This is a genomic window from Sphingomonas lenta, assembly GCF_002288825.1.
Lineage (GTDB): Bacteria > Pseudomonadota > Alphaproteobacteria > Sphingomonadales > Sphingomonadaceae > Sphingomonas > Sphingomonas lenta.
The window spans coordinates 615,997-660,791 of sequence record NZ_NSLI01000001.1 but is presented as its reverse complement, the minus strand read 5'-3'; the positions used below and the strand labels follow the sequence as shown (position 1 = coordinate 660,791).

The 44,795-nt window shown below is 70.5% G+C and carries 40 protein-coding genes (1 of these 40 running past the window's edge); 21 read left to right on the top strand and 19 right to left on the bottom strand.

Annotated elements, in window-relative coordinates:
- The first annotated feature begins 207 nt into the window (after nt 1-207).
- Nucleotides 208-630, top strand: a complete 423-nt coding sequence (ndk, locus tag CKY28_RS03170; protein WP_095996919.1) for a nucleoside-diphosphate kinase — start codon at nt 208-210, stop codon at nt 628-630.
- Nucleotides 630-1,148: a GNAT family N-acetyltransferase gene (locus tag CKY28_RS03165; RefSeq protein WP_176472930.1), complete on the top strand. Its 519-nt coding sequence runs from the start codon at nt 630-632 to the stop codon at nt 1,146-1,148. Before ndk ends, CKY28_RS03165 begins: the two co-directional genes overlap by 1 nt.
- On the opposite strand, the gene CKY28_RS03160 is transcribed toward CKY28_RS03165, so the two are convergent.
- The 3 genes from CKY28_RS03160 to purM are packed head-to-tail and all read right to left on the bottom strand — an operon-like array spanning nt 1,145 to nt 3,367.
- The gene (locus CKY28_RS03160) at nt 1,145-1,732 is read right to left on the bottom strand and encodes a hypothetical protein (RefSeq protein WP_095996850.1); all 588 of its coding nucleotides are present in this window, start codon (nt 1,730-1,732) and stop codon (nt 1,145-1,147) included. The two genes, CKY28_RS03165 and CKY28_RS03160, sit on opposite strands and share 4 nt — an antisense overlap.
- A complete protein-coding gene (gene purN / locus CKY28_RS03155; RefSeq protein WP_095996849.1) occupies nt 1,729-2,289 on the bottom strand; it encodes a phosphoribosylglycinamide formyltransferase in 561 nt (186 codons plus the stop codon). Before purN ends, CKY28_RS03160 begins: the two co-directional genes overlap by 4 nt.
- Nucleotides 2,282-3,367, bottom strand: coding sequence for a phosphoribosylformylglycinamidine cyclo-ligase (gene purM / locus CKY28_RS03150; protein WP_095996848.1), 1,086 nt, complete (start codon nt 3,365-3,367; stop codon nt 2,282-2,284). The genes purN and purM overlap by 8 nt, the downstream gene beginning before the upstream one ends.
- A gap of 65 nt (nt 3,368-3,432) precedes the next feature.
- On the opposite strand from purM, the gene CKY28_RS03145 reads away from it, so the two are divergent.
- Genes CKY28_RS03145 through CKY28_RS03130 form a run of 4 tightly spaced genes read left to right on the top strand, consistent with a single transcriptional unit; the run spans nt 3,433 to nt 8,985 of the window.
- A complete protein-coding gene (locus tag CKY28_RS03145; RefSeq protein WP_095996847.1) occupies nt 3,433-4,713 on the top strand; it encodes a hypothetical protein in 1,281 nt (426 codons plus the stop codon).
- Nucleotides 4,710-5,333, top strand: a complete 624-nt coding sequence (locus tag CKY28_RS03140; RefSeq protein ID WP_095996846.1) for an HdaA/DnaA family protein — start codon at nt 4,710-4,712, stop codon at nt 5,331-5,333. The genes CKY28_RS03145 and CKY28_RS03140 overlap by 4 nt, the downstream gene beginning before the upstream one ends.
- Nucleotides 5,330-7,492 carry an RNA degradosome polyphosphate kinase gene (locus CKY28_RS03135; RefSeq protein ID WP_095996845.1) on the top strand — a complete coding sequence of 721 codons (2,163 nt, stop codon included), beginning with the start codon at nt 5,330-5,332 and terminating at the stop codon, nt 7,490-7,492. Before CKY28_RS03140 ends, CKY28_RS03135 begins: the two co-directional genes overlap by 4 nt.
- A gap of 5 nt (nt 7,493-7,497) precedes the next feature.
- Nucleotides 7,498-8,985, top strand: coding sequence for a Ppx/GppA family phosphatase (locus CKY28_RS03130; RefSeq protein WP_095996844.1), 1,488 nt, complete (start codon nt 7,498-7,500; stop codon nt 8,983-8,985).
- Nucleotides 8,986-9,121: 136 nt separating this feature from the next.
- On the opposite strand, the gene rnd is transcribed toward CKY28_RS03130, so the two are convergent.
- Entirely contained in the window at nt 9,122-10,303 is a 1,182-nt protein-coding gene (rnd, locus tag CKY28_RS03125; RefSeq protein WP_095996843.1) for a ribonuclease D, read from the bottom strand.
- Between the two features lie 67 nt (nt 10,304-10,370).
- On the opposite strand from rnd, the gene aspS reads away from it, so the two are divergent.
- Nucleotides 10,371-12,200 (top strand): aspartate--tRNA ligase, encoded by a 1,830-nt coding sequence (aspS, locus tag CKY28_RS03120; protein ID WP_095996842.1) that lies wholly within the window; start codon nt 10,371-10,373, stop codon nt 12,198-12,200.
- Between the two features lie 7 nt (nt 12,201-12,207).
- Here aspS and CKY28_RS03115 read toward each other — a convergent pair whose 3' ends face one another.
- Entirely contained in the window at nt 12,208-12,681 is a 474-nt protein-coding gene (locus CKY28_RS03115) for a hypothetical protein (protein ID WP_176472929.1), read from the bottom strand.
- A gap of 179 nt (nt 12,682-12,860) precedes the next feature.
- Complete coding sequence (gene glpD, locus CKY28_RS03110; RefSeq protein ID WP_095996840.1) at nt 12,861-14,318, bottom strand: glycerol-3-phosphate dehydrogenase; 1,458 nt, start codon at nt 14,316-14,318, stop codon at nt 12,861-12,863.
- A gap of 76 nt (nt 14,319-14,394) precedes the next feature.
- Here glpD and CKY28_RS19235 point away from each other — a divergent pair, with 76 nt between their 5' ends.
- The 3 genes from CKY28_RS19235 to CKY28_RS03100 are packed head-to-tail and all read left to right on the top strand — an operon-like array spanning nt 14,395 to nt 17,074.
- Nucleotides 14,395-14,517, top strand: coding sequence for a hypothetical protein (locus CKY28_RS19235; RefSeq protein WP_281253193.1), 123 nt, complete (start codon nt 14,395-14,397; stop codon nt 14,515-14,517).
- The gene (locus CKY28_RS03105) at nt 14,517-16,745 is read left to right on the top strand and encodes a ribonuclease R family protein (RefSeq protein WP_095996839.1); all 2,229 of its coding nucleotides are present in this window, start codon (nt 14,517-14,519) and stop codon (nt 16,743-16,745) included. The genes CKY28_RS19235 and CKY28_RS03105 overlap by 1 nt, the downstream gene beginning before the upstream one ends.
- Entirely contained in the window at nt 16,742-17,074 is a 333-nt protein-coding gene (locus tag CKY28_RS03100; RefSeq protein WP_095996838.1) for a hypothetical protein, read from the top strand. The genes CKY28_RS03105 and CKY28_RS03100 overlap by 4 nt, the downstream gene beginning before the upstream one ends.
- Nucleotides 17,075-17,242: 168 nt before the next feature.
- On the opposite strand, the gene CKY28_RS03095 is transcribed toward CKY28_RS03100, so the two are convergent.
- Together CKY28_RS03095 and CKY28_RS03090 are read right to left on the bottom strand one after the other, a co-directional pair.
- Nucleotides 17,243-18,409, bottom strand: a complete 1,167-nt coding sequence (locus tag CKY28_RS03095; protein ID WP_095996837.1) for a saccharopine dehydrogenase family protein — start codon at nt 18,407-18,409, stop codon at nt 17,243-17,245.
- 17 nt (nt 18,410-18,426) lie between these two features.
- The gene (locus CKY28_RS03090) at nt 18,427-20,205 is read right to left on the bottom strand and encodes an ABC transporter transmembrane domain-containing protein (protein ID WP_095996836.1); all 1,779 of its coding nucleotides are present in this window, start codon (nt 20,203-20,205) and stop codon (nt 18,427-18,429) included.
- A gap of 169 nt (nt 20,206-20,374) precedes the next feature.
- On the opposite strand from CKY28_RS03090, the gene CKY28_RS03085 reads away from it, so the two are divergent.
- Complete coding sequence (locus tag CKY28_RS03085; protein ID WP_095996835.1) at nt 20,375-21,592, top strand: polyhydroxyalkanoate depolymerase; 1,218 nt, start codon at nt 20,375-20,377, stop codon at nt 21,590-21,592.
- A 36-nt stretch (nt 21,593-21,628) separates the two neighbouring features.
- Here CKY28_RS03085 and CKY28_RS03080 read toward each other — a convergent pair whose 3' ends face one another.
- The 3 genes from CKY28_RS03080 to CKY28_RS03070 all read right to left on the bottom strand — a co-directional run bounded on the left by CKY28_RS03080 (nt 21,629) and on the right by CKY28_RS03070 (nt 24,101).
- The gene (locus CKY28_RS03080; protein WP_095996834.1) at nt 21,629-22,114 is read right to left on the bottom strand and encodes a pyridoxamine 5'-phosphate oxidase family protein; all 486 of its coding nucleotides are present in this window, start codon (nt 22,112-22,114) and stop codon (nt 21,629-21,631) included.
- 358 nt (nt 22,115-22,472) lie between these two features.
- On the bottom strand, nt 22,473-23,651 hold the full coding sequence (locus CKY28_RS03075; RefSeq protein ID WP_095996833.1) for an acetyl-CoA C-acyltransferase: 1,179 nt from the start codon (nt 23,649-23,651) through the stop codon (nt 22,473-22,475).
- 15 nt (nt 23,652-23,666) lie between these two features.
- Nucleotides 23,667-24,101 carry a MaoC family dehydratase gene (locus tag CKY28_RS03070; protein ID WP_176472939.1) on the bottom strand — a complete coding sequence of 145 codons (435 nt, stop codon included), beginning with the start codon at nt 24,099-24,101 and terminating at the stop codon, nt 23,667-23,669.
- A gap of 118 nt (nt 24,102-24,219) precedes the next feature.
- Between CKY28_RS03070 and putA the strand changes: the two genes are divergently transcribed.
- The gene (gene putA / locus CKY28_RS03065; protein WP_095996831.1) at nt 24,220-27,255 is read left to right on the top strand and encodes a bifunctional proline dehydrogenase/L-glutamate gamma-semialdehyde dehydrogenase PutA; all 3,036 of its coding nucleotides are present in this window, start codon (nt 24,220-24,222) and stop codon (nt 27,253-27,255) included.
- A 228-nt stretch (nt 27,256-27,483) separates the two neighbouring features.
- On the top strand, nt 27,484-27,963 hold the full coding sequence (locus CKY28_RS03060) for a hypothetical protein (RefSeq protein ID WP_095996830.1): 480 nt from the start codon (nt 27,484-27,486) through the stop codon (nt 27,961-27,963).
- A gap of 104 nt (nt 27,964-28,067) precedes the next feature.
- On the opposite strand, the gene CKY28_RS03055 is transcribed toward CKY28_RS03060, so the two are convergent.
- Nucleotides 28,068-29,210, bottom strand: a complete 1,143-nt coding sequence (locus CKY28_RS03055; RefSeq protein WP_245841532.1) for a mechanosensitive ion channel family protein — start codon at nt 29,208-29,210, stop codon at nt 28,068-28,070.
- Nucleotides 29,211-29,231: 21 nt separating this feature from the next.
- On the bottom strand, nt 29,232-30,266 hold the full coding sequence (locus CKY28_RS03050; protein WP_095996829.1) for a DNA topoisomerase IB: 1,035 nt from the start codon (nt 30,264-30,266) through the stop codon (nt 29,232-29,234).
- Between the two features lie 94 nt (nt 30,267-30,360).
- Between CKY28_RS03050 and CKY28_RS03045 the strand changes: the two genes are divergently transcribed.
- Nucleotides 30,361-30,918, top strand: coding sequence for a type 1 glutamine amidotransferase domain-containing protein (locus CKY28_RS03045; protein ID WP_095996828.1), 558 nt, complete (start codon nt 30,361-30,363; stop codon nt 30,916-30,918).
- Nucleotides 30,919-30,995: 77 nt separating this feature from the next.
- Nucleotides 30,996-31,925, top strand: coding sequence for a right-handed parallel beta-helix repeat-containing protein (locus tag CKY28_RS03040; RefSeq protein ID WP_141243832.1), 930 nt, complete (start codon nt 30,996-30,998; stop codon nt 31,923-31,925).
- A 135-nt stretch (nt 31,926-32,060) separates the two neighbouring features.
- Here the strand turns inward: CKY28_RS03040 and CKY28_RS03035 are convergent, their stop codons facing one another.
- From CKY28_RS03035 to CKY28_RS19230, 3 genes are read right to left on the bottom strand one after another with little or no spacing between them, the layout of a single operon-like run.
- A complete protein-coding gene (locus CKY28_RS03035; RefSeq protein WP_095996827.1) occupies nt 32,061-33,788 on the bottom strand; it encodes an asparagine synthase-related protein in 1,728 nt (575 codons plus the stop codon).
- A 2-nt stretch (nt 33,789-33,790) separates the two neighbouring features.
- Nucleotides 33,791-35,125 carry a DUF5935 domain-containing protein gene (locus CKY28_RS03030; protein ID WP_095996826.1) on the bottom strand — a complete coding sequence of 445 codons (1,335 nt, stop codon included), beginning with the start codon at nt 35,123-35,125 and terminating at the stop codon, nt 33,791-33,793.
- Nucleotides 35,118-35,252, bottom strand: a complete 135-nt coding sequence (locus CKY28_RS19230) for a hypothetical protein (protein ID WP_281253192.1) — start codon at nt 35,250-35,252, stop codon at nt 35,118-35,120. The genes CKY28_RS03030 and CKY28_RS19230 overlap by 8 nt, the downstream gene beginning before the upstream one ends.
- A gap of 90 nt (nt 35,253-35,342) precedes the next feature.
- Between CKY28_RS19230 and CKY28_RS03025 the strand changes: the two genes are divergently transcribed.
- Nucleotides 35,343-36,572 (top strand): TIGR04063 family PEP-CTERM/XrtA system glycosyltransferase, encoded by a 1,230-nt coding sequence (locus CKY28_RS03025; protein ID WP_095996825.1) that lies wholly within the window; start codon nt 35,343-35,345, stop codon nt 36,570-36,572.
- Complete coding sequence (locus CKY28_RS03020; protein ID WP_095996824.1) at nt 36,548-37,210, top strand: hypothetical protein; 663 nt, start codon at nt 36,548-36,550, stop codon at nt 37,208-37,210. The genes CKY28_RS03025 and CKY28_RS03020 overlap by 25 nt, the downstream gene beginning before the upstream one ends.
- On the opposite strand, the gene CKY28_RS03015 is transcribed toward CKY28_RS03020, so the two are convergent.
- Nucleotides 37,207-37,488, bottom strand: coding sequence for a hypothetical protein (locus CKY28_RS03015; RefSeq protein WP_095996823.1), 282 nt, complete (start codon nt 37,486-37,488; stop codon nt 37,207-37,209). The genes CKY28_RS03020 and CKY28_RS03015 overlap by 4 nt on opposite strands.
- Nucleotides 37,485-37,661 (bottom strand): hypothetical protein, encoded by a 177-nt coding sequence (locus tag CKY28_RS18510; RefSeq protein WP_176472928.1) that lies wholly within the window; start codon nt 37,659-37,661, stop codon nt 37,485-37,487. Before CKY28_RS18510 ends, CKY28_RS03015 begins: the two co-directional genes overlap by 4 nt.
- 120 nt (nt 37,662-37,781) lie before the next feature.
- Between CKY28_RS18510 and CKY28_RS03010 the strand changes: the two genes are divergently transcribed.
- On the top strand, nt 37,782-38,372 hold the full coding sequence (locus tag CKY28_RS03010) for a S24 family peptidase (RefSeq protein WP_245841529.1): 591 nt from the start codon (nt 37,782-37,784) through the stop codon (nt 38,370-38,372).
- Here CKY28_RS03010 and CKY28_RS18505 read toward each other — a convergent pair.
- Complete coding sequence (locus tag CKY28_RS18505; RefSeq protein WP_176472927.1) at nt 38,369-38,536, bottom strand: hypothetical protein; 168 nt, start codon at nt 38,534-38,536, stop codon at nt 38,369-38,371. The genes CKY28_RS03010 and CKY28_RS18505 overlap by 4 nt on opposite strands.
- A 169-nt stretch (nt 38,537-38,705) precedes the next feature.
- Between CKY28_RS18505 and CKY28_RS03005 the strand changes: the two genes are divergently transcribed.
- The 3 genes from CKY28_RS03005 to CKY28_RS02995 form a co-directional block, all read left to right on the top strand.
- Nucleotides 38,706-38,915 (top strand): hypothetical protein, encoded by a 210-nt coding sequence (locus tag CKY28_RS03005; protein WP_095996821.1) that lies wholly within the window; start codon nt 38,706-38,708, stop codon nt 38,913-38,915.
- An 81-nt stretch (nt 38,916-38,996) separates the two neighbouring features.
- Entirely contained in the window at nt 38,997-40,937 is a 1,941-nt protein-coding gene (locus CKY28_RS03000) for an autotransporter assembly complex protein TamA (RefSeq protein ID WP_095996820.1), read from the top strand.
- Nucleotides 40,937-44,795, top strand: partial view of a translocation/assembly module TamB domain-containing protein gene (locus CKY28_RS02995; RefSeq protein WP_095996819.1) — the 5' portion only. It continues 260 nt past the right edge of the window; 3,859 of the gene's 4,119 nt are visible here — the first part of the coding sequence; it begins with the start codon at nt 40,937-40,939; the stop codon falls past the right edge of the window. Before CKY28_RS03000 ends, CKY28_RS02995 begins: the two co-directional genes overlap by 1 nt.

The window sequence follows — 44,795 nt, the reverse complement described above, 5'->3', positions numbered from 1 at the left end:
TGGCGGGCGGGGCGGGGGGGGTGGAGCGCGCGGGGGGGAGGACGCCGGCGGGCGGCGGGGGGGGGGGGGGCGCGCCGCCTGCTCCCCCCCCCCCCCCCCCCCCCCCCGCGAAAGCGGGAGAGGGGAGTGTTGGCTTGCGCTTCCACGCCCCCACGCTTAGGGCCGCGCCGACCCTTTAAACCAAGACCATAGGAGCCCGTGACCATCATGGCCGCGAACCGTACCTTCTCGATCATCAAGCCCGACGCCACGCGCCGCAACCTGACGGGCGCGGTCACCAAGATGCTGGAGGAGGCGGGGCTGCGAGTCGTGGCCTCCAAGCGCATCCGCATGACGCGCGAGCAGGCCGAAGGCTTCTACGCCGTACATCGCGAGCGGCCCTTCTTCAACGACCTGGTCTCCTTCATGATCTCCGGCCCGGTGGTCGTGCAGGTGCTCGAGGGCGAGGACGCGGTGAAGCGCAACCGCGACGTCATGGGCGCGACCAACCCCGCCAACGCGGAACCCGGCACGATCCGTAAGGAGCTGGCGGAGTCGATCGAGGCGAACTCGGTGCACGGCTCCGACTCCGACGAGAACGCCGCGATCGAGATCGCGTACTTCTTCAAGGACGAAGAGATCGTCGGTTGATGGATTGGCGGCTGCGGCGGGCGGAGCCGGGCGACGAGCCCGCGCTGTCGCTCGTCGCGGCCGCCAGTTTCCTCGACGCATTCGCGGGCGTGCTCGCCGGGCCCGACATCGTGGCCCATGTCACGCGCAACAGCTCGGTCGAGAAGTTCGCGACCTGGATCGCGGATTCGGACAGCATCGTCGCGATCGCCGAGCACCCGAACGGCGCGGCGCCCGTCGGCTACACGGTGCTGACGCCACCCGACTTCCCGATCCCGACCGGGCCGGACGACGTCGAGCTTCGGCGCATCTACACGATGCCGGTCGCCAACGGCACGGGCCTGGGCGCGCTGTTGATGAAGCGCGCGATCGCCGACGCGCGGGCGCTCGGACGCAAGCGAATGCTGCTCGGCGTGCTCGGCACCAACAACCGCGCACGGCACTTCTACGAGCGTCAGGGCTTCGCGCTCGCGGGCGAGCGGCGGTTCAACGTCGGCGGGTCCTGGTATGACGACGTGGTGTACGCGCGCGACCTTTAGCGCGCCAGCTCCGCCTTCCACAGTGTGTCGATGCGGGCTTGGCTCCCGCCCGGCTCACGCAGGCGAAAGTCGGTGAGCGCCAGCTCGCGCCCCTGCAGGAACTGCCCGCGCGTGCGCCAGACCAAATCATAGACGGCGGTGCGCGTGGTCCGGTCGTCGTCGGTCCTATACGAGTAGGTGACGAGTACCGGCAGCCGTCCGACCCGCTCGTCCGGTCCGCCATCCGTCGCCTTGAGCAGAGGACCATCGAACCAATCCGCCCGGATCTGGTGATCCACCGCGTCCTTCGCCCCGACGCCGAGCGCGGGGGGGAACGTCACCCGCACGTCGCCCAACACGTGCCGCTCGTCGCGCAGCAGCAGGATCGCACGGTTTCCTTTCGCGACCTCGCCTCGCAACTCGAAACGCCGACCCGCCTCGGCTTGAGCCTTGGCTGCCGCCTTCTTCTCCTCGGCGGCGTTCCGACGGTCCGAATAGGTGTTCCACAGCCCCAGCGCGGCGATGATCAGGCCGGCGACGGCCACGAACTCGGTGGTGTTCAGCCAGCGGCGACGGCGGGCGGCTTGTTGGGTCGGTTCGGTCATCTGCTAACGAACTCCGAAAGAACGCGGGGGTACAGCTCATGCTCGGCCGCGAGCACGCGCTCCGCGAGCGTGTCGGGTGTATCCTCAGGCAAGATCGGCACTTCGGTCCGGCCCAGCACCTCGCCGCCGTCGAGCTCCTCGGTGACGAGGTGGACGGAGCAGCCCGCTTGCCTGTCGCCCGCTTCGATCGCGCGGGCGTGCGTGTGGAGGCCCTTGTACTTGGGCAGCAGCGACGGGTGAATGTTGACGATCCGCCCGCGCCAGTTCGCGACGAACTCGTCCGACAGCAGGCGCATGTAACCCGCGAGCGCGATCAGCTCGACCTCGCACTCGCGCAACGCACGGTCGAGCGCGGCTTCGTAAGCAGGCTTGCCGATCTCCTTGGGCGAGAGCGCGAAGGTGGGGATGCCCCGCTCGCGCGCCCAAGCGAGGCCTGCAGCGTCCGGCTTGTCGGAGGCGACCACGACGACTTCGTAGCCCTGCGCGCGTTCGACCAGCGCCCGCATGTTGGACCCGCGCCCGGAGATGAGGACGCCGACCCGCTTGGGCTCACGCATCGTGCCGGGCCGTCCAGTCCGCGCGTGCGCTCCAGGTGCCCGCCGATCCGCGCACGGTGCAGCCGCGCAATCCCGCTTCGACGCGGCCGATGCGGAACACCGTCTCGCCTGCGGCCGTGAGCGCCCCCATCACGGCGTCCGCATCGTCCTCGCCGACCATCACCGCCATTCCGACGCCACAGTTGAAGGTGCGCGCGAACTCCTCCGGCTCGATCGCACCCTGCGCCTGCAGGAACGCCATCAGCCGCGGCTGCTCCCACGCGTCCGCGTCGACCACCGCATGCGCCTCGCGCGGCAGCACGCGCGGGATGTTCTCCAGCAACCCGCCGCCGGTGACGTGCGCCAGCCCCTTGATCCGACCCCCGCGCACCAGCGGCAGAAGGCTCCGCACATAGATGCGCGTCGGCGCGAGTAGCAGGTCGATGAGCAGGTGGTCCTGATCGATCGGGGAGGGGCGCTCGAGCTTCCAGCCCTTGTCGACCGCGAGCCTGCGGACGAGCGAGTAGCCGTTGGAGTGCACACCCGAGGACGCCAGCCCGAGGATCACGTCGCCCGCGCCGATCCGCTCGCCGGTGAGCACCTGCGTCCGCTCGACCGCGCCCACGCAGAAGCCCGCCAGGTCATAGTCGCCGTCGGCGTACATGCCCGGCATCTCCGCCGTCTCGCCGCCGATCAAGGCGCAGCCGGCGAGCTTGCACCCTTCCGCGATCGAGGCAACCACCTGCTCGGTGACGCCCGCGTCGAGCTTGCCGGTGGCGTAGTAATCGAGAAAGAACAGCGGCTCCGCGCCCTGCACGACGAGGTCGTTGGCGCACATCGCGACCAGGTCGATACCGACGCCCGCGTGCCGATGCCACTCGATCGCGAGCTTCAGCTTCGTGCCGACGCCGTCGTTCGCCGCGACGAGCAGCGGGTCCTCGAACCCGGCCGCCTTCAGGTCGAAGAAGCCGCCGAACCCGCCCAGCTCCGCGTCGGCGCCCGGCCGACGGGTGCTCCTCGCCAGCGGCGCGATCGCACGCACCAACGCGTTCCCCGCGGCGATGGAGACGCCGGCCTGTTCATAGGTGTAACCCGTCATGGCCGCCCGCCTACCGATAAGCCGCTTGGATTTCCACGCCCGGTCGGCCAAAAGCCTGATCCATCATGCACCCGGTCAAGCGTTTGAAGCCGTCCCGTGTAGCCGCGGCCGCGATCCTCCTCGCCTGCGCCGGCGTGGGTCTGGCGCAGATCGAGGGCGGCGACCGCGGCGTGGCGCCCATCGACAGCTCGGGCGATTTCGAGGTGACGGGCGTCGCCGTCGACGTCGCGGCCAAGACGCCCGAGGCGGCGCGGCTGGGCGGCTGGCGGCTGGCGCAGCGCCGCGGCTGGGAGAAGCTGACGCGCCAGCTCGGCCAGCCGGGCGCGGGCGTGTCCGACGGCACGCTCGACCAGCTCGTCAAGGCGATCGTCGTCGAGCAGGAGCAGATCGGCCCCACGCGCTACGTCGCCCGCCTCGGCGTGTTGTTCGACCGTCAGCGCGTCGGTTCGCTGCTCGGCATCGCGACCTACGCCGCGCAGTCCGCGCCGATGCTCGTCATCCCCGTCCAATATTCGGGCGGAGCCGGCCAGGTGTTCGAAACGCGCACTCCTTGGCAGGAGGCTTGGGCGCGTTTCCGCACCGGCAACAGCTCGATCGACTATGTCCGTCCCGCCGGCACGGGCGCGGACCCGCTGCTGCTCAACGTCGGCCAGATCGGGCGGCGCGGTCGGCCCTGGTGGCGCACGATCATCGACCAGTACGGCGCGTCCGACATCCTGATCCCCGTCGTGCGTCTCAACCGGCTATGGCCGGGCGGGCCGGTGACGGGCGTGTTCCAGGCGCGCTACGGTCCCGACAACGCCTATCTCGGCGGCTTCTCGCTCCGCGTGCCCAACGAGCGCGGCATCCCGGCGCTGCTCGACGCGGGCGTGCAGCGCATGGACGCGCTCTATCAGCAGGCGCTGCGCGCGGGCGTTATCCGCGCCGATCCGACGCTCTTGCCGCCGCCCACCCCGACGCCGACGCCCACACCGGGCGCGGAGGGCGGAACGATCGTCGAATCGGTCACCGTCGAGACCGACGCGCCCGGTGGCGTCAGCAGCCAGGTCATCGTGCAGTTCGAGACGCCCGACGCCGGCGCGCTCGCCGCGACGGAGGCGGCGGTGCGCAGCGTCCCGGGCGTGCGCTCGGCGACGACGACCAGCCTGGCGCTGGGCGGCGTGTCGCTGATGCGCGTCCTCTACGACGGGGATCCGGGGGCGCTGATCGCCGGGCTTCAGGCGCGCGGCTATCAGGTGACGGGCGGCGGCGGGTCGATCCGCATCCGCCGCGGCGCGCCGCCGCCCGCTGCAGTGCCGGCCCAGCCCGCCGCGCCCGCCCCGGCGGAGGCCGTTCCGGAAGGATGAGCCAACTCGCGCTGCCGCTCGCCTGGCCCGCCGACCCGAGCGACGACGCGTTCCTGGTCGGCCCGTCCAACGAACGCGCCGTGCGCGTGCTGGAGCGCTGGGCGTCCTGGCCGGTGCGCACGGGCCTGCTCGTCGGCCCGCGCCGTTCGGGCCGCAGCCTGCTCGCGCGCCTGTTCGCGCGCAACAGCGGCGGCGTCGTGATCGACGGGGCGCAGCGCCAGCCCGAGACCGCGCTCTTCCACGCCTGGAACCGTGCCGAGGCCGCGAACCGCCCGCTGCTGCTCGTCGTGGAGGAGCTTCCGCCCGCTTGGGGCATCGAACTGCCCGACCTGCGCTCGCGCGTTGCCGCCAGCCCCGTCGCCGAGATCGGCCCGCCCGACGACGCGCTCGTCCGAGCGCTTCTGGAGCGCGAGCTCGCCCGCCGCGGCCTCGACGCCCGCCCCGACCTCTTGGAGTGGATCGCCGCCCGTATCGAGCGCAGCCACGCGGCCGTGCTGGGCGCGGTCGACGCGCTCGACGCCCGCGCGATGGAACGGCGGCGCGGCCTATCCATTCCCTTCGCACGCGACACGCTGACCGAGGCGGGCCTGCTGGGCCAGCCCACGCCCGAGGACCGATGAACCGCCCCGCCCATCTGAGCCGCCTGACCGACGCCGACGACGACCCGTTCCCGTCCGCGCCCGCCGGCCGCTACTTCAACCGCGAGCTGTCCTGGCTCGCCTTCAACCGCCGCGTGCTGGAGGAGGCAACCAACCGTGCCCACCCGCTGCTCGAGCGGCTGCGCTTCCTGTCCATCTCCGGCAACAACCTCGACGAGTTCTTCATGGTCCGCGTCGCGGGCCTCAAAGGCCAGCAGGCGCAGGAGGTGGACCGCCTCTCCGCCGACGGCATGACGCCCGCGCAGCAGCTCGCCGCCGTCACCGCCGAAGCCGACAAGCTGATGGCCGACCAGCAGACGGTGTGGCGCGACCTGCGCGCCGAGCTGGCGGAGCAGGACATCCACGTGCTGGGCAGCCGCCAGATCGACGACGAGTCGGTCGGCTGGCTCGAACAGCATTTCCGCCGCCAGATCTTCCCGATTCTGACCCCCCAGGCGCTCGATCCCGCGCACCCGTTCCCGTTCATGCCCAATAAGGGCCTGGCGGTGATGTTCGATCTCCAGCGCCTGTCCGACGGCGAGCCGATCCGCGAACTCGTCATGATCCCGTCGACGGTGAAGCGCTTCCTCCGCCTGCCGGGCGAGTCCGCCCGCTACGTCGCGATCGAGTCGATCGTGAAGCGCTTCTCGCACCTGCTCTTCCCCGGCTACGAGGTGCAGGGCGCGGCCGAGTTCCGCGTGCTGCGCGACAGCGACATCGAGATCGAGGAGGAGGCGGAGGACCTGGTCCGCTATTTCCGCTCCGCCATCAAGCGCCGCCGCCGCGGCCGCGTGATCCGTCTCGAGCTGGAGACGGGCATGGCCGACGGCTTGAGCGAGGTGCTCCGGGACGAGCTGGGCGAGCAGGACACGATCGTCACCGAATCGGGCTCGTTCCTCGGCTGGGCCGACCTCGACGCGCTGACCGACGAGGACCGGCCCGACCTGAAATGGCCGAGCTTCACGCCGCGCTTCCCCGAGCGCATCCGCGAATATGGCGGCGACTGCTTCGCGGCGATCAAGGCCAAGGACATCGTCGTCCACCACCCATACGAGACGTTCGAGGTGGTGATCGCCTTTCTGAAGCAGGCCGCGGCCGACCCCGACGTCGTCGCGATCAAGCAGACGCTCTACCGCGCGGGCAAGCAGTCCGCCGTCATCGCCGCGCTGATCGCCGCTGCGGAGGCCGGCAAGTCGGTCACCGCCGTCGTGGAGCTCAAGGCGCGCTTCGACGAGGAGCAGAACCTATACTGGGCCTCCGCGCTGGAGCGTGCGGGCGTGCAGGTCGTGTACGGCTTCATCGATTGGAAGACGCACGCCAAAGTCTCGATGGTCGTTCGGCGCGAGGGCGAAGAGTTCCGCACCTATATCCACTTCGGCACGGGCAATTATCACCCGATCACCGCGCGCATCTACACGGACCTGAGCTACTTCACCGCCGACCCGAAGCTCGGCGACGACGCGGCGCAGATGTTCAACTACATCACCGGTTACGTCGAGCCGCAGGCGCTCAACTGCATCTCGCTCAGCCCGCGGGATCTGCGCCCGCAGCTCATCGAGCTGATCGACCGCGAGATCGCCCACGCCCGCGCCGGGCGCCCGGCGTCGATCTGGGCCAAGATGAATTCGCTCGTCGACCCGGAGATGATCGAGAAGCTGTACGAGGCGAGCGGCGCGGGCGTGGAGATCGACCTGATCGTCCGCGGCATCTGCTGCCTCAAACCCGGCGTGGAGGGCATGTCGGAGCGCATCCGCGTGAAGTCGATCGTCGGCCGCTTCCTGGAGCATAGCCGCATCTGGGCGTTCGGCGACGGCGAGCCGCTGCCCAACGACTCGGCCGCGCTGTTCATCTCGTCCGCTGACTGGATGCCGCGCAACTTCGACCGGCGGGTCGAGTACATGCTGCCGATCACCAATCCGACGGTCCACGACCAGGTGCTCGACCAGGTGATGGTCGCGAACCTCATCGACAACGAGCAGAGCTGGGTCCTCGACGCCGAAGGCAAGTACACGCGCATCGAGCCGGGCGAGCGGCCGTTTAACCTGCACCGCTACTTCATGACAAATCCGTCCTTGTCGGGCCGCGGCGCGGCGCTCGAGGCGAGCGGGCAAGTGCCCCACCTATCGCTGGCGCGGCGTTGAGCTGGATGGCGACGCTGCTCGAGCCGGTGCGCGCGAAGACGCGCGTGCCCGACCACCGCCCCCGCACCGCCATCATCGACATTGGTTCCAATTCGATCCGCCTCGTCGTCTACCAGGGCCCGGCACGCCTGCCCGCGATCCTGTTCAACGAGAAGGTCATGGCCGGCCTCGGCCGCGGCCTCGCCGCCACGGGCGCGATCGAGGCGCAAGCGCTCGACAAGGCGCGTGTCGCGCTCGCCCGCTTCGCCGCCGTCGCGCGTGCGATGGAGGTCGAGTCGCTCCGTACCGTCGCGACCGCCGCGGTTCGCGACGCGTCCAACGGCCACGAGCTGATCGCCCAGGCGACGAAGCTCGGCCTAGAGGTCGAGATCCTGTCCGGCGAGCAGGAGGCGACCGGGGCCGGCTACGGCGTGCTCTCCGGCATCCCGGACGCGGACGGCATCGTCGGCGACCTCGGCGGTGGCAGCCTGGAGCTGGTCCGCGTGCGCGCGGGCAGGGTGGGCGAGCGCGTGTCCTTTCCGCTCGGCGTGCTCCGCGTCGCCGCGCTGCGCGACGCGGGCGGGCTGGAGCGGCGCGTGGCCAAGCTGGTGCGCGAGTCCGGTTGGGAAGGGCGGGGCAAGGGCCTGCCGCTCTACCTCGTCGGCGGCTCCTGGCGCGCGCTCGCCAAGCTCGACATGGCGCTGACCGGCTATCCGCTACCCGTCATCCACCAGTACGCGATGCCGGCCGCGCGCATCGCCGAACTCACCCGCGCCATCCCGAACCTGTCGCGTCAGCGGCTGCGCGAGATCGCCGACATAGCCTCGACCCGCGCGGGCCTCCTCGCCGACGCCACCGCACTCCTGTCCGCACTCCTGAAGCAGCTCGGCTGCGACCGCACCGTCGCCTCCGCCTTCGGCCTGCGCGAGGGCCTGCTCTACGAAGCGCTCGACGAGGAGACGCGCGCCCACGACCCGCTCGTCGTCGCCGCGCGCGAGGAAGGCCGCATGCTCGGCCGCTTTCCGGAACACGGCGACCTGCTCGATCGCTGGATCGAGCCGCTGTTCGACGACCGGCACGCGCGGCTCCGCTGCGCCGCCTGCCTGCTCGCCGACGTGGGCTGGCACGCCAACCCCGACTTCCGCGCCGAACGCGGCATCGAGACGGCGCTGCACGGCAACTGGGTCGCGATCGACGGCCCCGGCCGCGCGATCCTGGCGCAGACGCTGGCGACCGCGTTCGCCGGCGACACCGACGCGCCCGACCCGCTGTTCCGCCTGGCGTCCACCTCCGACCTGCGCCAAGCCGCCGCCTGGGGCCTGGCGATCCGCTTAGGGCAACGCCTGTCCGGCGGCGTCGCCGGCCCGCTCAAGCGCTCGCGGCTCAGCGACGACGGCCGGCGGATCACGCTCCACCTCGAACCGGGAGACCGCGCGCTCTACGGCGAGGCGGTCGAGAAGCGGCACGCCGCGCTGGCGACCTTCTTGGGGCGGGAAGCGGCTCTGTCTGGGTAGAGCTCACTTAGGTCGCTCACGATCGTCACCCCGGACTTGTTCCGGGGTCCATCGTGGTCCGCGCACTCCGGCAGGTCCGTGCGCACGACGATGGATGCCGGAACAAGTCCGGCATGACGGAAGGTAGCAGGGCCGCTTACGCCGCGGTCTCCTCTTCCGTCCGCGTCATCTTCAGCTTACCGCCCTTGACCGCGAACCCGAGCCGCCCCTCCACCAAGTCCAGCGCGTCGTGCCCGAACTGGTCGTACCGCCAGCCCTCCAGGATCGACAGCCCGTGCCGCTGTCCGGCCGCCAGCAGCTCCAATTCGTCCGACCGCGCCAGCAGCCGCGGCGCCACGTCGATGTCGCGCGCCCTGATCTTGAGCAGCAGCTTGAGCAGGTCCGCCACTAGCGCGCCGTCCTTGCCCAGCCCCGGCTTGCGGTCCTCGCGCGGCGGCATCTCGCTTTCGGGCAGCGGGCCTGCGGCCGCGATCGCCGCCATCAGCCGCGCGCCGATCTCGTTGCCCGCCCAGGTCGGCGACAGCCCGCGCACCTTGGCGAGGTCCCCTTGCCGCTTCGGAGGGTGGCTGGCGAGATCGGCCAGCGTCTCGTCCTTGACGATGCGCCCGCGCGGCAGGTCCTTGCCCCTGGCCTCCAGCTCGCGCCACCGCGCGATCGCCTTTAATCGGCCCAGCACGTCCGCCTTGCGGCTGTTGATGCGCACGCGCTTCCACGCCACGTCCGGATCGTTGGCGTAATTCGCCGGGTCGGCGAGCCGCTCCATCTCCTGGTCCAACCACTGTCCGCGCCCGGTCTTACGTAGCCTCTCCAGCATGCGCGGAAAAATGCGTGCGAGGTGCGTCACGTCGCCGACCGCATAGTCCACCTGCCGTTGGTCGAGCGGCCGCCGCGACCAATCAGTGAACCGCGCGCCCTTGTCGATCTGGATGCCCAGCCAGCTGTCGACCAGGTTCGAGTATCCGATCTGCTCGCCTTGCCCCAGCGCCATCGCCGCGACCTGCGTGTCGAACAGCGGGTGCGGCGTCTTGCCGGTCAGGTTATAGACGATCTCGATGTCCTGACCGCCCGCGTGGAAGACCTTGAGCACGTCTTCGTTGTTCGTCAGGAGCTCCAGCAGGGGCGTCAGGTCGAGCCCCGGCGCCATCGGGTCGATCGCCGCGGCCTCCTCCGTATCGGCGACCTGGATCAGGCACAGCTCGGGCCAGTAGGTCGACTCGCGCATGAACTCGGTGTCGACGGCGATAAAGTCGGCTTGGGACCAGCGGGAGCATAGATTGGCGAGCGTCGCGCTGTCGGTGATCAGGGAATGAACGTGCATCCGGCCGCGTCTAGCGCCGGTCGCGCGGGTTGACAAAAGGGAAGGGGGCGGGGAAGCGCCCCGGCCCATGACGACCCACGCCTACCGCACGCACAACTGCGCCGCCCTCTCACGCGCGAACGAGGGCGAGACCGTCCGCCTTTCCGGCTGGGTGCATCGCAAGCGCGATCACGGCGGCGTGCTGTTCATCGACCTGCGCGACCATTACGGCATCACCCAGGTCGTCGCCGACGTCGACAGCCCCGCGCTGCCCGTCCTGGAGCAGGTCCGCGTCGAGTCGGTCATCACGATCGACGGCAGCGTCAAGGCGCGCTCGGAAGCGACGGTGAACCCGAACCTCGCGACCGGCGAGATCGAGGTGTTCGCCCGCGCTGCCACCGTTCAATCGGCTGCGCAGGAGCTGCCGCTCCCCGTCGCGGGCGAGGCGGACTATCCGGAGGACATCCGGCTGCGCTATCGCTTCCTCGACCTCCGCCGCGAGCGCATCCACGCCAACATCATGCTCCGCTCTCAGGTGATCGCGAGCATCCGCCGCCGCATGATCGAGCAGGGCTTCACCGAGTTCCAGACGCCGATCCTGACCGCGTCCAGCCCCGAGGGCGCGCGCGACTACCTGGTCCCCAGCCGCGTCCACCCCGGCAAGTTCTACGCGCTCCCGCAGGCGCCGCAGATGTTCAAGCAGCTGCTGATGGTCGCCGGCTTCGACCGCTACTTCCAGATCGCCCCCTGCTTCCGCGACGAGGACGCACGCGCCGACCGCTCGCCGGGCGAGTTCTACCAGCTCGATTTCGAGATGAGCTTCGTCACGCAGGAGGACGTGTTCCAGGCGATCGAGCCCGTGCTCCACGGCCTGTTCACCGAGTTCGCCGACTGGCAGGGCAGGGGCCGCCAGGTCTCGCAGTTGCCCTTTCCGCGCATCCCGTATCGCGAGTCTATGCTGAAATACGGCAACGACAAGCCCGACCTGCGCAACCCTCTCGTGATCAGCGATGTGTCGGAGCTGTTCCGCGGCTCGGGCTTCGGCCGCTTCGCCTCGATCGTCGAAGCCGGCGACGTGGTGCGCGCCATCCCCGCCCCGAACACCGCGGACAAGAGCCGCAAATTCTTCGACGACATGAACAGCTGGGCGCAGTCAGAGGGCTATGCGGGCCTCGGCTACGCGACGCGCAAGGGCGGCGTATTCGGCGGGCCCATCGCCAATAACCACGGTGCGGAGGGCATGCAGGCCATCGCCGACGCGCTAGGCCTAGGTCCCGACGACGGCGTGTTCTTCGCGGCCGGCAAGCAGGCGCAAGCCGCCAAGCTCGCCGGCCTCGCCCGCACGCGCGTGGCCGAGCAGCTGAACCTGATCGACCCCGACCGCTTCGAGTTCTGCTGGATCGTCGATTTCCCGATGTTCGAGTGGGACGAGGACAACAAGAAGGTCGACTTCAGCCACAACCCCTTCTCGATGCCGCAGGGCGAGCTGGAGGCGCTGGAGACTAAGGACCCCCTCGAAATCCTCGCCTACCAGTACGACATCGTCTGCAACGGCGTGGAGCTGAGCTCGGGCGCGATCCGGAACCACCGGCCGGAGATCATGTACAAGGCGTTCGAGATCGCCGGTTACAGCCAGCAGGACGTGGACACGAACTTCGCGGGCATGATCAACGCCTTTAAGTACGGCGCCCCTCCGCACGGCGGCTCCGCGCCCGGCATCGACCGCATGGTCATGCTGCTGGCGGGCGAGCCCAACATCCGCGAGGTGGTGCTGTTCCCGATGAACCAGCGCGCCGAGGACCTGATGATGGGCGCGCCGAGCCAGGTCAGCGCCAAGCAGCTCCGCGAGCTCCACATCCGCTTGGCCGAGGGCGCGGGCAAGGACATGACCAGGGCCGTCGCGCCGGGCGCGGGGTAGGACCGGGTTAGCGGATCAGCGCAACGGCGACGGGGCCGACCAGCTTCACCCATCCCGCCAAGCCGGCGACCATCCCCGTGACTAGCCAGAGGATATGGACGGGGCGCGGTGAGGGCAGCTGTCGCCAGACCCGGAGCCACGCCCAGCCCAGAAACAGCGAAGAGGGGAGGAGTATGGCGGGCGTGGGCGCGCCGACCGCGATGGCGAAGTTGTATTCGTCGAAGTTGGGACGACCGGCCCTAACCAGATCGAGCGCAGCGAGCGACCAAGTCAGCAGGCCGATCGGAGCCATCAACATTCTGACGGGGGCCACCGCCGCAAGCGCGAAAGCGGCCGATCGCGACCCACCTCGTCGCGCCGTCGCAATCGCGGCGACGGTGAGGAGCATGGTGACGGCGGGACCGGCGCCTGCCTGCACCGCCACCTCCCAGGCCGGAGCCGTACCGGGCTCGGCGCCGCCGGACACGCTGGCGACGTTCAACACCGGTCGGTAACCGAGCAAGCGCCCGGCCGACCAGTGCCCGAGTTCGTGAAGCAGCACCGACGCAGGCGCGAGCGCCGCGGCCCAGGCGGCTAGGCGTAGTCCGTTCCGCTTATTTCGCCGGTCCTGCCCCACGCCCGGCAGACTACCGCCTTGCTTTCGCTGAGCAACAGGCGAGGTCAGGCGGCCGGTGATGCCGCCCACCACGCCTCGAACCGCACCCGCTCGGCCGCGGTCATGTGCAGCCCGAGCTTGCTCCGCCGCTCCAGCACGTCCTCCGGCGTCCGCGCCCACTCGCGATCCCGCATCCAGCGCACCTCGCGCTCGGTCAGCCCGGCGCCGAACGCCTCGCCCATGCCTGCCTCGTCCCGCACGCCCGCAAGCATCGCGACGAGCAGTGTGCCGTAGGCGCGTGCCATCCGCTCCGACCGCTCCGCGCCCAGCCAGGGACGCCGCTCGCGCACATGCGCCAGGTACGCATCGAAGCTCCGGAACCCGCCGCCTGGGAACGGCCGCTCGCGCGTCATCGGCTCGACGTGCCGCCCAAGCGCCGGCGCGACCTTGGCCACCGCCTCTTCGGCTAGGTGCCGCGCAGTCGTGATCTTGCCGCCGAACACCGACAGCAGCGGGGGGCCGTTCGCGTCCAGCTCCAGCACATAGTCGCGTGTCACCTCGCGCGCCTCGCTCGCGCCGTCGTCGTAGAGCGGACGAACGCCCGACCATGAGCTCGTCACGTCCTCAGGGCCGACTTGGCGCGCGAAGTAGCGACTCGCCGCGTCGCACAAGTAGCGCACCTCGTCCCCGTCAATCCGAGCGTCCTCCGGCCGCTCGACCACCACGTCGGTGGTGCCCACCGCCGTCCCGCCCTCGTAGGAGATGGCGAACACGATGCGCCGGTCAGGCTGCTGGAGGATATAGGCGTGGTCGCCCTCGAACAGCCGCGGCACGACGATGTGGCTACCTTTGACCAGCCTGACGCCCGCCGAGGCGTTCACCCCCATCCGCCCCAGCAGCTCCGCCACCCAGGGTCCCGCCGCGTTGACGACCGCGCGCGCCTGCACCTCTCGCCCATCCGATAGCCGCGCGCGCCACAGCCCGTCCTCGCGTCGGGCGCTCTCCAGCGTGGTGCGGGTCAGCACCTCTGCCCCATGCTCGGCCGCATCCAGCGCGTTGAGAACCGTGAGCCGCGAGTCGTCGACCCAAGCGTCCGAGTAGACGAACCCGCTTCCCGCATTCTTCAATGGCGCGCGATACGCCGCATCGGATCGCCTCAGCCCCCGCGACCGCGGCAGCGCCGACCGTCCGCCAAGCCGGTCGTAGAGCAGCAGCCCCAGCCGGACGAGCCACCACGGCCGAACCGCGTTCTCGTGCGGCAGCACGAAGGTGAGCGGCCGGATCAGATGCGGCGCGAGTCTCAGCAGCCGCTCCCGCTCGCGCAACGCGTGCGCGACGAGGCGGAAATCGTAATACTCCAGGTAGCGTAGGCCGCCGTGGATCAGCTTGGTCGACGCCGACGACGTATGGCTCGCCAGGTCGTCGCGCTCGACCAGCAGTACCGACCAGCCGTTCAGCGCCGCCTCGCGCGCGATGGCGCAGCCGTTGATGCCGCCGCCGACGATCAGGAGGTCGTACGTCACGCCTCCGCATCTAAGCCGCCCGGGGCGCGTTGACGAGGCTGTCCTACAACCGTTCGGCTATGGCATGACCTCCCCCATGATCATCGACACCGCTTCGCCCGAAGTCCGCCGCGCCTCCCATCCTGCCGAACAGGACAGCAATTCAGCCCTGTTCCGTGTAAAACTCGTCAAAGTCGTGAACTTCGGGCCGTCGCGCTGATGCCGAAACGCGCTGCCGCAGGCCTGCCGACCCGCCAGCAGATCCTCGACTTCATCGAGACCTCCGACCAGCCCGCCGGCAAGCGGGAGATCGCGCGCGCCTTCGCCCTGTCCGCCCAGGAGAAGATAGCGCTCAAGGCGTTGCTCAAGGACATGGCCGACGAGGGCCTGATCGACTCCGCCCCCGGCCGCGCCTTCCACAAGATGGGCGGGCTGCCCAAGGTGACGGTGCTCCGCGTCGCCGACGTCGACGACGGCGGCAACGTCTGGGCCGTGCCGGAGCGCTGGGAGGCGGACGGCCCGCCGCCGCGCCTGCGCGTCCGCGAGCGTAAGCGGGGCCAGCTCGGCATCGGCGAGCGCGTCCTTGCGCGCACCGAGGAGGCCGGCTCCGGCTGGATCGCGCATCCCATGAAGACGCTCGCCCGCGCCTCCGAGCAGGTCTTGGGCGTGCTCCGTGCGGAGGGCGACCGCTTGTGGCTGACCGGCGTCGAGAAGAAGGAGCGCCGCGAGTACGCCGTCTCCGACGCGGGCGACGCGCAAGCCGGCGACCTCGTGCTCGCCGAGAAGGCCGGCCGCCCCCCGCGCGTCACCGTCCGCGTCGTCGAGCGCCTGGGCGATCCGTTCGCGCCGCGCAGCTTCTCGCTCATCGCCATCCACAAGCACGGCATCCCAGACCAGTTCACCCCCGACACGCTTGACGAGGCGGAACGCGTCGCGCGCCAGCCGCTAGGCGAGGACCGCGAGGACCTGCGCCACCTTGCCATCGTCGCGATCGACCCCGCCGACGCCCGCGACCACGACGACGCGGTCTGGGCCGAGCCCGACGACGATCCCGCCAATCCGGAGGGCTGGCGCGCGCTCGTCGCCATCGCCGATGTCAGCTTTTACGTGCGTCCCGGCTCCGCGATCGACCGCGACGCGCGCAAGCGGGGCAACTCCGTCTACTTCCCCGACCGCGTGGTGCCGATGCTGCCGGAGATCCTGTCGGCGCATGTCTGCTCGCTCGTCGAGGGCGAGGACCGCGCCGCGCTCGTCTGCCACCTCCAGGTGACCAAGGACGGCCAGCTCAAGAGCTGGCGCTTCACCCGCGCCGTGCTCCGCATCGCGGCCAACATCGCGTACGAGGACGCGCAGGCCGCGATCGACGGGACGCTCGACCACCCGCTGACGGAGACCGCGCTCAGGCCGCTCTGGGGCTGCTGGCGCGCGCTGCTCGCCGCTCGCGAGAAGCGCGAGCCGCTCGACCTCGACCTGCCGGAGCGCCGCGTCGTGCTCGACGAGAAGGGCCGCATCATGTCGGTCGCGCCGCGCGAGCGTCTGGACGCCCACCGGCTGATCGAGGACTACATGATCGCCGCCAACGTCGCCGCCGCTAAGGCGCTGGAGGCGAAGAAGGCGCCCGTTATGTACCGCGACCATGAGCCGCCCAGCCGCGAGAAGCTGACGGCACTCAAGGACTATCTGGAGACGTTCGGCGTCCCCTTCGCGCTCGGCCAGGTGATCCGCCCCGCGACGTTCAACCGCATTCTCGACAAGGTCGGTGACGCCGACTTCCGCCCGCAGGTCATGGAGCAGGTGCTCCGCACGCAGACGCAAGCCTATTACGGACCAGGCAACACGGGGCATTTCGGGCTCGCGCTCGGCAGCTACGCGCACTTCACCTCGCCCATCCGCCGCTATGCCGACCTCCTCGTCCACCGCTCGCTCGTCCGAGCGTACAAGCTGGGCGAGGGCGGTCTCACCGACGGCGAGGCGGAGGGCATGGAGCGGATCGGCGAGTCGATCTCCGGCTTCGAGCGCCGCGCGATGGAGGCGGAGCGCGAGACGATCGACCGCTACGTCGCTGCATTCCTGGCCGAGCGCGTGGGCGAGATCGTGCGGGCGCGGATCACGGGCGTCGCCAACTTCGGCTTCTTCGCGACGGTGGACGATGTGGGCGGCGACGGCCTCGTCTCCGTCCGCGACCTCGGCGGCGAGTATTACCGCTTCGACGAGGCCGCCCGCACGCTCACGGGCGAGCATAGCGGCGAGCAGTACGCGCTGGGCCAGCGCCTCGAGCTCAGGCTCGTGGAGGCCAACCCTGTCTCGGGCGCGCTCCGCTTCGAGCTGCCGGAGGGGAAGGGGGCGGGCACGTCCGCCGAGCCCGAGCGCCGCGACCGCCGCACCCCGCGCGTGTTGAAGCGGCGCGGCCGTCCGGGCAACATCCGGCACCAGGGGGGACGCCGTTGACCAATCTGATCCGCACCGACACGCCCGCGCCCAGGTCGCCGCTGCGCCAGGGCTACCTGGTCCGCGGCTCGATCGCGCCCGTTTTCGTCGAACGCGGCGCGCTCTCGCCCACCGACGCGATCGCGTTCAAGCCGTCGAGCCCGCGCGAGGCTAAGGCGTTCGCCGCGCTGCTCCGCTCGGGCGCGATGCGGCAAGCGGGCGGGAACTGGTGGCTCGACATCGTCGCCTACCAGGCGAACGCGAACGCTCGCAGCCGGGCGGCGATACCGTGGCTGATCGGCGGCGCGGTCCTCATCGCACTCGCGGCGATGCTGTTCTACCGGGGCTGATCGCCCTCACTCGTCACCCCGGACTTGTTCCGGGGTCCATCACTGTCCGGGCGAACCGTCAGCGAGAGTGGGAGTGGACGGCCGTGCGCACCCCCGAACGGATTGCGCGCACGACGATGGACCCCGGAACAAGTCCGGGGTGACGGAGGAGGTGTGGCAAAGTTGACCTCATCCAGCCGTGAACGTCAGCCCCGCCTTAGCCTGCAACCGGTCCCGCAGCTTCGCACCCATTAGCGCGCCGGGCGTCCACACCCCGCCGTCGCCGCGCACGTCCTGCACCAGGCACAGCGCCGACTCCGCGATCATCTTCGACGTCGATCCGTAGCCCGGATCCTTGTCGCCCGTGACCACCGCGTCGAGCCGCGTCCCGTCCGGCATCAGCCCGACGAACAGGAGGTCGTAGAAGCCGTTCTCACGCTCCTCCTTCGACGGACCCTCGCCCGGCTTCGGCCCCTTGTCGCCGGCGAGCGGGTTGAGTTTGCTGATCGCCTCCGCGGCCGCCTTGCCGAGATCGCCGAGGCCCGCGACCTGCATCTCGTCATACTGGAAATCGGTCCCGTACGGGTGGCCGAGCAGGAAGTTGGTCCGGTGGACGTTCTTGGTGTTGATCGGCGCCATGATGAACGGCGCGACCCAGGCGTTGAGCGTCGTGTCGAACTCTGGGAGCAGCCCCAGCGGCTGGCCCACGCCCTGGAACCCCGGCGTCAGCGCGAACGGGCTGGTCAGCAGCTTAACCAACGACGGGTCCTTGGCCGCGGCCGCGAGCGTCGCCTTGAGGCTCGCCGCCGTGCCGCCGGAGAAGCCGCCCTGCATCTTGCGCACGCGCCCCTTCACGCGCGGGGCGGGGTGGCCGAAGCGCTCGCGCGCGAACTCCTGCAGCGTCAGCACGCCGAGATCGAACGGGATCGAGTCGAAGCCGCAGGAGAAGACGATCCGCGCGCCCGTCCGCTTGGCGGTGGGCTCGTACGCGTCGATCATCTTGCGCATCCAAGCGGGCTCGCCGCACAGGTCGACATAGGCCGTGCCTGCCGCCGCGCACGCGCCGACCAGCTCGGACCCGTATAGCTGGTAAGGGCCGACCGTGGTCAGCACGACCTCTGTCCGCTCCGCCATCGCGCGGAGGCTGGCGGGGTCGTCGGCGTCCGCAGTCACCAGCGGCGTGTCCGCCGGCGCGCCGATCAGGTCGCGCACCTCCTGCAGCTTGGAGAGCGACCGCCCCGCCATCGCCCATCGCGGGCGGTCCGGGCCAGCGTAGGCCTGGGTCAGGTACTCCGCCACCAGCCGCCCGGTGAACCCGGTCGCGCCGTAGACGATGACATCGAACTCCTTGGCCATGCCGCTTCTCCCGTCTCTCAAGCCGCCTCGCTGAACTGCAGGCTCGCCAGCCGGGCGTACAGGCCCGACCGCGCCATCAGCTGCCCGTGTGAACCTTCCTCCACGATCCGGCCGCCGTCCATGACGATGATCCGCTCCGCCGCGCGCACCGTCGCCAGCCGATGCGCGATCACGAGCGTGGTCCGGTTCGCCATCAACCGCTCCAGCGCCTGCTGCACCAGCCGCTCGCTCTCGGCGTCGAGCGCGCTCGTCGCCTCGTCGAGCAGCAGGATGGGCGAGTCGCGTAAGAGAGCGCGGGCGATGGTGATGCGCTGCCGCTGCCCGCCCGACAGCCGCGCGCCGCCCTCGCCCAGGAACGTGTCGAGCCCATCGGGCAGCTTGTGCAGGAACTCGGCCGCGTTGGCCGCCTCCGCCGCCGCCCAGAGCTCGTCGTCGCTCGCTTCCCAACGCCCGTAGCGCAGGTTGTCGCGCGCGGACGCGCCGAAGATCACCGTCTCCTGCGGCACCAGCGCGATCCGGGCGCGGACCGCCTGCGGATCGGCGTCGCGCAGGTCGACGCCGTCGATCAGCACGCGGCCCTGGTCCGGGTCGTAGAATCGTTCGGCGAGTTGGAACAGCGTCGACTTGCCCGCTCCCGACGGTCCGACCACGGCCACCGTCTCGCCGGGCCGGACGTCGAGCGTAACGCCGTGCAAGGCGGGCGCGTCCCGCCGGGTCGGATAGTGGAAATGCACGTCGTCGAAGCGCAGCGCACCCAGCGGCGGCTCGGGCAGCAAGGACGGCCGCGCGGGTGCGGCGATCTCCGGCCGTTCGGCGAGCAGCTCGGACAAGCGCTGCGCCGCGCCCGACGCGCGGAGCAGGTCGCCCCACACTTCCGTCAACGCGCCGAACGACCCCGTCACCAGCACGGCGGTGAAGATGAACGCGCCTAGCGACCCGCTCGACAGCCGGCCCTCGGCCACGTCGCTCACGGTGGTCCACAGGAGCATCACGACCGCGCCGAACAGCAGCATGATGACCAGCGCCGTCATCGCCGCGCGCACGAAGATGCGCCGCCGCGCGGCCGCGAAGCTCAGCGCCACGGCATCGCCGAAGCGCTGCCCTTCGCGGCCCTCCTGCCCGAAGGCTTGCACGACCTTCATCGCGCCCAGCGTCTCGACCACCGTCGATCCGATGTCGGCGATGCGGTCCTGGCTCGTCTTGGACTGGTCGCGCACCTTGCGGCCGAGCAGCACGATCGGCGACAGGATCAGCGGGATGGCGAGGAGCAGCATCCCCGTCAGCCGCGGCGACAAGGCGAACAGCGTTGCGATGCCGCCGAGCGCCGTCAGCGTGTTCCTGAGCGCGATGGATACGGTGGAGCCCACGGCATTCTCGATCTGCGCCGTGTCGGACGTGAGCCGCGACGCGATCTCCGACGGGCGGTTCTCCTCGAAGTAGCGCGGCGTGAGGCGGACGAGGTTATCGAGCACCGCCATGCGGATGTCCGCCACCGTGCGCTCGCCGAGCCAGGAGACGTAGTAGAACCGCACCGCCGTCGCCGCCGCCAGCAGCACGACGAGCCCGAACAGGAGATAGAAGATCCGGTCGATATGGCTGAGGTCCGCGCCCGCACCGAACCCCTCGTCGATCACGGAACGAAGCGTCCAGGGCAGTGACAAGGTCACGGCCGACGTGCCGAGCAGGGCGAAGAAGGCGACGCCGATCTGGAGCGGGTAGCGGGACGCATAGCGCCAGACCATGGCGAGGGGGCCGAGCCGGCGGGACGGCTCGGAAACGGGGGCGCTGGAGGCCATGGCCGCGCGCCTAGCAGCCGGAGCGGGGTGGCTCAACGTCAGGAACTGTGCCTCCGACGCCATAGGTTCGGCTAATTGTCGGATGAACCCGTTGTCGACCGTGACGTTTACGTTACGTATGCAACCAACGCTGCAGAACGTCCGGGTCGCGCGGCGCAGGAAATTATAGATGCTCTACGACGCTTACGAGATGCAGCGGTCGATGCTGGCCAGCGCCAGCGCCATGGCCAAGCTGGGCGCTGGCATGCTCCAGAACCCGAGCTTCCCCTTCTCCTACATGGGCGGGGGCACGATCATGGCCTCCGCACTCGAAGTGTTCGCGCATGCCGCGGCGCCCCGCGGCAAGCCCGAGTTCGGGTTGACCAGCACGGAGATAGACGGGCGCGAGGTGGCCGTCCACGAGGAGATCGTGCTGCGCAAGCCGTTCGGCCAGCTCAAGCGTTTCCGGCGCAAGGGCGTGGAGGGCTCGCCCAAGCTGCTGATCGTCGCGCCCATGTCGGGCCATTACGCGACGCTGCTCCGCGGCACCGTCGAACGCATGCTGCCGCGCCACGAGGTCTACATCACCGATTGGCGCGACGCGAAGCTGGTGCCCATCGCCGACGGTCGCTTCGACCTGGACGACTATATTAACTACCTGATCGAGTTCTTAGAGGCGATCGGGCCGGGCGCGCACATGCTCGCGGTCTGTCAGCCGTCCGTGCCCTGCTATGCCGCGGCGGCGCTGATGAGCGCGGACCGGCATCCATGCCGGCCCAAGACGCTGACGATGATGGGCGGCCCGATCGACACGCGCGAAGCGCCGACCGCGGTCAACACGCTCGCGACCGAGCGTCCGCACGCCTGGTTCGAGCAGAACGCGATCGCGACGGTGCCGGTCGTCTATCCGGGCGCGGGCCGGAAAGTGTATCCGGGCTTCCTGCAGCTCGCCGGGTTCATGTCGATGAACCTCGGCAACCACATGATCAGCCACTGGGAGATGTTCAAACATCTGGTTCAGGGCGACGACGAGAGCGCGGACGCGACCAAGGCGTTCTACGACGAGTACCGCGCCGTGTGCGACATGACCGCCGAGTTCTACCTGCAGACGGTCGAGCTGGTCTTCCAGCGGCACGCGCTGCCCCGGGGCGAAATGACGCACCGCGGCCGCCCTGTGGACCCGGGCGCGATCACCGACGTCGCGCTGCTCGCCATCGAGGGCGAGCGCGACGACATCTCGGGGCTCGGGCAGACCAAGGCGGCGCTGACGCTGGCGGGCAACCTGCCGGACGAGAAGAAGCGCTACCTCATGGCCGAGGGTGCCGGCCATTACGGCATCTTCAACGGCTCGCGCTGGCGCTCCAAGATCGCGCCGGTCGTGGAAGAATGGATCGCCGCGAACGGCTGACCGCCGCTCCCGTCCGGGAGCGACGGCCCTTGCGGGTCAGCCGATCGAGTCGACCATCGCGTGGCTGGAGGACTCCTCCGGCTTGATCTGCCCGCCGAACAGCTGCTTGAGGCGGCCGGTCAGCGACACGTCCGTCTCCCACAGCTCCGCCGACTCCACGTCGAAGCGGAGCAGGACGTAGTTGCCGCCCTCCTTGCCGCCTTCGATCCAGGCTTCGACATTGTTGTCCCACAGCTTGTCGATCGTGGCGCGGTCGCGATCCTGCGTCAGCTGGCCCATGAGGCAGGCGAAGAAGTCGTGGCCCTTGCCCACGAACTGCACCATCGCATGCCCGCCCTTGGCCGCGCGGTTCGTCTTGCCCGCGAAGACGAACAGCGTGTTGGGCTGATCGTCGTCGAGCTTGACGTTCATCGGCTCCGAATGCTGGCCGTCCATCAGGCCGAGCATGATGAAGGGGCTCTCCTTCACCTTGGCGATGAACTTGGCGGCGATCTCCTGAGGGCTGTCGTGATGGGCGGCCATATTCTGCTCCCGCTGAGGATTGGTCGGCGAGAGAACGACGCGGGGCGGGGTTGGTTGCGCGGGCCGGCCGCGGGCGGCATGACGATGGACGGCGGCAATCCCGCCGCCAGACACAGGAGTGTGCCTTCATGGATTTGGCTACCCTGTGCCTTGTTTTGGGCGTGCTCTTCGCCTTCGGGACCTTGATCCTGAAGATAATCGAAGTGGCGCGTCAGAAGTAGGGCGCTGAGTAGGGGCCCGGCCTGGCAGCCGGGCCCCGAAATGCGAAGGACCCCGGCTGCTGGCACAGCCGAGGTCCAGGAGCGCCTTATGGATTTGGCGATACGTTACGTATTGCAACGGGTCCGAAACGTCAAGGTCACAGCACCTCGAACAGGCCGGCCGCACCCATACCGCCGCCCACGCACATGGTGCACACCACGTGCTTGGCGCCCCGGCGCTTGCCCTCAATCAGCGCGTGGCCAACCATGCGGGCGCCGGACATTCCATAGGGGTGGCCGATGGAGATCGCGCCGCCGTTGACGTTCATGAGCTCGTTGGGGATGCCGATGCGGTCGCGGCAGTAGAGGACCTGGACGGCGAAAGCCTCGTTGAACTCCCACAGGCCGATGTCGTCGATCTTCAGGCCGAAGCGCTCGAGCAGCTTGGGCACGGCGAAGACGGGGCCGATGCCCATCTCGTCGGGCTCGGTGCCCGCGACCGCCATGCCGATATAGCGGCCGAGCGGCTGGAGGCCGCGGCGCTCCGCCTCCTTCTCCTCCATCAGCACGGACGCGCTCGCGCCGTCCGAGAGCTGGGATGCGTTGCCCGCCGTGATGTTCATGTCGGGGCCCATCACCGCCTGTAGGCCCTTCAGCCCCTCCAACGTCGTCTCCGGGCGATTGCCTTCGTCGCGAGCCAGCGTGACCTCGTGGTGAGTGACCTCCTTCGTCTCCTTGTTGGTCATCGCCATGGTCGCGGTGACGGGCACGATCTCGTCGTCGAACTTGCCGGCCGCCTGCGCCGCCGCGGTGCGTTGCTGCGACTGGAGCGCGTACTCGTCCTGCGCGTCGCGGCTGACATTGTAGCGCTTGGCGACGACTTCCGCGGTCTGGAGCATCGGCATGTAGATGTTCTTGTGCATCGCCAGCAGCTCGGGGTCGGGCGCGACGCGCATCTGAGGTGTCTGGACGAGCGAGATGCTCTCGACGCCGCCGCCGATCGCCACGTCCATGTTGTCGACGATGATCTGCTTGGCGGCGGTGGCAATGGCCATCATGCCGGACGCGCACTGGCGGTCGATCGACTGGCCCGCGACGGTCACCGGCAGTCCGGCGCGGAGCAGCGATGTGCGGGCGACGTTGCCGGCCTGATGGCCCTGCTGGAGCGCGGAGCCCATGATGACGTCCTGCACCTCGGCGCCGTCAATCCCGGCGCGTTCGACCGCCGCCTTGATCGCGTGGCCGGCGAGGGTGGGGGAGGGCAGGTTGTTGAACGCGCCGCGATAGGCGCGGCCGATGCCGGTGCGGGCGGTGGAGACGATGACGGCGGAGCGCATGCGTTCTTTCCTCAGTTAAACGAAGACCTGGGCGATCCATTCGGCGATCAGGGCGGGCTTATCCTCGCCCTCGATCTCGACGGTGAACTCGTTAGTTTGTTGGAACTGACCGGGACGTTTCTCGTCGAAATCCAGCAGCTTGAAGCGGCCTCGGACGCGGGCGCCCGAACGGACGGGGTTGATGAAGCGGATTTTGTTGCCGCCATAGTTCACCCCCATCTTCGCGCCCTCGAGTTGCGGCGCGTCCGCCACCTTCGAGGACAATAGCGGCATCAGCGACAGCGTCAGGAAGCCGTGCGCGATCGTCCCGCCAAAGGGCGTCAGCTTGGCGCGTTCGGGGTCGACGTGGATGAACTGGTGGTCGCCGGTCGCGTCCGCGAACTTGTCGATCATCGCCTGGGTGACCTCCACCCAGTCGGACACGGTCTCCGTGCCGATCCGCGCCTTCATCTGCTTAGCGGTGAACGTCGCCACGGCTTCCCCTATATGTCGGAATAGGCTTTAGCGGCGGCACCTGTAGGCCCCCGAGCGGCCTTTCCGCAAGCTTCACCCGACCGAGAGTTCAAACATGGCCACCGCCGTAGCGTCAGATCCCCGCCAGACCATGCGCGCACTGCACCGCGCGCCCGAACCCGAAGTTCTAAAACTGCTCCTCGATCGAGCGCGGCTCGACTCGGGCCAGCGCGGGCGCGTGATAGGGACGGCGCTGGGGCTGCTCGCCGACCTGCGCGCGGCGCAGTCAAAGGGCTGGGTGAACCAGTTCCTGCAGGAGTATCGGCTCAACTCGTCGGAGGGCGTCGCGCTGCTCAGCCTAGCCGAAGCTTTCCTGCGCGTGCCCGATCAGGAGACGGCGGACCTGCTGATCGCGGACAAGATCGGCGAAGCGGATTGGCGCTCGCACGCGGGCAAGTCGTCGTCGCTGCTGGTCAACTCGGCCACCTGGGGGCTGGTGATGGGCCGCGCGCTGGTGGGCGAGGGCAATGAGGGCGCGCTCCGCCGCCTGATCTCCAGGGCGGGCGAGCCGTTCGTACGTCAGGCGGTCGGCGCGGCGATGAAGATGATGGGCGAGATCTTCGTGATGGGCCGCACGATCGAGGAAGCGTCCAAGCGAATGCGCAAGCCCGAGCATCGCGGCTTCACCGCCAGCTTCGACATGTTAGGCGAGGCGGCGCGGACGCATGCCGACGCGGAGCGATACTTCCGGGCGTATGAGGACGCGGTGGAGGCGGTCGGGCGCGATCCGGCCGCGGGGCACTCGGTGTCGGTGAAGCTTTCGGCGCTCCACCCGCGCTACGAGGTCGCGCGTTGGGACGAGTGCGTGCCGGCGCTCACCGACATGCTCGAGGAGTTGGCGGTGCGGGCGGCGGAGCGGAATATCGCGCTCACGGTGGATGCCGAGGAGTCCGAGCGGCTGGAGATGAGCCTTGACATCATCGGCTCCGTCGCGCGCTCGCCGAAGCTGAACGGCTGGGAAGGGTTCGGCATGGCGGTGCAGGCCTACGGCAAGCGCGCGCGGCCAGTGGTCGCCTGGGCGAACGAGCTCGGCCGGCCGATGAACGTGCGGCTGGTCAAGGGTGCCTACTGGGATAGCGAGATCAAGCGGACGCAGGTCGAGGGCCTGTCCGACTACCCGCTGTTCACGCGCAAGGCGGCGACCGACGTCAGCTATCTCGCGGTCGCGCGCGACATGCTGGATGCGGAAAACATCCGGCCGGCCTTCGCGTCGCACAACGCGCTGACCGTCTCCACGATCGTGGAGTGGGCGGGCAATCGGCGCGACTTCGAGTTCCAGCGGCTGCATGGCATGGGCGACGGCCTGTACGAGCGGCTGGTGCGCGACCACGGCTACCACTGCCGCATCTACGCGCCCGTGGGCGGACATCGCGACCTGCTGGCGTATCTCGTGCGGCGGCTGCTGGAGAACGGCGCGAACTCCAGCTTCGTGCACCAGCTCGCCGACGAGCGGCTGAGCGAGGACGAAATCCTGGCGGACCCAGTGGCGAAGATCGCGGCGGTGGGCGGATCGCGGCACCCGTCGATCCCGCTACCAATCGAGCTGTTCGGGGATCGCAAGAACAGCGAAGGGTTGGACCTGAACGACCGGGAGGTGCTGGAACGCGTCACCCGTACCGTGAACGCCCCCCTCCCGTTCGCTTCGAGCTCAGTCGAGAAGCGGGATCAGAGCGCATCCCAGCGTGCCTCGACTAGGCTCGACACGAACGGTGGGGCGGAAGTCTCCGCTGCGCAGGTCCGAGACGCGATCGGACGCGGGGAGGCGGCGTTCGAGGACTGGTCCGCTACGCCCGTCGAGCACCGCGCGGCCGTGCTCGAGCGGCTCGCCGACCTGCTGGAGCAGCGCCGCGACGAGCTGATGGCGCTGCTAGTGCAGGAAGCCAAGAAGTCGATTCCCGACGCGTTGGGCGAGGTGCGCGAGGCCGCCGACTTCTGCCGCTACTACGCCGCGCGGGCGCGCGAGCAGCTCCGGCCGGAGGAGCTGCCGGGACCGACGGGCGAGCGCAACACGCTGCACCTGGAGGGCAGGGGCACCTGGGCGACGATCGCGCCGTGGAATTTCCCACTCGCAATTTTCCTGGGGCAGACGGTGGCGGGGCTGGTGACGGGCAACTGCGTCGTCGCCAAGCCCGCGCCGCAGACGCCGCTTATCGGCGTACGCGCGGTCGAGCTGGCGTGGGAGGCGGGCGTGCCCCGTGACGTGCTGCAGGTCGTGCCGGGCGGGCCGGAGGTAGGGCAGGCGCTGACCTCCGACCCGCGGATCGCGGGCGTCGCCTTCACCGGATCGACCGCAACCGCCAAGCGGATCGCGCGCACGCTGGTGGAGGATGACGAGCGGCCACTGGTGCCGCTGATCGCGGAAACGGGCGGGATCAACTGCATGATCGTCGACTCGACCGCGCTACCTGAGCAGGTCGTGGCGGACGTGATCACCTCCGCGTTCCGATCGGCGGGCCAGCGCTGCTCGGCGCTGCGGCTGCTGCTGCTGCAGGAGGATGTGGCGGACGGGATCATCGAGATGCTGCGCGGCGCGATGGCGACCCTGCGCATCGGCGATCCGGGTGATCCGGCCAACGATGTGGGGCCGGTGATCGACCAGGCGGCGTACGACAAGCTGATGAGCTATCGCACGAGCGTCCGCGACCGCTGGCTGGCGACGACGGACGCGCCCGCGGAAGGGCTGTTCGTGCCGCCGACACTGATCCGGGCGGATCGGATCGAAGACGTGACGCAGGAGTGGTTCGGGCCGCTGCTGCACGTCACCACGTGGCGCGCGGGCGAGCTGGAGGACACGATCCGTCGCGTGAACCGGAAGAATTACGGTCTGACCATGGGCCTGCACAGCCGCATCGCGCGCGCGGGCGAAGTGGTCGAGGAGCTGGCGCAGGTCGGGAACCTCTACGTCAACCGCTCGATGATCGGCGCGGTCGTGGGCTCGCAGCCTTTCGGCGGCGAGGGGCTGTCGGGGACGGGGCCGAAGGCGGGCGGGCCGTTGTACCTGTACCGCTTCTGCCTGGAACGGCACGTGTCGGTGGATACGACCAGCGCGGGCGGGAACGCGACGTTGTTGAGCTTGGACGAGGGGATCTGACCGCCTTTCCCTCTCCCGCCGGAAGAGGGAGGGAGCCGCACGGAATGCGGCGGAAGGGTGAGGGTGACCAGCTAGCGGGAGTGCACGCCACCCTCCCCCCGCGCTGCTTCGCAGCTTGCCCCTCTCCCGGTGGGAGAGGGGGTTGGTCGCCCGTTCGTCGCCCGGTCGCGCGGATGTGGCCGGGGCGGGACCAAATTGGCATCCGGCGGCCCCGAAAGGAGCTCTCATATGCTTTTCCACCTGTCCATCGACGCCGACGAACCGCAGCACGTGGCCGAAGTGCTGGCCGAGATTTGGGGCGGCGACGCGCTGCCCTTTCCGCCGGTCATCGGCGGGAGCTGGATGGCGTTCGCCAACGACGATAACGCCACCATGATCGAGGTCTACCCGCGCGGCACTGAGCTGCACGAAGGCGAGGACGGCGGCTACGGCGTGATCGGCGCGCCGGACCGGCGCTCGGCGACGCACTTCGCAATGAGCACGAAACTGTCGTGCGAGGAGGTGCTGGCGATCGCGGAGCGCGAGGGTTGGCCCGCGAAGTACTGCCGCCGCGCGGACAAGTTCGGGCTCGTCGAGATGTGGGTCGAGGGCGTGCGCATGGTAGAGGTGCTGAGCCCGGAGATGCAGCGGGAGTATATGGATTTCGTCACGGTCGCGAACTGGCGCGCGATGCTGGCGGTGGGCGCGCCGGTGAAGGAAGCGGCGTGACGCGCGCTACTTTCCTGCCGTCATGCTGAACTCGTTTCAGCATCCAGGGCTGTGTGGACGACTCAGGCTGGATCGCGCGTACCACCCTGGACGCTGAAACGAGTTCAGGGTGACGGCTGGACGGGGGTGGAGACGCGCACTTCCTGGATCGGGTAGGGCATGGTGATCCCCTCCTCGCGGAAGCGGCGGAGGATCTTCAAGCCGATCGCGTGGCGCGTGTCGTAATGCGCCTGGAAGTCGGCCGAGGCGCTGTCGAACTCCAGTTCGAACAGGATCGCGGACGGGCCGAAGTTGACCATGCCGGCGCGGTTGAACGTGTCGCCGGCGCTCTCGACGATCTCGCACAGCATGGCGGGTACGCGCTCGAGCTGGTCGACGGGCGTGTCGTAGGACAGGCCCAAAGTCCATTTCACATGGTGCCGCTCGCGCCGCGAGTTATTGCGCAGCTCCTTGTCGAGCAGGACCTTGTTGGCGATGACGCGCTGCTCGCCGTCCTGCCCTCGAATGCGCGTGGACTTGAGGCCGATCTCCTCGACCGTGCCGTTGGTCTGGTCGTAGGCGATGGCGTCGCCGCGGCGGAACGGGCGGTCGAAGATGATCGCGAGCGCGGCGAACAGGTCGTCGAAGATGCCCTTGGCCGCCAGGCCGATCGCGATGCCGCCGACGCCGAGGCCCGCCACAAGGCCTGTCACGTCGACGCCGAGATTGTCGAGCACGACGATCAGTGCCACCGCGAACAGCGCGACGGAGACGAGCAGGCGGATCAGGCCCAGCGCGCTCATCAGCGCTTCGCCGGCGTGCTCGCCTTCCGTGCGGCGTTCCACGGCGCCCAGGATGATCTCGCGCGCCCAGATCGCCGCCTGGAACACGGCGGCGACGGTGAACAGGAAGCCGACCGCCTCGTCGACCTCGCGCGGGGCGCCGCCGTAGCGCGTGACGAGCCGCGCGGCGACGGCGACGATGAACAGGTTGTTGGTGCGTGCGAGCGCGCGGCCGAGGACGCGGCCCCAGCCGAACAGGCTCGTGTCGCGCGCGCAGAGCCGCTCGCCCAGCCTGCGGATGCCCTGGAGCGCCAAGACGATGAGGAGGCCGAAGCCGGTGGCGATCAGGATCTGGAGCCAGTGGCCCTCGATCCAGGTCCAGCCGGAGAGGAAGAACTCGCGCGTCTCGGCACGGACGGCGGTGGTGTCGAACGCGGCGGTGTTGTTGGTGGCGATGGTCCTGCTCCTCTGATCCTCCCCTAGCAATTCAAGGAAGGATTAAGGAAGTCAGGCGGCCTCCTGCACCTCCGGCGCTTCCTCCTCCAGCGCCGGCACGACCTCATCCTCCAGATACTCGATCAGCGCCCGTTCGGTGCGGGTGAGGTACTTGCTCGTCCGCGGGAGCTTGAGCGCGCGGCGGAACTCGGCCTGGCCTTCCTTGACCAGCTCGATCACGCGGGGGTGGACGTAGCTCTTGCGCGCGATCGCCGGCGTGTTGCCGAGCTTGTCGACGACGGGGGCGAGCAGCGTCTTGAGCGTGAGCTCCTCGTCCGACTGCGCCAGCGCCTCGAACGCGATCAGCGTCGCGCCCCAGGTCCGGAAGTTCTTGGCGGTGAAGTCCTGGCCGGTCGCCTGCTTGATATAGTCGTTGACGTCAGACGAGCTGACGGGATGCGCCTCGCCGTGCTCGTCGCAATAGGCGAAGAGGTGCTGGTCGCGCAGGTCCTGGCACTTCTTGACCACGCCGGCGAGCGAGCGGTCGGTGATCTTGAGCTGGCGCATCTTGCCCGACTTGGCCTTGAACTGGAGCTTGAGCGTCGCGCCCTTCAGCTCCGCGTGCTTCTTGCGCAGCGTGGTCGCGCCGTAGCTCTTGTTCTTCTTGACGTACTCCTCGGAGCCCACGCGCAGGTGGCCGAGGTCGAGCAGGCGGACGACGGCGGCCACCGCGCGCGGCTTGTCGAGCGTGCGGCGCTTCAGGTCCGCCTCGACCTGCTTGCGCAGGCGGGGGAGCGCGCGGCCGAAGGCGGCGGTGCGCTCGTACTTGGCGGCCTCCTGCGCCTCGCGGAAACCGGTGTGGTAGCGATACTGCTTGCGGCCCTTCTCGTCGAAGCCGGTCGCCTGGATATGGCCGTTCGGGTTGGGATTGAACCAGCAGTTCACATATGCGGGCGGCAGGCCGATCTTCTGCAGGCGCTCGATCTCCGCCTCGTCGGTGATGCGCTTGCCTTTGGGCGTGAAATAGGCCCAGCCGTCGCCGTCCTTCTCGCGCGTGATGCCGGGCTGGCCGTCGTCGGTGTAGGTGATTTCGACCATATTGCTCATGGTCGGACGGAATGCCCGAAACGGGCGCTATGTTCCTGGAACGCGGAGGGGCACGCGCCGTTTGAGGCGCTCCCCTTTCCGGAGAGAAACCATCATGGCCGACCTGTCCAAAGCGCGCGTGCTCATCCTCGCCACCGACGGCTTCGAGGAGTCGGAGCTGTTCGAACCGCGCCAGGCGCTGATCGACGCGGGCGCGCAGGTGACGCTGGCGTCGATCGGGACGGACCCGATCCGGGGCGAGACGAACGGCGAGAAGTCGGAGCGGACGATCACGCCCGACCTGACGCTGCGCCAAGTGGACAGCGACGACTATGACGCGCTGATCCTGCCGGGCGGGCTGAAGAACCCCGACATGATGCGCATGCAGGACGAGGCGGTCGAGATCGTCGCGGACTTCATGGAGGACGACAAGGTCGTGGCCGCGATCTGCCACGGGCCGTGGCTGCTCGTAGAGGCCGACATGGTCGACGGGCGGCAGGTCACGGGATACCCGTCGATCCGTACCGACCTGGAGAACGCGGGCGCCGACGTGGAGGATGCGGCGGTGGTGATCGACGGCAACCTGATCACCAGCCGCAACCCGGGCGACCTCCCGGCCTTCAACGAGGCGATCATCCGCGTGTTATCCGAGGAACTGGTCGACCAGGACTGAAATGGGACAGGGCGGGGCGGTTACTTGGCCGCAGGCGCTGCGCTAGGTTCCGGGCGTCCATCGTCCGGAGTCTCCGCATGCGCCGCCTCGCCCTCCTCGCCGTCCTCTTCGCCGGCCCCGCGCCGACCCAGGCGCCCGGCGCGCCGTTCACCGTCGCCGAGACCGGGCGGAGCTACCGCCAGCTGCAGGAGGCGGTGGACGCGATCGGCGACGGGGCGGGGACGATACGCATCGCGCCGGGCGTGCATCGCGACTGCGCGGTGCAGGAGCGCGGCACGGTCTCGTTCGTCGCGGCGCAGCCGGGCGCCGTCGTGTTCGACCGCATGGTCTGCGAGAGCAAGGCGGCGCTGGTGCTCCGCGGGCGCGGCGCGCGGGTCGACGGCATCGTATTCCGTAACCTCGAGGTGGCGGACGGCAACGGCGCGGGCATCCGGATCGAGAAGGGCAATCTGGACGTCGCCAACTCCATGTTCCTCGACAGCCAGTCGGGCATCCTGTCCGCCAACGATCCGGCGGGGCGGATCAGCATCGACCATTCGACCTTCGCGGGCTTGGGCAAGGACCCGACGGGCAACGGCGCGCACGGCATGTATATCGGCGACTACGGGTCGCTCCGCGTCACCAACTCGCGCTTCGAGCGGGGGACGGGCGGGCACTATCTCAAGAACCGGGCGGCGCGCGTCGAGATCCTGAACAACAGCTTCGACGACACGCGCGGCCGCACGACCAACTACATGATCGACCTGTCCAACGGCGCGACCGGGCGCATCGCGGGCAACGAGTTCGTCCAGGGGCGCGAGAAGGACAACTACTCGACCATGATCGCCGTCTCGCCGGAGGGCGTGCAGAACTCGTCGGAGGGGCTGGTGGTCGAGAACAACGGCGCGCGGCTCGCGCCCGGAGCGGAGAGGACGACGTTCCTGGGCGCTTGGTCGAACGAGCCGATGGTGATCCGCGGCAACCGGCTAGGCGTCGGCATCGCCGAGCGGGGACGGCGCTATCTCTGACGCTGCCCGGCAGCCCGCCTACCTCGTCCGTTCGCTTCGAGCATAGTCGAGAAGCGGATCAGGCGGCGACGTTTGAAGCGTTTCTCGACCGGGCTCGAAACGAACGGGAGAAGGTCGGCGAGCTCAGGCTCTGGGTCAGCCGCTCAGGCGAGAGCCCAGCTGCGCGGCCAGATACTCCAGGCACGCGATGCGGCGCAGCAGGCCGTGGTCGGCCACACGCTCGACATGGAAGAAGCGGCGCATCGCGGGGTAGTCCAGGTCGATGACGCGGCCGAGATAGTCGGGGTCGAGCAGGCCGCCATGCTCGTCGGTTACGGGGCCGCGGCGGCGGTGGAGGGCGTAGCTGCGCTGGCGGAGCCAGACGGGGCGGACGCGGCTGGACCATTCCTGCAGGCGGTGGCGGCGACTGGGCGGGCCGGCGAAGTGGTGGCCGTAGGCGGAAGGCTGGGCAGCGAGCTCGGGGTCGATCGCGTGGAGCAGTTGCGCCTCGAACCGGCCAGCCCGGCGCAGCGCGGGCGGTAGCTCGGCCGTCTCGGCGACGACGCGCGGCTCCAGGAAGGGCAGGAGATAGGGGCTGTGCCGCGCCTCCAGGCTGATCTCGCGGCCGAACAGCGCGCGGCAGCGGAAGCGGGGATAGATTTGCTCGACGACCGACCGGGGCAGCGGCGCGCGGTCGCCGGGTCGGCCCAGCGCGTCGAGGATCTTGTCGCGGATGCGCTCGATGAACAGGCGCGGGTCGAACAGCTCGGTCGCGTCCGTTCGCAGGAACCGCGCGAAGAAGGTGCGCGCCACCGCCTCCGCGCCGAACGGCCGGTCGGGCAGGTAGAAGAAGTCGCGATAGACCTCGCCGCCGCCGCCGGACGCGATCGGCCAGCCATGCGCGTGGCGCGCGTCCCGCGCGCGCAGATGCCCGCCATTGTCGAAAATGTTGCCGAACGTCGGCATGCCGTCATTCTCGTGGAAGTTGTGCGCCACCATGGCGGGAAAGGCGTCGGGCGCGATCGGGGCGGCCTGCTTGTCGATCCACTCGACCGCGAAGCCGAGCGCGTCGCCGACCGCGCGGGCCACCCGCACGTCCGCGCTGCCCGGCGGGCCGTAGACATAGACGGACGGGTCCGCCCCGAGCCGCCGAACCGCCGCGAGCAGCAGGCGCGAGTCGAGGCCGCCCGACAACGGACAGTGGACGTGCGCGTCGTCGCGCAAGTGCGGCGCGAGCACCTCGTCGAGCGCGGCGCGGTGCCGGTCGAGCCGCTCCGCGGGCGTCAGCGGCGCAGGCTCCGGCAGCGGCTTGGAAAGCGGATGCCGGACCACGCCGTCGGGCGTCAGCTCCAGCATCACGTCGGGGCCGAGCAGCTTCACCTGCTCGAGCACGGTGTCGTCGCCGAGCGCGGTGACGTTGAACGCGAACTCGTACACGCCCTGCGCGTCGAAGCTGAGGCGCGGCAGCAGCTCGGCCGCGGCGAGCAGCGACGTGGAAAATAGTCGGTCGTCGGAGTCGCGGAAGAGCTGGAAGTGGGCGAACCAGTCGCAGAACAGGAAGCTGCGCCCGCGCCGGCGGACGAGCGCGGCGAACTGGCCGCCCAGCCGCGACCAGTCGGGCGTCCCATCGTCCATCATCCGCATCAGCGCATCGAGCGCGGGGCGGCCGGTGCGGCCGTCGGCGACGAGCGTGCCGGCGACCGCGGCGAAGTCGTCGCCGTCGCGCAGCAGCAGGTCGGGCCCGCCGACGATGTAAGGCATGTGCAGCGCGCGCCAGCCGGGGATCGCCAGCTCCGTGAAGTCGGTGAAGCCCTGGCGCGAAAAGCCGGCGCGGGCCGAGGCGAGCGCCGCGTCGCCGTCGCGGGTGACGAAGAGCGCCCCCATCGTCAGGCGACCTGCGGCTCGGGCGGGCGGGCCGGGGCGAAACCGCGCGACGACCGGCCCGCGCGTGTACGGGCGAGGTAGGTGTCGAGCCCGATCTGCGCGCCCACCAGCATGTAGACGAACGGGTTGAGCGCGATGCCGGCGAACGCCGCGCCGAGCAGGTAGATGAGGTGCGCACGCTGGAGCGCGGAGGCGAGCGCGCCCGCCCACGCCTCCTCGTCGGCTCGGTAGCGGCGGCGCAGCACCTCCATGCGCAGGATGCCGCCGAAGTGGATGGCGAGCCATAGGAACAGGCCCGGCCAGCCCTGCTCGCCCATCATCTCGAAATAGGCGCTGTGGTACGCGCGCGCCTGATCCGTGACCGTCGCGCCCCGGTCGCCGTCGGCCTCGACGGTATTGTACCGGATGCGGTTGCCGCGGAACGCGTCGAACCCGCCGCCGAACGGGTGCTCGCGAACATAGTCGAGCGTCCAGCCCCAGACCGCGAGCCGCGTGGAGGCGGACTCGTCGGCCTGGTACGTCTTGATCGTCTCCATGCGGCCGGTGAAGCTGGCAGGCAAAAGCGGTATCGCGACCGCGCCCGCGAGCGCCAGCGCGCCGAGGTAGAGGAAGCGCCGCTTCACCTCGCGCAGGCCCAGAATGACGAGCAAGCCGATGCAGAGCAGGCCCGTGCGGGCCGAGGTGCCGACGGGAATGAGCAGGCAGGCGAAGCAGAGCGCATAGGCGAAGGTCCGGACGCGCCAATCGGGCGCGAACACGGTGCCGTGGCGGGTGAACCACAGGATGATCGGCACCAGCGCGATCGCGGCGGCCGAGATCATGCTGCTCTCGTACAGGCCGGTATTGTTGTCGACCATCAGGTTGAGCTGGCCGTAGCCGCCGCCGCCCGCCAACGTCTTGATGCCGCCGACGATGATGATGGACGCGGCCGACAGGCTCATGAACAGCAGCAGCGACTCGATCCTGAGCCGGGTGCGCAGCGTCAGCGGCAGGAAGACGGCGAAGGCGAGCGCCTTCCACGCCCATTCCCACTTGTCCTGCGCCTCTAGCGGGAAATCCGCGTTGGCGGTGGTCCGCCAGCAATAGAGCAGCAGCAGCACGAGGAGGAACTGGCGCGGCGCGACGCGCGTGCCCCGTTTCTCGTCGAGCAACGCCCAGCCGCCGATCGCCAGCGCGGCGGCGATCAACGAGATCTGGATGGAGTTCAGCAGATAGTAGGTAAGCCGCTGCGGCGAGACCACGTCGATATAGACATAGGCCAGCACGAACAGGAACGGGCGGCGAAAGCCCAGTCCGAACAACGCCGCGAGGAAGCCGATAAAGGCGAGGTCACGCACGCGGGCGCCTCCGGAACCCGCGCCCGTCCCCGCCGTCCTCGCGGTCGAGGTCGGGTCGGCGCAGAAGGCGCCAGGCGGCGAGCAGCATGAGGCCGTGGGTGAGGCCGAGCGCGAAGTTGTCGATCATGCGTGAGCGCCCGTCCCTGAACTCGGTCCGTAGCGTTAGCCCCACGCAGTTGACGTCACGTTAAGCGCGCGCGTGGCATGGCCGCCCGCGATGCGCATCCTCCACGTCCTCGACCACGGCCTGCCGCTGCAGAGCGGGTACACGTTCCGTACCCGCGCGATCCTGAAGGCGCAGGAGGCGGTCGGCTGGACGGTCGCGGGCGTCACCGGGCCGCGGCACACGCAGGGCGCGCCGGCGGAGGAGGTCGTCGACGGCCTGCGCTTCTTCCGCACGGCGGGGCCGAGCGGGGGCGTGGTGGGCGAGGCGCGGGGGTTGCTCGCCTTCGCGCGCGCGATCGACGCGGCGGCGGAGCGGTTCCGGCCCGACATCCTCCACGCCCACTCGCCCGCGCTGAACGGCGCGGCGGCCTGGACGGTCGCGCGCCGGCGCGGGTTGCCGCTCCTGTACGAGATCCGCGCCTTCTGGGAGGACGCGGCCGTCGGCAACGGGACGGGATGCGAGGGCTCGCTCAAATACCGGACGACGCGCGCGTTGGAGAACTGGATCGTGGCCCGCGCCGACGCGGTCGCGGTGATCTGCGAGGGGCTGCGGTCCGACCTCGTCGCGCGGGGCGTTCCCGCGGACAAGTCGGTCGTCTCGCCCAACGGCGTTGACCTCACGCTGTTCGGCGATCCGCCACCCCGCGACGAGGCGCTGGCGGCCGAGCTGGGACTGGCGGACGCCGACACGGTCGGCTTCATCGGCAGCTTCTACGATTACGAGGGGCTGGACGACCTGATCGCCGCCATGCCCGCGCTCGTCGCGGCCCGGCCGCGGGCGAGGCTGCTGTTGGTCGGCGGCGGGCCGATGGACGCGGGCTTGCGCGCCCAGGCGGCGGCGTCGCCCGCCGCCCACGCGATCCGCTTCGTCGGGCGTGTGCCGCACGGGGAGGTCGAGCGCTATTACGGTCTCATTGACGTGCTCGCTTACCCACGCAAGCGCATGCGCCTGACCGACCTCGTCACGCCGCTGAAGCCGCTGGAGGCGATGGCGCAGAATCGGCTCGTCGCCGCATCCGACGTGGGCGGACATCGCGAGCTGATCCGGGACGGTGACACGGGCACGCTGTTTCCGCCCGACGATCCGCAGGCGATCGCGCGGGCGCTGGCGGCGCTGTTCGAGCGCCGCGAGGGCTGGGACGCGCGGCGGACGCGGGCTCGGGCGTTCGTCGAGCGCGAGCGTAACTGGTCGTCAAACATTCAGCGCTACCAGCCCGTTTACCAGCGGCTCGTCGCGGCCGCGCAGTCGAGTAAGCCATGGCCACGTCCCGTCTCCGCCTGAGTTCACTGCCGACGCTGGGCGGCGTCGCGTCGGGCGTGCTCGTGGCGGCGGCGTTCGCGTTCATCCCCGCCGGGCCGCTCGAGTCGACCGTGGAGTTGGCTGGCCTGCCCGCGATGCTCCCCGCCGCTCGGCCGCCGCTCGGGTCCACCGCGCGGCTTCTCTTGGCGTCGGGCGGCGGCCTGTTCACGGGCGCGACCGTCTGGGCCGCGCTGTACCTGCTGTTCGGGCCGGGCGGACCGTTCGCCAAGGCGGGCGGGACGGACGGGATGCCGCAGGTCCGAGTCGCCGACGCGCACCCGGACGCGCCGCCGCGCAAACCCTTCTCCGCGGCCGATTTCGAAGCGCCGCCCCCGCCCGTTCCCGCGCCGCCGCCCGTCGAGCAGCCGCTGCCGCGCGACCTCGACCAGCCGCTCTCGGCGTTCGATCCCGCCGCGATCCCCGCCGCGCCCAAGCCACCCGTCCGCCCGGTCGAGCCGATCGCGCCGCGCCCCGCCAGGCTCGCGCCCGGCGAGCGGATCGAGAGCTTCGAGATTTCCCCGCGCCACGCCGAGGAGACGGGCGCGCCGTCGATCGAAGCATTGCTGGATCGATTGGAGCAGGGGACATCGCGCCGCCAGGACCTCCGGCGCGCCGGTTAGGCGTCCTGCAGCAGGAGAGCGCGCAGTTCCGCGCCGCGTATCTCCAGATCGGCGACGTACCAGCCCCGCATCGGTAGGTCGGCGTCGGGTAGTCCGGCCAGCCACCCCGCCCCGCCGGTGCCGGTGATGCTCAGGACCAGCTCGACCCGCTCACCGATGAAAGTCGCGCTCGCCCAGCTTCGGCTGCGGGCATCCCGCACCTCCAGCCGCAAGCCCGCGACGCGGGCGCCGGCGTTCAGCGCGCGGGTGAGCAGCGCGATCGCGTCGGGCTTCCTCACGCCCGGTGCTCGCGCATGAACGCCTCGACGCGCGCGCGCACCGACGGGCCCAGCTGCCGACCGCGCAACATGTCGCCGACGAGCCGCGGGTCGTTGACCGCGAGCCGGCCGAACTTGGTGGGCGGCAGGCCCGTCCGCCGGCAATAGCGGTTGATCTCCCACAACAGCGACATGGTGCGACTCCGTCCGACTCGTTCCGTGTTCCCGGTCTGTTCCGCAGAATCCAACTTGTCTAGGATATTTCCTATGCGTAACGGGATGGCGTGGAGGACGAGGATCCGAGGACGGCGCTGATGCGCGCGGCTGGAGCGCGGGGGATCAGCCTCGCGGCGCTGTCGTCGGCGATCCGGCGCAACCCGGCCTATCTCCACCAGTTCGTGACGCGCGGCAGCCCCCGCGCGCTGGCCGAAGGGGACCGGCGCACGCTGGCGGCGATGCTCGACGTCTCGGAGCGGGCGCTGGGCGGGCCGCCCGGACCCGAGCCGGCCTTCGTCCTACCGCGATTGGACGTGCAGGCTTCGGCGGGGCCGGGCGCCTACGCCGATTCGGACCTGGTGCTGGGCGTCGACGCGGTCGACCCTACGCTGGCGCGCGCGCTCAAGCTCACGCCGGGGCAGGCCGGGCTGATCACCGTGCGCGGCGACTCGATGGAGCCGCAGCTCAACGACGGCGACCAGCTGATCGTGGACACGTCCGACCGGCGGCCGGGCAAGACGGCGCGCGTGTACGTGATCCGAGTCGACGGCGCGCTGATGGTCAAGCGCGTGCGGGCGGGGCGCGGCAAGCTGGAGGTCACGAGCGACAATCCGGACGCGCCGCCCGTGCCCGACCTGGCCGTCGAGGTGGTCGGGCGTGTCGTGTGGCGGATGGGCGCGCCGCGCTAGCGGCGAGTGCGCAACCAGATCGCGACCGCCAGCGCCGTCCCCGCCGCGAAGCCGATCACCAGCCCGGCCACCGGCTCGCGCTGGATATAGCCGACAATGAATCCGCCGAGCGAGCCGAGCGCGATCAGCGAGCCGCCGGCGGCGGAGGGGCGGGAGCGGGCCATGCGCCGGCCCTGCCACGTCCCGCCGCGGGACGGAAGCCCGGCCCGGAACGGGACGGGCGGGGCGGTCCGCGCGGGGCCGTTTACCACCGTGTGGAGCCGCGCCGCGACGTTCGTGACCGTTCGGCACGCGCCTTGAAGACGGGTACGGCAGAACACCGAAGGACTTGCATTGCCTCCTCTCCCGTATCTCGACGGACGTTCGGTTTCCGACGCCGACCAGCTCATCGCCGCCTTCGGTGCGCACGCCTGCGCCGAGGCGTCGGCGCGCGCCGACCGGAGCCGCGACTTGGGCAACCACGTCCGCTTCTGCCACTGGCGGCAGGTGGAGCGGCTGATCGAGCTCCTGTCGGTCCCCGGCGCGGTGGGCACCGTCCACTAGCGCCTAAACGTCGCGGGCGCGCGACGAAGGTCCGCAACCGGCCCTGTTCCCGCGCGTTATGAGCCGCTAGACCGGCCACCGATGTTCCGTCGAGTGGGGTGGTACGGTGCGGCCGCGACCGCCGCGTGCCTCCTGCTGCCCCCGATCGCGCGCGCGCAGGTTGCGCCGGCGCAGGAGCTCGACCCCGCCGAACTCGACCCTGGCGCGCCGCTTGCGCCCATGCCCGACATCGGCGTCGACTGGCCGACGCTCGATCCCGAACCCGAACAGCCCGAGGAGCGCACCACCGACGCCGCGGCCGAGACGCGCTACGCGTTCCGCATCGACGGGCTGGACGGAATCGGCGGGCCATTGCTGCGCCAGCGCTTCGCCGAGGCGTCTACGCTCGACGCCAACGACGGCGACCCGGCCAACGCCGCCCAGCTCGACCGCCGCGCGCGCGAGGACGCGGGGCTCCTCGTCGAGCTGCTGAGGGCGGAAGGCTATTACGACGCGCAGGTCGCGACTCGCATCGAACCGGGCACCCGCCCGCTGGTGGTGCTGGAGGCGGAGCCGGGCCAGCTCTACCGCTTCGCCGGCGTCGAGCTGAAGGGCGTCGACGGGGCGGGCGGCAAGGCGGACGAGCTCCGCCGGTCGCTCGGCGTCGCTCCCGACGCGCCCGCCAACGCCGACGCGGTCGCCGCGGGCGAGCAGGCGCTCCGTCAGCGGCTCGGGCGCGAGGGCTTCCCGTTCGCCGAGGTGGGCGAGCCGGAGATCGTCGTCGACCGAGCCGCGCGGACGGCCACGCTGGAGCTGGCGTTGCAGCCCGGCGCGGAGGCGCGGTTCGGGCGGCTCCTGCCGCTGCCCGGCAATCGCGTGTTCGGGGCCGACCACGTCCAGACGATCGCGCGTTTCCGGCCCGGCGAGCCGTTCGATCAGGCGGGCGTCGACGACCTCCGCCGCGCCTTGGTGCAGACGGGGCTGGTGTCCTCCGTCGAGCTCAGGCCGCAGGCGGGCGCCGCGCCCGGCACGGTTGACCTGGGCTACCGGCTCGAGCCCGCGCCGCCGCGCACCATCGCGGGCGAGCTCGGCTACGGCACGGGCGAGGGCGCGCGCGCGGAGGTGAGCTGGACGCACCGCAACTTCTTCCCGCCCGAGGGTGCGCTGACGGTGCGCGGCGTGCTCGGCACGCAGGAGCAGGTCGGCGCGGTCGTGCTCCGCCGCAACAATTTCGGGCAACGCGACCGCGTGCTCACCGCCCAGTTCGCCGTCGCGCACCTGGAACGCGACGCGTTCGAGGCGGACACCTTCTCGCTCTCCGCGCAGCTGGAGCGGCAGACCAACATCTTCTTCCAGAAGAGCTGGACCTGGTCGGTCGGCGCCGAGCTGCTGGCGTCCGACGAGCGCGACGTGGTCGCCGCGACCGGCGAACCGCGGCGGCGCACCTTCTTCATCGCCGCGCTGCCGACGAGCCTCACCTATGACGGATCGGACGACCTGCTGAACCCTAGCCGCGGCTTCCGGCTCGGCGGGCGCTTGAGCCCCGAGCTGTCGCTGCAGGACCGGGTGTTCGGCTACACGCGCGCGCAGGTCGACGCGAGCGTCTACACGCCCGTGCGTTCGAACGTGGTGCTGGCGGCGCGCGCGCGGGTCGGCACGATCCTGGGCGCGCCGCGTGATGCCGTGGCGCCGTCCCGCCGCTTCTACGCCGGCGGCGGCGCGTCGGTGCGCGGCTACGGCTTCCAGCAGATCGGGCCGCGCGACCCGAGCAACGACCCGATCGGCGGCCGCAGCTTGGCCGAGCTGTCCGTCGAGGCGCGCGTGCGCGTGCTCGGCGACTTCGGCGTGGTGCCGTTCCTCGACGCGGGCAATATCTACACGGAGGCGCTGCCGCGCTTCACGGGCATGCGCTTCGGAACGGGCTTGGGCGTCCGCTACTATTCCAGCTTCGGCCCGATCCGCGTCGACGTGGGCACGCCGATCAACCGCCAAGCCGGCGACGCGCGGGTGGCGGTGTACGTGTCGCTGGGCCAGGCCTTCTGATGACGCGCTGGTTGCGCCGGATCGCGGCCGCGCTCGCCGCGCTGCTGGTCCTGTTCGGGCTCGCGCTGATCCTGGTCGATACCGACACCGGCCGGCGCTGGGTGGCGCAGCGGATCGGCGAGGTCCGGACCGCAAACGGGTTGCGCTTCACCGTCGGACGGATCGACGGCTCGATCTACGACGCCGCGCGGCTACGCGACCTGCGCGTCTACGATCCGCAGGGCCTCTTCCTCCACTCGCCGGAGGTGGCGCTCGACTGGCGGCCCGCGGACTGGATCTTCAACCGGCTGGCGATCGACTCGCTCGTCGTGCCTAGGGCGACGCTGCTGCGCACGCCGCGCCCGCGTCCGACGGGACGGCAGGGACCGATCCTGCCCGGTTTCGACATCCTGATCGGCCGCGCGAGGATCGACCGCCTCGTCCTAGCTCCGCCCGTGCTCGGGCGCGAGCGGGTCGGATCGCTCGACGCGCGCGCCGATGTCCGGGACGGCCGCGCGCTGATCGATTTGCAAGCGGTTGTAGAAGGCAGCGACCGGCTGGCGCTACGCGTCGATGCCGCGCCCGACCGCGACCGGTTCGACATGGACCTCGCCGCGCGTGGGAGCCCGAACGGGGTGCTCGGGCGGCTGATCGGCACGACACGGCCCGTCGCGCTTCGGGTGGCGGGCGACGGTCGCTGGGCTAGGTGGCGCGGCACGGCTACGGGCGTGATCGGCCCCGTGCGCGTCGCCGACTTGGCGCTTGCCAATGACGCCGGCCGCTACGCGCTCTCGGGCCGGCTCGCGCCTTCGCTGCTGCTGCGCGGGCGGCTTCAGCGCCTGACCGCGCCGCGCGTGCTGGTCAGCGGCACCGGCACGTTCGCGAACCGCCGGCTCGACGGCGGGCTCTCCCTGCGCTCACCCGCGCTCGCGCTGGAGGCGGGTGGCGTGCTCGACCTCGCCGCCAACGCCTGGCGCGACGTCCGGATCAAGGGGCGGCTCGACCGGCCGGAGGCGCTGTTCCGCAATATGACGGGCCGCGCGATCGCGTTGCGGGCGATCCTCGACGGCCCGCTACGCCGCCCCAAGCTCGACTACCGCCTCGCCGCCGAGCGCTTCGCCTTCGACCGCACCGGCTTCGAGCAGGCGCGCGCCGCGGGCGTCGTACGATTCGGGCCGTCGCCGGTCGTCGTGCCCGTCCGCTTCACCGCGGCGCGCGTGACGGGCGCGGGCGACGTGGCGGGCGGCATTCTGCGCAATCTGCTGATCGACGGGCGGCTGCTCGTCACCAGCCGGTTCGCCACCGGGGACGACCTGCGGCTACGCTCCGACCAGCTCAGCGGCCGCGTCGGCCTGCAGCTCGACCTCAGGACGGGCGAGTATCAGGTGTCGCTCAACGGCGCTCTCGACCGCTACCTGATCCCCGGTCTCGGCTTGGTCGAGGTCCGGTCGAACTTACGTGTCGTACCCGGCCCCGACGGACGGGGCATGCGTGTCGCGGGGCAGGGGACCGCGCGCGTGCTGCGTCTCGACAACGCCTTTTTCCGCAGCATGGCGGGCGGCCTGCCTCAGATCGTCACGGGCCTGGAGCGCGGGCCGGACGGCATCCTCTACTTCCGCGACCTCGTCCTGACCGGGCCGAGCATCCGGCTGACCGGGAACGGCTATCGTCGCCGGGACGGCACCTTCTTCTTCGAGGGCGCGGGCAGGCAAGCGCGCTACGGCCCCGTGACGCTCCGGCTCGACGGCCGCATCGAGCGGCCCACGTTCGACCTGCGCTTCGCCAGCCCCGCGCCGAGCCTCGGGCTGACGAACGTCGTCGCCCACCTCGACCCCAATCCACAGGGCTTCAGCTATCGCGCGGAGGGCGGGTCGCGTCTCGGCCCGTTCCGCTCGCAGGGCGCGATCCTGCTCCCCCCTGGCGGTACCGCGGTCGTCGCGGTCCAGGCGCTCGACGTGGCGGGCACGCGAGCGAACGGGAATGTCGCGATCGTCACCGGCGGCTTCGACGGGCGGCTCCGCGTGTCGGGCCGAGGCGTCTCGGGCGGGATCGCGTTGCGCCCGGTCGGCGACGTCCAGCGTGTCGAGGCGCATCTGGAGGCCAGCGGCGCGCAGTTCGCGGGCAACGCGCTTCGCCAGGGCCGCCTCGATCTCGTCGCGCTGCTAGACCCGGCGGGCACCTCGATCGAGGCGAGCGCGTCCGGCCAGGGCCTGCGCCACGGCCGCCTCAGCCTCGCGCGTTTCGCCGGCGAGGCTCGCTTACGCGGCGGCGTTGGCGAGGTGCGCGGGTCGATCGCCGGCACGCGCGGCCGCGCGTTCGACGTGCGGACGGTCGTGCAGGTCGCGCCCGACCGCTACGTCGTGCGCGCGGACGGCACGCTCGACCGGCGACCGCTGCGCCTGCTCACCCCCGCCGTGCTGACGCGCGAGGGCGAGGGCTGGCGCATGGCCCCGGCGCGGCTGAGCTTCGCGGGCGGGGAGGGCAGCGTCGGCGGCCTGTTCGCGCCCGACCGCTTCGCGATCGACGCCCGCCTCCAGCGCATGCCGCTCGCGATCCTCGACATCGGCTACCCCGGCCTCGGCCTGTCCGGCGTCGCGTCGGGCGACCTCGCGCTCGTGCTGCCCAGCGCCGCCGCGCCGACCGGGCGCATGAACTTGACCGTGCGCGGGCTGAGCCGCCCGGGCCTGGTGTTGACCTCGCGGCCGATCGACATGGGCCTGGCCGGCGTGCTCTCGCCCGACCGCCTAGGCGTGCGCGCCGTCATGGCGTCGGGCGGGCGCACCGTGGGCCGCGCGCAGGCGCTGTTCACGCCGCTGTCGGGCGGCGACTTGGAGACGCGGCTCGCGAACGCGCCGATGATGGCGCAGCTTCGCTACAGCGGGCCGGCGGACACGCTGTGGCGGCTCACCGGCATCGAGCTGTTCGACTTGTCGGGTCCCGTCGCCATCGCCGCCGACTTGCGCGGGCGTATCGATGATCCGGTGATCCGCGGCGTCGTGCAGACGAGCGGCGCACGGATCGAGAGCGCGCGCACCGGCACCGTGCTCACCGACGTACGCGCGACGGGACGGTTCGGCGGATCGCAGCTCGTCATCCAGCAGTTCGCCGCCAAGGCGGGCCGCGAGGGCACGGTCACCGGCGCGGGCCGCTTCGACTTCGCCGCCGCGAACGGCATCGGCATGGACTTGAGGCTCCAGGCCGAGCGCGCGCCCATGATCGCCCGCGACGACATCGCCGCGACCGTTACCGGGCCGCTCGTCTTCCGCTCCGACGGCGCGGGCGGCATGATCACGGGCGACGTGGTGCTGGAGCGCAGCCGCTACCGCCTCGGCCGCGCGACCGCCGCGACCGCGCTGCCCCGCGTGCGCGTCCGCGAGATCAACGTGCCCGGCGGCGCGGACGAGGAAGGCGCCGCGCCCGTCCGCCCCTGGACGATGGACGTGCGCGCGCGCGCCAAGAACGAGGTGTTCGTCACCGGCCTCGGCCTCAACAGCGAGTGGTCGGCCGACCTGCAGATCGGCGGCCAGCCCAACAACCCGGCGATCACGGGGCAGGCGAGGCTGATCCGCGGCGACTACGAGTTCGCCGGCCGCGAGTTCGACCTCGACCGCGGCGTGATCCGCTTCGACGGCGAGGTGCCAGCCGACCCCGCGCTCGACATCGCGGCGAACGCGAGCGGGGCGGGGCTGAACGCGCAGATCCGCGTGACGGGCAACGCGCTCCGTCCGCAGATCGGCTTCACCAGCACGCCGCCGCTGCCCGAGGACGAGCTGCTGTCGCGTCTGCTGTTCGGCACGTCGATCACCAACCTGTCCGCGCCCGAGGCCCTCCAGCTCGCCGCCGCCGTCGCCGCGCTCCGCAACGGCGACGCGGGGCTGA

Excerpts from the sequence above, each read along its gene's own strand:
- CKY28_RS03140 (WP_095996846.1), top strand. The coding sequence starts at position 4,710 with ATGAGCCAACTCGCGCTGCCGCTCGCCTGGCCCGCCGACCCGAGCGAC.
- CKY28_RS03025 (WP_095996825.1), top strand. The coding sequence starts at position 35,343 with ATGCGCATCCTCCACGTCCTCGACCACGGCCTGCCGCTGCAGAGCGGG.
- CKY28_RS03075 (WP_095996833.1), bottom strand. The coding sequence starts at position 23,651 with ATGCGCTCCGCCGTCATCGTCTCCACCGCCCGCACCGGCATCGGCCGC.
- CKY28_RS03135 (WP_095996845.1), top strand. The coding sequence starts at position 5,330 with ATGAACCGCCCCGCCCATCTGAGCCGCCTGACCGACGCCGACGACGAC.
- CKY28_RS03105 (WP_095996839.1), top strand. The coding sequence starts at position 14,517 with ATGCCGAAACGCGCTGCCGCAGGCCTGCCGACCCGCCAGCAGATCCTC.
- CKY28_RS03145 (WP_095996847.1), top strand. The coding sequence starts at position 3,433 with ATGCACCCGGTCAAGCGTTTGAAGCCGTCCCGTGTAGCCGCGGCCGCG.
- CKY28_RS03040 (WP_141243832.1), top strand. The coding sequence starts at position 30,996 with ATGCGCCGCCTCGCCCTCCTCGCCGTCCTCTTCGCCGGCCCCGCGCCG.
- CKY28_RS03085 (WP_095996835.1), top strand. The coding sequence starts at position 20,375 with ATGCTCTACGACGCTTACGAGATGCAGCGGTCGATGCTGGCCAGCGCC.
- CKY28_RS03070 (WP_176472939.1), bottom strand. The coding sequence starts at position 24,101 with ATGAAGGCGCGGATCGGCACGGAGACCGTGTCCGACTGGGTGGAGGTC.
- CKY28_RS03035 (WP_095996827.1), bottom strand. The coding sequence starts at position 33,788 with ATGGGGGCGCTCTTCGTCACCCGCGACGGCGACGCGGCGCTCGCCTCG.
- CKY28_RS03050 (WP_095996829.1), bottom strand. The coding sequence starts at position 30,266 with ATGAGCAATATGGTCGAAATCACCTACACCGACGACGGCCAGCCCGGC.
- CKY28_RS03160 (WP_095996850.1), bottom strand. The coding sequence starts at position 1,732 with ATGACCGAACCGACCCAACAAGCCGCCCGCCGTCGCCGCTGGCTGAAC.
- ndk (WP_095996919.1), top strand. The coding sequence starts at position 208 with ATGGCCGCGAACCGTACCTTCTCGATCATCAAGCCCGACGCCACGCGC.
- aspS (WP_095996842.1), top strand. The coding sequence starts at position 10,371 with ATGACGACCCACGCCTACCGCACGCACAACTGCGCCGCCCTCTCACGC.
- CKY28_RS03020 (WP_095996824.1), top strand. The coding sequence starts at position 36,548 with ATGGCCACGTCCCGTCTCCGCCTGAGTTCACTGCCGACGCTGGGCGGC.
- CKY28_RS03095 (WP_095996837.1), bottom strand. The coding sequence starts at position 18,409 with ATGGCCAAGGAGTTCGATGTCATCGTCTACGGCGCGACCGGGTTCACC.
- CKY28_RS18505 (WP_176472927.1), bottom strand. The coding sequence starts at position 38,536 with ATGGCCCGCTCCCGCCCCTCCGCCGCCGGCGGCTCGCTGATCGCGCTC.
- CKY28_RS03045 (WP_095996828.1), top strand. The coding sequence starts at position 30,361 with ATGGCCGACCTGTCCAAAGCGCGCGTGCTCATCCTCGCCACCGACGGC.
- CKY28_RS03130 (WP_095996844.1), top strand. The coding sequence starts at position 7,498 with ATGGCGACGCTGCTCGAGCCGGTGCGCGCGAAGACGCGCGTGCCCGAC.
- CKY28_RS19235 (WP_281253193.1), top strand. The coding sequence starts at position 14,395 with ATGATCATCGACACCGCTTCGCCCGAAGTCCGCCGCGCCTCCCATCCT.
- putA (WP_095996831.1), top strand. The coding sequence starts at position 24,220 with ATGGCCACCGCCGTAGCGTCAGATCCCCGCCAGACCATGCGCGCACTG.
- CKY28_RS03000 (WP_095996820.1), top strand. The coding sequence starts at position 38,997 with ATGTTCCGTCGAGTGGGGTGGTACGGTGCGGCCGCGACCGCCGCGTGC.
- CKY28_RS03165 (WP_176472930.1), top strand. The coding sequence starts at position 630 with ATGGATTGGCGGCTGCGGCGGGCGGAGCCGGGCGACGAGCCCGCGCTG.
- CKY28_RS03010 (WP_245841529.1), top strand. The coding sequence starts at position 37,782 with ATGCGCGCGGCTGGAGCGCGGGGGATCAGCCTCGCGGCGCTGTCGTCG.
- CKY28_RS18510 (WP_176472928.1), bottom strand. The coding sequence starts at position 37,661 with ATGTCGCTGTTGTGGGAGATCAACCGCTATTGCCGGCGGACGGGCCTG.
- purN (WP_095996849.1), bottom strand. The coding sequence starts at position 2,289 with ATGCGTGAGCCCAAGCGGGTCGGCGTCCTCATCTCCGGGCGCGGGTCC.
- CKY28_RS03060 (WP_095996830.1), top strand. The coding sequence starts at position 27,484 with ATGCTTTTCCACCTGTCCATCGACGCCGACGAACCGCAGCACGTGGCC.
- purM (WP_095996848.1), bottom strand. The coding sequence starts at position 3,367 with ATGACGGGTTACACCTATGAACAGGCCGGCGTCTCCATCGCCGCGGGG.
- rnd (WP_095996843.1), bottom strand. The coding sequence starts at position 10,303 with ATGCACGTTCATTCCCTGATCACCGACAGCGCGACGCTCGCCAATCTA.
- CKY28_RS03090 (WP_095996836.1), bottom strand. The coding sequence starts at position 20,205 with ATGGCCTCCAGCGCCCCCGTTTCCGAGCCGTCCCGCCGGCTCGGCCCC.
- CKY28_RS03080 (WP_095996834.1), bottom strand. The coding sequence starts at position 22,114 with ATGGCCGCCCATCACGACAGCCCTCAGGAGATCGCCGCCAAGTTCATC.
- CKY28_RS19230 (WP_281253192.1), bottom strand. The coding sequence starts at position 35,252 with ATGATCGACAACTTCGCGCTCGGCCTCACCCACGGCCTCATGCTGCTC.